The 55,917-nt window shown below is 72.3% G+C and carries 55 protein-coding genes, 1 tRNA gene and 1 pseudogene (1 of these 57 only partly in view); 35 read left to right on the top strand and 22 right to left on the bottom strand.

The features are described 5' to 3' along the window. Positions 1–267: HEAT repeat domain-containing protein (locus AVL62_RS12205; RefSeq protein ID WP_235585693.1), on the top strand; the 267-nt coding region annotated here is incomplete at its 5' end. 196 nt (positions 268–463) lie between these two features. Here AVL62_RS12205 and AVL62_RS12210 read toward each other — a convergent pair. Both AVL62_RS12210 and AVL62_RS17340 read right to left on the bottom strand, forming a co-directional pair. After that, a complete protein-coding gene (locus tag AVL62_RS12210) occupies positions 464–1,159 on the bottom strand; it encodes an HAD family hydrolase (RefSeq protein ID WP_058892042.1) in 696 nt (231 codons plus the stop codon). A 102-nt stretch (positions 1,160–1,261) separates the two neighbouring features. Continuing rightward, positions 1,262–1,447, bottom strand: coding sequence for a hypothetical protein (locus AVL62_RS17340; RefSeq protein WP_058891946.1), 186 nt, complete (start codon positions 1,445–1,447; stop codon positions 1,262–1,264). A 371-nt stretch (positions 1,448–1,818) separates the two neighbouring features. On the opposite strand from AVL62_RS17340, the gene AVL62_RS12220 reads away from it, so the two are divergent. Both AVL62_RS12220 and AVL62_RS12225 read left to right on the top strand, forming a co-directional pair. After that, positions 1,819–2,364, top strand: coding sequence for a kinase (locus tag AVL62_RS12220; protein WP_058891947.1), 546 nt, complete (start codon positions 1,819–1,821; stop codon positions 2,362–2,364). Between the two features lie 394 nt (positions 2,365–2,758). Next, positions 2,759–3,154, top strand: a complete 396-nt coding sequence (locus AVL62_RS12225; protein WP_062946264.1) for a VOC family protein — start codon at positions 2,759–2,761, stop codon at positions 3,152–3,154. 33 nt (positions 3,155–3,187) lie between these two features. Here AVL62_RS12225 and AVL62_RS12230 read toward each other — a convergent pair whose 3' ends face one another. Then, positions 3,188–3,394 (bottom strand): hypothetical protein, encoded by a 207-nt coding sequence (locus AVL62_RS12230; protein WP_058891948.1) that lies wholly within the window; start codon positions 3,392–3,394, stop codon positions 3,188–3,190. Between the two features lie 435 nt (positions 3,395–3,829). On the opposite strand from AVL62_RS12230, the gene AVL62_RS12240 reads away from it, so the two are divergent. Further along, entirely contained in the window at positions 3,830–4,570 is a 741-nt protein-coding gene (locus AVL62_RS12240) for an integrase core domain-containing protein (RefSeq protein ID WP_327282210.1), read from the top strand. On the opposite strand, the gene AVL62_RS16690 is transcribed toward AVL62_RS12240, so the two are convergent. Together AVL62_RS16690 and AVL62_RS12245 are read right to left on the bottom strand one after the other, a co-directional pair. Then, complete coding sequence (locus AVL62_RS16690; protein ID WP_083518928.1) at positions 4,452–5,066, bottom strand: class I SAM-dependent methyltransferase; 615 nt, start codon at positions 5,064–5,066, stop codon at positions 4,452–4,454. The two genes, AVL62_RS12240 and AVL62_RS16690, sit on opposite strands and share 119 nt — an antisense overlap. A 102-nt stretch (positions 5,067–5,168) precedes the next feature. Next, complete coding sequence (locus tag AVL62_RS12245; RefSeq protein WP_235585694.1) at positions 5,169–5,588, bottom strand: HIT family protein; 420 nt, start codon at positions 5,586–5,588, stop codon at positions 5,169–5,171. Between the two features lie 227 nt (positions 5,589–5,815). On the opposite strand from AVL62_RS12245, the gene AVL62_RS12250 reads away from it, so the two are divergent. Continuing rightward, positions 5,816–6,466 carry a DUF6928 family protein gene (locus AVL62_RS12250; RefSeq protein WP_058891951.1) on the top strand — a complete coding sequence of 217 codons (651 nt, stop codon included), beginning with the start codon at positions 5,816–5,818 and terminating at the stop codon, positions 6,464–6,466. Positions 6,467–6,574: 108 nt separating this feature from the next. Here AVL62_RS12250 and AVL62_RS12255 read toward each other — a convergent pair whose 3' ends face one another. The 3 genes from AVL62_RS12255 to idi form a co-directional block, all read right to left on the bottom strand. After that, positions 6,575–7,000 (bottom strand): TA system VapC family ribonuclease toxin, encoded by a 426-nt coding sequence (locus AVL62_RS12255; protein WP_058891952.1) that lies wholly within the window; start codon positions 6,998–7,000, stop codon positions 6,575–6,577. A gap of 286 nt (positions 7,001–7,286) precedes the next feature. Beyond that, positions 7,287–8,780 (bottom strand): phytoene desaturase family protein, encoded by a 1,494-nt coding sequence (gene crtI / locus AVL62_RS12260; RefSeq protein WP_058891953.1) that lies wholly within the window; start codon positions 8,778–8,780, stop codon positions 7,287–7,289. Next, a complete protein-coding gene (idi, locus tag AVL62_RS12265) occupies positions 8,777–10,426 on the bottom strand; it encodes an isopentenyl-diphosphate Delta-isomerase (protein ID WP_062946263.1) in 1,650 nt (549 codons plus the stop codon). Before idi ends, crtI begins: the two co-directional genes overlap by 4 nt. 196 nt (positions 10,427–10,622) lie before the next feature. Between idi and AVL62_RS12270 the strand changes: the two genes are divergently transcribed. Beyond that, positions 10,623–12,473: a cation:proton antiporter gene (locus AVL62_RS12270; protein ID WP_058891955.1), complete on the top strand. Its 1,851-nt coding sequence runs from the start codon at positions 10,623–10,625 to the stop codon at positions 12,471–12,473. A 7-nt stretch (positions 12,474–12,480) separates the two neighbouring features. Here the strand turns inward: AVL62_RS12270 and AVL62_RS12275 are convergent, their stop codons facing one another. After that, complete coding sequence (locus AVL62_RS12275) at positions 12,481–13,395, bottom strand: exodeoxyribonuclease III (protein ID WP_058891956.1); 915 nt, start codon at positions 13,393–13,395, stop codon at positions 12,481–12,483. A 64-nt stretch (positions 13,396–13,459) separates the two neighbouring features. On the opposite strand from AVL62_RS12275, the gene AVL62_RS12280 reads away from it, so the two are divergent. Next, positions 13,460–13,897 (top strand): hypothetical protein, encoded by a 438-nt coding sequence (locus tag AVL62_RS12280; protein WP_058891957.1) that lies wholly within the window; start codon positions 13,460–13,462, stop codon positions 13,895–13,897. A gap of 57 nt (positions 13,898–13,954) precedes the next feature. Here the strand turns inward: AVL62_RS12280 and AVL62_RS12285 are convergent, their stop codons facing one another. Both AVL62_RS12285 and AVL62_RS12290 read right to left on the bottom strand, forming a co-directional pair. Then, positions 13,955–15,343: a serine hydrolase domain-containing protein gene (locus AVL62_RS12285; RefSeq protein ID WP_161937885.1), complete on the bottom strand. Its 1,389-nt coding sequence runs from the start codon at positions 15,341–15,343 to the stop codon at positions 13,955–13,957. A gap of 175 nt (positions 15,344–15,518) precedes the next feature. Then, positions 15,519–17,870, bottom strand: coding sequence for an excinuclease ABC subunit UvrA (locus AVL62_RS12290; protein WP_058891959.1), 2,352 nt, complete (start codon positions 17,868–17,870; stop codon positions 15,519–15,521). A 207-nt stretch (positions 17,871–18,077) separates the two neighbouring features. Here AVL62_RS12290 and AVL62_RS12295 point away from each other — a divergent pair, with 207 nt between their 5' ends. Both AVL62_RS12295 and AVL62_RS12300 read left to right on the top strand, forming a co-directional pair. Next, positions 18,078–18,911, top strand: coding sequence for a LacI family DNA-binding transcriptional regulator (locus AVL62_RS12295; protein ID WP_058891960.1), 834 nt, complete (start codon positions 18,078–18,080; stop codon positions 18,909–18,911). 148 nt (positions 18,912–19,059) lie between these two features. Continuing rightward, entirely contained in the window at positions 19,060–19,863 is an 804-nt protein-coding gene (locus AVL62_RS12300; protein WP_153011783.1) for a hypothetical protein, read from the top strand. Here the strand turns inward: AVL62_RS12300 and AVL62_RS12305 are convergent. After that, on the bottom strand, positions 19,848–20,123 hold the full coding sequence (locus AVL62_RS12305; protein ID WP_058891962.1) for a DUF1540 domain-containing protein: 276 nt from the start codon (positions 20,121–20,123) through the stop codon (positions 19,848–19,850). The two genes, AVL62_RS12300 and AVL62_RS12305, sit on opposite strands and share 16 nt — an antisense overlap. A gap of 237 nt (positions 20,124–20,360) precedes the next feature. On the opposite strand from AVL62_RS12305, the gene AVL62_RS12310 reads away from it, so the two are divergent. Next, positions 20,361–21,104, top strand: coding sequence for a hypothetical protein (locus AVL62_RS12310; RefSeq protein WP_058891963.1), 744 nt, complete (start codon positions 20,361–20,363; stop codon positions 21,102–21,104). 3 nt (positions 21,105–21,107) lie between these two features. Here the strand turns inward: AVL62_RS12310 and AVL62_RS12315 are convergent, their stop codons facing one another. From AVL62_RS12315 to AVL62_RS12325, 3 genes are all read right to left on the bottom strand, one after another. Beyond that, a complete protein-coding gene (locus AVL62_RS12315) occupies positions 21,108–21,488 on the bottom strand; it encodes a DUF2237 family protein (RefSeq protein WP_058891964.1) in 381 nt (126 codons plus the stop codon). 65 nt (positions 21,489–21,553) lie between these two features. Beyond that, positions 21,554–22,603 carry an SGNH/GDSL hydrolase family protein gene (locus AVL62_RS12320; RefSeq protein WP_058891965.1) on the bottom strand — a complete coding sequence of 350 codons (1,050 nt, stop codon included), beginning with the start codon at positions 22,601–22,603 and terminating at the stop codon, positions 21,554–21,556. A gap of 97 nt (positions 22,604–22,700) precedes the next feature. Continuing rightward, positions 22,701–23,285: a protein-L-isoaspartate O-methyltransferase family protein gene (locus AVL62_RS12325; protein WP_058891966.1), complete on the bottom strand. Its 585-nt coding sequence runs from the start codon at positions 23,283–23,285 to the stop codon at positions 22,701–22,703. A gap of 160 nt (positions 23,286–23,445) precedes the next feature. Here AVL62_RS12325 and AVL62_RS12330 point away from each other — a divergent pair, with 160 nt between their 5' ends. The 7 genes from AVL62_RS12330 (at position 23,446) to AVL62_RS12360 (ending at position 28,092) form a co-directional block, all read left to right on the top strand. Then, positions 23,446–23,745, top strand: coding sequence for a GNAT family N-acetyltransferase (locus tag AVL62_RS12330; protein ID WP_058891967.1), 300 nt, complete (start codon positions 23,446–23,448; stop codon positions 23,743–23,745). Between the two features lie 65 nt (positions 23,746–23,810). Next, a complete protein-coding gene (locus AVL62_RS12335; RefSeq protein ID WP_058891968.1) occupies positions 23,811–24,137 on the top strand; it encodes an ArsR/SmtB family transcription factor in 327 nt (108 codons plus the stop codon). Position 24,138: 1 nt separating this feature from the next. Further along, complete coding sequence (locus AVL62_RS12340; protein ID WP_058891969.1) at positions 24,139–24,627, top strand: SRPBCC family protein; 489 nt, start codon at positions 24,139–24,141, stop codon at positions 24,625–24,627. A gap of 97 nt (positions 24,628–24,724) precedes the next feature. Then, a complete protein-coding gene (locus AVL62_RS12345) occupies positions 24,725–25,039 on the top strand; it encodes a hypothetical protein (protein WP_058891970.1) in 315 nt (104 codons plus the stop codon). Between the two features lie 7 nt (positions 25,040–25,046). Beyond that, the gene (locus AVL62_RS12350; protein WP_058891971.1) at positions 25,047–27,011 is read left to right on the top strand and encodes a hypothetical protein; all 1,965 of its coding nucleotides are present in this window, start codon (positions 25,047–25,049) and stop codon (positions 27,009–27,011) included. A gap of 13 nt (positions 27,012–27,024) precedes the next feature. Beyond that, positions 27,025–27,549, top strand: coding sequence for a hypothetical protein (locus AVL62_RS12355; RefSeq protein WP_058891972.1), 525 nt, complete (start codon positions 27,025–27,027; stop codon positions 27,547–27,549). Positions 27,550–27,567: 18 nt separating this feature from the next. Continuing rightward, entirely contained in the window at positions 27,568–28,092 is a 525-nt protein-coding gene (locus AVL62_RS12360; protein ID WP_058891973.1) for a hypothetical protein, read from the top strand. 69 nt (positions 28,093–28,161) lie between these two features. On the opposite strand, the gene AVL62_RS12365 is transcribed toward AVL62_RS12360, so the two are convergent. The 3 genes from AVL62_RS12365 to AVL62_RS12375 all read right to left on the bottom strand — a co-directional run bounded on the left by AVL62_RS12365 (position 28,162) and on the right by AVL62_RS12375 (position 31,285). Further along, on the bottom strand, positions 28,162–28,884 hold the full coding sequence (locus AVL62_RS12365; RefSeq protein ID WP_058891974.1) for an HAD-IA family hydrolase: 723 nt from the start codon (positions 28,882–28,884) through the stop codon (positions 28,162–28,164). Next, positions 28,884–30,314 (bottom strand): sodium:solute symporter family protein, encoded by a 1,431-nt coding sequence (locus AVL62_RS12370; protein ID WP_058891975.1) that lies wholly within the window; start codon positions 30,312–30,314, stop codon positions 28,884–28,886. The genes AVL62_RS12365 and AVL62_RS12370 overlap by 1 nt, the downstream gene beginning before the upstream one ends. An 89-nt stretch (positions 30,315–30,403) precedes the next feature. Further along, the gene (locus AVL62_RS12375; protein WP_161937886.1) at positions 30,404–31,285 is read right to left on the bottom strand and encodes a MurR/RpiR family transcriptional regulator; all 882 of its coding nucleotides are present in this window, start codon (positions 31,283–31,285) and stop codon (positions 30,404–30,406) included. A 72-nt stretch (positions 31,286–31,357) separates the two neighbouring features. On the opposite strand from AVL62_RS12375, the gene AVL62_RS12380 reads away from it, so the two are divergent. Further along, positions 31,358–32,584, top strand: a complete 1,227-nt coding sequence (locus AVL62_RS12380) for a metal-dependent hydrolase family protein (RefSeq protein ID WP_058891977.1) — start codon at positions 31,358–31,360, stop codon at positions 32,582–32,584. Positions 32,585–33,377: 793 nt separating this feature from the next. Here AVL62_RS12380 and AVL62_RS12385 read toward each other — a convergent pair. Continuing rightward, positions 33,378–33,461, bottom strand: a tRNA-Leu gene (locus AVL62_RS12385). Between the two features lie 179 nt (positions 33,462–33,640). Between AVL62_RS12385 and AVL62_RS12390 the strand changes: the two genes are divergently transcribed. From AVL62_RS12390 to pknB, 6 genes are read left to right on the top strand one after another with little or no spacing between them, the layout of a single operon-like run. Continuing rightward, positions 33,641–34,525 carry an FhaA domain-containing protein gene (locus AVL62_RS12390; RefSeq protein ID WP_058891978.1) on the top strand — a complete coding sequence of 295 codons (885 nt, stop codon included), beginning with the start codon at positions 33,641–33,643 and terminating at the stop codon, positions 34,523–34,525. Beyond that, a complete protein-coding gene (locus tag AVL62_RS12395; RefSeq protein ID WP_058891979.1) occupies positions 34,525–34,992 on the top strand; it encodes an FHA domain-containing protein FhaB/FipA in 468 nt (155 codons plus the stop codon). Before AVL62_RS12390 ends, AVL62_RS12395 begins: the two co-directional genes overlap by 1 nt. Before the next feature lie 2 nt (positions 34,993–34,994). Continuing rightward, positions 34,995–36,467 (top strand): PP2C family protein-serine/threonine phosphatase, encoded by a 1,473-nt coding sequence (locus AVL62_RS12400; RefSeq protein ID WP_058891980.1) that lies wholly within the window; start codon positions 34,995–34,997, stop codon positions 36,465–36,467. Next, positions 36,458–37,855, top strand: coding sequence for an FtsW/RodA/SpoVE family cell cycle protein (locus AVL62_RS12405; protein ID WP_058891981.1), 1,398 nt, complete (start codon positions 36,458–36,460; stop codon positions 37,853–37,855). The genes AVL62_RS12400 and AVL62_RS12405 overlap by 10 nt, the downstream gene beginning before the upstream one ends. Continuing rightward, positions 37,852–39,309 carry a peptidoglycan D,D-transpeptidase FtsI family protein gene (locus tag AVL62_RS12410; RefSeq protein ID WP_058891982.1) on the top strand — a complete coding sequence of 486 codons (1,458 nt, stop codon included), beginning with the start codon at positions 37,852–37,854 and terminating at the stop codon, positions 39,307–39,309. Before AVL62_RS12405 ends, AVL62_RS12410 begins: the two co-directional genes overlap by 4 nt. Continuing rightward, on the top strand, positions 39,306–41,393 hold the full coding sequence (gene pknB / locus AVL62_RS12415; RefSeq protein WP_058891983.1) for a Stk1 family PASTA domain-containing Ser/Thr kinase: 2,088 nt from the start codon (positions 39,306–39,308) through the stop codon (positions 41,391–41,393). Before AVL62_RS12410 ends, pknB begins: the two co-directional genes overlap by 4 nt. Before the next feature lie 15 nt (positions 41,394–41,408). On the opposite strand, the gene AVL62_RS12420 is transcribed toward pknB, so the two are convergent. After that, complete coding sequence (locus tag AVL62_RS12420) at positions 41,409–42,170, bottom strand: DUF881 domain-containing protein (protein WP_083518930.1); 762 nt, start codon at positions 42,168–42,170, stop codon at positions 41,409–41,411. A gap of 55 nt (positions 42,171–42,225) precedes the next feature. On the opposite strand from AVL62_RS12420, the gene AVL62_RS12425 reads away from it, so the two are divergent. After that, complete coding sequence (locus AVL62_RS12425; protein ID WP_058891984.1) at positions 42,226–42,489, top strand: cell division protein CrgA; 264 nt, start codon at positions 42,226–42,228, stop codon at positions 42,487–42,489. Positions 42,490–42,558: 69 nt separating this feature from the next. On the opposite strand, the gene AVL62_RS12430 is transcribed toward AVL62_RS12425, so the two are convergent. Further along, positions 42,559–43,485, bottom strand: a complete 927-nt coding sequence (locus tag AVL62_RS12430) for a rhomboid family intramembrane serine protease (protein WP_058891985.1) — start codon at positions 43,483–43,485, stop codon at positions 42,559–42,561. A gap of 15 nt (positions 43,486–43,500) precedes the next feature. Then, entirely contained in the window at positions 43,501–44,019 is a 519-nt protein-coding gene (locus AVL62_RS12435) for a peptidylprolyl isomerase (RefSeq protein ID WP_058891986.1), read from the bottom strand. A 109-nt stretch (positions 44,020–44,128) separates the two neighbouring features. Between AVL62_RS12435 and AVL62_RS12440 the strand changes: the two genes are divergently transcribed. The 10 genes and pseudogenes from AVL62_RS12440 to AVL62_RS12485 all read left to right on the top strand — a co-directional run. After that, complete coding sequence (locus tag AVL62_RS12440; RefSeq protein ID WP_058891987.1) at positions 44,129–45,607, top strand: hypothetical protein; 1,479 nt, start codon at positions 44,129–44,131, stop codon at positions 45,605–45,607. A 172-nt stretch (positions 45,608–45,779) separates the two neighbouring features. Next, positions 45,780–47,981 carry an acyltransferase family protein gene (locus AVL62_RS12445; protein WP_058891988.1) on the top strand — a complete coding sequence of 734 codons (2,202 nt, stop codon included), beginning with the start codon at positions 45,780–45,782 and terminating at the stop codon, positions 47,979–47,981. An 87-nt stretch (positions 47,982–48,068) separates the two neighbouring features. Beyond that, positions 48,069–49,286, top strand: a complete 1,218-nt coding sequence (locus tag AVL62_RS12450; RefSeq protein WP_058891989.1) for an ATP-grasp domain-containing protein — start codon at positions 48,069–48,071, stop codon at positions 49,284–49,286. Then, positions 49,276–50,358: a hypothetical protein gene (locus AVL62_RS12455; RefSeq protein WP_058891990.1), complete on the top strand. Its 1,083-nt coding sequence runs from the start codon at positions 49,276–49,278 to the stop codon at positions 50,356–50,358. The genes AVL62_RS12450 and AVL62_RS12455 overlap by 11 nt, the downstream gene beginning before the upstream one ends. Continuing rightward, entirely contained in the window at positions 50,355–51,545 is a 1,191-nt protein-coding gene (locus AVL62_RS12460) for an alpha/beta hydrolase-fold protein (protein WP_058891991.1), read from the top strand. Before AVL62_RS12455 ends, AVL62_RS12460 begins: the two co-directional genes overlap by 4 nt. 33 nt (positions 51,546–51,578) lie before the next feature. After that, positions 51,579–52,139, top strand: a complete 561-nt coding sequence (locus tag AVL62_RS12465; protein ID WP_058891992.1) for an NYN domain-containing protein — start codon at positions 51,579–51,581, stop codon at positions 52,137–52,139. 132 nt (positions 52,140–52,271) lie between these two features. Then, positions 52,272–54,269 (top strand): cell wall-binding repeat-containing protein, encoded by a 1,998-nt coding sequence (locus AVL62_RS12470; protein WP_058891993.1) that lies wholly within the window; start codon positions 52,272–52,274, stop codon positions 54,267–54,269. Between the two features lie 99 nt (positions 54,270–54,368). Then, positions 54,369–55,069 (top strand): annotated as a pseudogene (locus tag AVL62_RS12475) (AzlC family ABC transporter permease). Further along, positions 55,066–55,377 (top strand): AzlD domain-containing protein, encoded by a 312-nt coding sequence (locus AVL62_RS12480; protein WP_058891994.1) that lies wholly within the window; start codon positions 55,066–55,068, stop codon positions 55,375–55,377. The pseudogene AVL62_RS12475 and the gene AVL62_RS12480 overlap by 4 nt, the downstream one beginning before the upstream one ends. Positions 55,378–55,382: 5 nt before the next feature. After that, positions 55,383–55,917: the 5' portion of an alpha/beta hydrolase gene (locus tag AVL62_RS12485; RefSeq protein ID WP_153011784.1), read on the top strand. 464 nt of this gene lie beyond the right edge of the window; the window shows 535 of its 999 coding nt (coding positions 1–535); it begins with the start codon at positions 55,383–55,385; its stop codon lies beyond the right edge, outside the window.

Consider the following 55,917-nt stretch of genomic DNA (forward strand, 5'->3'; position numbering starts at 1 on the left):
AAGCACGTGTCCGCCAACAGGGAGATTGGCATGTCCGCTAGCAGGATGCACGCCGCCGACGTGTTGTGCTACATCGGTTCACCACACACTGCCGAATCGACACCTGAGTTGGTCAATGCTCTCGACGATGCCGACCCAAACGTGCGACTGTCAGCGGTGATGGCGCTACGGGAGCTGACTGACCATCGCGATGCACGCGCCGCCATGGCCCAGGCCATCACGCACGACGACCCCCGAGTCGCAGGCGTTGCCCGTGCCAGCGTGTGACTTCACGCGCCAGGTGACCCCAAGACCGATGACGTGGGCCGGGTGAAGCGGCTCGAAAAGGGTCGTCACCGTGCCGAGCCGTTTTCGGCTCCCGGGCGTCGGGAACTGGAGGTTATGGCCCGATCAGCGCACTGCTCCGAGGCGCGGAGTCCGTGACAGACCGACTCTGCCGACAACCGCGTCCTACCGCCTCCTGCTATCTGGAGCGTAGAAGCGCGGGTAACTCGCGAAGAGACCGAATTCGTGCGGGTTCATCCAACGGACCAGCGTCATCACGATCAAGGTAAACGGCCTGGAGACCGGCCTCTCGTGGAGCCGTGACGTCCAGCGCGTACACGTCGCCCACGTGGAGCGCGCGATGGACCTCGACGTTGAGGGCCTCACAGACGCTGCGATACGTAGATAGATCAGGCTTGGCCGCCCCCAAGATTTCTGCCGTGAAAACGTGACTGAAGCGCCTCGTCAGGCCGACCTTTCTGAGCTTCGCGTGCTGCTGTTCATCTGTGCCGTTGGTGAGGACTGCTGTCTTGATCGGCAGCCGGGAAATCTCTTCCAATGTCTCCTGCGCGTCGTCGAAACACGTCCAGGAAGCCTCGTAATGACTTAGGTAGCCGGCGAAGACGTCATCCAATTCCGCGTCGATTCCGACCGGGCTGTCGATGAGAGGCAGAAAGTCGCGCAAGCGACGGCGGCGCTGCTCCGCGAACGTGATCTCACGGGCACGCCAAGCGGGGAAATGCTTCTCCTCGGCGACGAACCAAGCGGCCCTCAGCTCTTGGGTGAGAGCCGCGCCGAGCTCGGGGAGCCACCCTTCGAGCGCCTTGGTCGCGGACCCAACGTGGTCGATGAGGGTGCCGTCGAGGTCGAAAATGACGGCTCGAATCTGAGTCATCACAAGGAGTCTATGGGGCCCCTTGAGCCATCCCGGACCCCGGACGGTCCGTTAGCTCATGGGATCTCCGGCGAAGGTGGTGACGGACCGACTGTGCTGAAACTAGCTTGAGCGTTTGACTTGCTGACGCCTGTCCACTTCGGCAGTCCAGCCCGCCATGCCAGCGAGGGGAAGGAACGGCACCATCGCGACAATGGCGAGCCAGCGCTGCTGAACGAGGATGGCAGCGAGGAGCACCACGAAGCATCCGACAGTCGCGGCACCCCACAGCTTTGACCGGTTCGACATGACAAGCTCCCTCCAGCGACAGCCACCACGTCGGTGGCTACGTCAAGTATCTATCGCAGCACACGCTTGGCGCGGAGTGAGAGGACGGCCATGTCGCGGCAACGTGCGAAGCGGACCTCACTGCAATCACTCATTATGGGACAAAGGCCCCGCTCGAAAGTCGGCGGTGCGCAGACCCACTGACGTTCCGGTTCGGGGTTTCGCGCGGCGAAGGGCGGTGGCTCGAAAACGGTCGTCAGTGGGTCGGGCCAATTCTTCTCCCGAGGCGTCAAAAACAGCGCGTTATGGCTCGATCGGCGCCCTGCGATCCACCGGTCGCCAAGCGTGGGTGCAGGCTTCTGCCACCGGCCCGCCTCGCTAGGCTCCTAGGCATGCCCGACGCTCGCCCCTTCCTGCTGGTCGTGCGTGGCAACTCGGGCTCCGGAAAGACCGCCGTCGCCGCCCTTCAACGGGCGTGGGGACGAGGAACGGCGAACGTGGGCCAAGACCACCTGCGGCGGGTGGTCCTGCGGGAGCACGACGTCCCAGATGGCCACAACATCGGCCTCATTGAGCAGACGGTGCGCTACTGCGTGGGCGTCGGCTACAACGTCATCCTCGAGGGCATCCTCATCGCAGCCCACGACGGACCCATGCTGCGGCGCCTCATCGCTGAACATGACGGACCCACCTGCGTCAGCTACCTCCAGGTCCCACTGGAAGAGACACTAAGAAGGCACGAGAGACGACCCCTGCGCGCCGAGGTGGAACCGGCACAGCTCCGCGACTGTTTCGTGCCCGACGACACCCTCGGCCTCGAGGGAGAAGTCGTCATCGACGCGGGCTCGCTAACGCTCGAAGAGACGGTCCGGCATCTGCTTCGCATCACGGACGGCATGAGAAGCCGCGCAAACACGCCAACCTCGAAGCTCCGCTGACGCTAAAAGTGCCCCCTGGTCACGGGAGAAAAACTAGTCGACGACTTAAGTTGCCGCATTGCGACGTGGCCTCGCAGACCTGTAGCTGCCAGACTCAGTGCTGGGGCGGTGTCGGCTCAAACTCGCGCGTCTCGATGCTGGCCAGAAAACGGTGACCGTCGCGGCACCTGTAAGGCATGCGAAGAGTAACCTGGGGCTAAACCAGCCTCCCTATCCCGGTTGCCGTCACAGGGTGGGCGTCGAGCCCGCACGAGGGACTCGTCCTTGGCGCGACCTCCATGACCATCAGCGTGACACCGAGCCGCCGGTTGGGCAAGCCCCCAAGGCCTCTGCGAGCCGGGCGACCGACACCAGCATGTTCCGCCCTGGCGTGCAGGGCCGATACGGTCGCGACATGGCGAAGGTGGTGCATCACATCGAGCTGTGGACCTGCGACATCGAATCCGCCACTTCCTCTTTCGACTGGCTCCTGTCCTCGATCGGCTGGACAGCGAAGCACGACCCCGGGTGGCCCACCGGGCGCACCTGGTGGCACCCCAGTGGGGTCTACATCGTCCTGGAACAGTCACCAGACATAACCGGCGCCCACGAACGAACCCGCGCTGGGCTGAACCACCTTGCGTTGCGCGCTGGCGACCGCGAACAGCTGGACGTCCTGCGGGAGCAGTGTGGCGGGCATGGGTGGACCGAACTGTTCGCCGACGACTACCCCCATGCGGGTGGGCCACAGCACACCGCGCTGTTCCTTGAGAACAACGAGGGCCTCGAGCTCGAGCTCGTTGCGGACTAGGCGTCCCCATTCCGCGGGACGCGCGGCTGCCACTCAGCTCAAGAGGGCTGCATCGAAGACCATCAGGGGTTCTGCCTCGGTGTCGCCGAACGACGTCCCGGCCCAGTCGCTCCAGACGTTGAGCGTGACGAGGCCGACGGCGGCCAGGTCGGCCTCGATCTGGGCCCGGTCGCGGAACTGCAAGGGTTGTTCCACGTCGAGAACGTCGCCGTCATCGAGGAACTCGTTGTGACAGTGCATGAGAACGACACCATTGATGTCCGGTGGTTCGGTTGTTACGGATGTCCCGTTCCAGACTTCTTGGCAGACCGGTTATGAGGGCATNNGGACCGGGCCCTCGACCCGGGAGGAGCAGCTGGAGGCGGAGGTCGCCGAGCTCACCACCGCGCTGGGCGAGGCGCACCTTGAGGCCCGGGTGTGGAAGAAGAGTGCCGAGGGCCGGCTGGGCCCTTCGAGGACCTCGAGGTAATCCGCACCGGGGCGGGGATGCCGACCACGAGGTTCTGCACGTTGATCGGCGTCCCCGAGCGGACCTACCGGCGCTGGCAGGCGCACGCCCGCGCAGGACGGCCCGCGAAGGGGCCTTGGCCGCGGCCGGCGCGGGAGGCCTCGCGCGAGGTCATCACCGCACTGGCCTCCAGACACGCTGCGTGGGGCCACCGCAAGGTCTGGGCGATGGCCCGGCACTCGGGACACCGGGTGTCGATGTCGACCACCGCGCGGATCCTGGACGACGCGGGCCTGCTGCTCAAGGCCGGCTACCAGCGCGAGCGACGTCAGCTCGCCCGGGCGCGTAAGGCCGCGTTCGCCATGACGCCGACGGGACCGAACATGGTCTGGCAGTTCGACTTCTCCGAGTACGAGACCGCTACCGGTGGGACCTGGCGCGTGGCCGGGATCGCGGACTACTGGTCCAAGTACGAGTTTGGCTGGCACTGGTCGCCGACCGCGAACCAGCACGACGCGATCGCCGGGGTGGAGCTCGCGCTGGCCGAGGCCGAGTCGTTGCTGCCCGCCGGGCTGGACCTGCTGGAGTACCTCACCGACCCCGACACCGGAGAGGTCGTGCCGATCACGCTGGTCACCGACAACGGCGGCCCGTTCCGCTCGGCCCGGTTCGCGGCGTTCATCGAGGCCATCCCGCAGCTGGACCACGTCCGCACCAGGGTCCGCACCCCGGGCCAGAACGGGGTGCGCGAGCGGGCGTTCCAGTCGCTGAAGTACGAGCGGCTCTACCGCGAGCAGATCGACGACATGCACGACCTCGTCGCTTACGGCGAGGAGTACCGGAGCGAGTTCAACACCGTCCGCCCGCACGAAGCGCTGTCCTGGAACCGGCCCCGCGAGGTGCACCTACGCCTCGCCGACCCCGGCACACCCAACTTTCCCGAGCCCGAAAACCTGCCAAGAACTTGACACGGGACACGGATTCGCGGAGTTTGCCGACGGGTGTGTCTCGTTCGGCGAGCGGGTCGTTCCACCGTGTCCAGGCGCGTGCTGCGGGGTTGCGCGCCTCAAACACGAGTCGCCCGTAGGGTCTGAGGGCTCGAGCGACCGCGGCCAGCGTGGTGTGCCAGTCGTCTCCAATGATGTGCATGGCCACATTCCCGCTCATGATGATGAGGTCGGCCGTGCAAGGCGAGAGCACGTCGCTGGTGCCGAGGACCCAGTTGACAGCCTTACCTCCGGGCCGGGTGACTGCGCGTTCGAGCATCGCCGGCGCGGGCTCGATCCCTATGACGGTCCGACCCGGTTTGACCAGGGTGACGGTGAGCAGGCCGGTGCCGCAGCCAAGGTCGACAATGTCCTTCGCGCCGAGGTCGTCTGCGAATCGTCGGAAGAAGTCGTGGTCCGGGCCGTCTGGATTGTCGATGTCATACAGCACCGCCAGGCGTGGATCGTCGTAGGTCATGGGGTCCTCTGCTCTGTTCCGCTGAGACCCAGTATCGCCACACGTGGCCTGCTACGGCACTGACGGATGTCAAGGTCTGCCGACGGTCGTGCACGAGGCGCGCTAGGAGAACGAGGTGGGCAGCTGCACGCTGGCGCGCAAAAGGTCGGCGAAGGGGCGTCGTTCATCGGCTGGCACCCAACGGGCCTCGAGATGCCGCTGGTACAGCTCATCGTTCTGGTATCGCGGGAGCACATGAACGTGCAGGTGCCACACGTCCTGACCGCCCGCCGGCTCGTTGTGTTGTCGGATGGACACCCCCTGGCAGCCGTACGAGGAACGCATTGCCGCGGCGACCCGCTGCGTGAGGTCCCAGACGGCGTGGCCGTCGACCTGCGAGATGTCGTAGAGGTTCTCCACGTGGTGTCGCGGGATGACCAGCGCGCCGCCAGCGTTGGCGGGCCACCACTTCGGGGCGATACGCGCATAGGCCCGCTGCGTCACGCCGACCACATCGTGGGCCCGATTGCGGTAGTCGAACACGCCGACCTGAAGCCGGCAGAATGGACAGTCGTCTCCGACCGTTATGCCCCTCCCTTCCCGCATCCTCCGATGCTGCCACGCCCTAGAGGCATCGACCCGTCAGAGTTGGCGGTCTCAAGAGAAACCACCTTGTAAGGCAGGTCCCCTCAGGCCCGGCTCGAGAACGGTCGTTTTCGAGTCATGCTTTGCCGCTGGGTCTTCTACGACCGCGGCCTAGGGTGTGCCTCATGGGAGCACCCGACGAGACAGACCGGATCGACGACTTCCCTGCGGTGGCGGACAACTTCGACATCGTGCAGTGGCTGCGAGGCAAGGGGGGCGCCGAGTCGGTGGTCGAGCAGTACCACGCCCTGCGCGACATCCCGGTGCAGCCCGTCCAGACAGGGCTACGGCTCGGCGAGTTCCTGCTGACCGAAGAGGACCCCGAGGTCGTCGCGTTCGGTCACGATGAGCACACCTTCTTCATGGCCAGCACGAGCATCTTGAGCATGGACCCGCAGATCGAGCCCTGGCGCAGCCTGGACGTCACCGCGGGCGAGATGCGCCACGTCGCCCGCAACACGAAGGTTGGCTGGGAGGAGTTCGACTGGTGGGACCGCGGCGTCCTCAAGCGACGGCTGAGCTACGGGCTGGACGAGTCCGACACCGGCATCCAGATCGGTGACCCGCCTGACTTCGAGACACCGTTCTGGACGTGGGTGGCCAACGCCGAACCCATCCCTGACGAGAACGGCGCACTGCCCGACCGGGACGGCCTGTGGGTCGAGGTTTCCGATGTCCTCATGGCCATGGTGCTCAACTCGCTGCTGAACCTGAACCCGCATGACATGACCACGTGGGACTGGAAGGTCGACACCTACCGGGTGCCACCGTTGTAAGCCTGGCAAGCCCGGGGCGACGCGGCGCCACGCGACCCCCTGTCAACAGAGCGGTGACGGGTTGCCGGAGGGGCACCGAGCAACAGAGGGGTGGAGAGAGCCGGACCCTCACGCCAGAGGGTTCACCCACCGCACCTCGGGGAAGCGCGCGAAGTCGGAGTCTGCCGAGACCACTGCGACGCCGAGCTCGAGAGCCTGGGCAGCTAGCTGAGCATCCGAGACAAGGTTGCCGGTCACCTGATGCGCCTCCGAGAGCTGCGCATACGCAGCCATGGTGCGGGCGGTGGCGGGTGGGACCCATACCGTCGCGGCAGCAAGCCAGCGGTCCACGTGCTCCTGCGCCGCCCCCGCTGAGAGTGGGTGCTGGGCGATCCGCGGGTGGGTGGAGATCCGCAGGAATGCACCGATGGTCTGCCCGGGGAGCCCGATGCGCTCGTGTCCCGAGATGGCCTCCGTGAGCCAGGTCGAGGCGCGGTCGAAGTAGGGGCTGTCCTCGTCGACGGCATACAACAGGATGGTGGCGTCGAGGATCACGGAGCCTCGTCGAGCAGATCGAGAACCTCGCCGATGTTGCGAACATCGACCGTGAGACCGAGCTGGGTGGAGTGATGCTCGTAGGGAAGGACCGGTTCGTCGGCGGCTTCCAGGCACGGCGAGCAAGGGCGTTGACCGCCTCGCTGGGTCCCATGCCGCGCTCACGACGGAGCCGCTCGACCTCAGGCGCGACATCGTCGCGGACGTGAGCGTCGTCCGCACGCCTCAAGACGAGCATCATGCTGCGCTCGAGCTCACCTGGTGATGCTGCGATGCTCGATCCCGGTCAGGCGGGGCGCCCCAGCATCTGGTCCACCCGCTGGGCCGCCAGCCGACCGGAGGGCAGCACCATCGGGACCCCGACCCCGGGGACGGTCCCGGAGCCGGCGAAGACCAGGCCCGGCACCCGCCGGTCGATGTTGTTGGGGCGGAACGGCCCCGTCTGCGGGAAGGTGTGCGCCAGCGCGAAGGGGGTGCCGGCCGCCATACCCTGGTCGCGCCAGTCGGCCGGGGTGACGAGCTCCTCGGTGACGACGTCGGTGGGGTAGCCACTCTCCTGCAGGAAGCCGAGCAGGCGCTCGCGCATCATGTCGCGGGTCGACTGCGCCTCCCAGTCGATGCTGCCGACCTCGAGGTGCGGCACCGGCTCCAGGACGTAGAGCGTGCTGTGGCCCTCCGGCGCCGCCTCCTCGTCGTCGAGGGAGTGCATGGTCACCAGCCGCGACGGGTCGCTCATCAAGGTCCCGCGCTTGAGCAGGTCGTCGAACGCCTCTGACCACTGGTGGCCGAAGTGGATGTTGTGGTGCGCCTTGCCGTCCGCGACGCCGCGGACGCCGACGTGCCAGACCACGCAGGAGGGCGAGTAGTTGCCGCCCAGCAGGCCGTTCACCGCGCGCGGCGGGCGCACGTCCGGCAGCCACCACCGGTATGCCGTCGGCAGGTCGACGGTGCACACCACCGCGTCGGACGCGAGCTGCTCGCCGTCGTCCGTGGCCACCCCCCGCACCCGGCCGGAGGAGTCCCGCACCAGCTCGGTGACCGAGGTGCCGTAGCGGAACTCCGCGCCGGCGTCGGCGGCGGCACCGGCCAGCGCCTCGGGGACGGCCCGCATCCCGCCTTTGGGGAAGTAGACCCCCTCGATGGAGTCCATGTAGGTGATGACCGCGTAGATGGACAGCGCCTCGTCCGGGGCCAGACCGGCATACATCGCCTGGAAGGAGAAGAGACGGTGCAACCGCTCGTCGCGGAACCGTCGCCGAATCATCGGGCCGAGGCGACCGAAGCCGCCCATGGCCAGCAGCTGCGCGGCTGCCCGGGGGTTGGCGAGCAGGTCGGTGGGGCGGTCGAAGTTGCGGTCGATGAACGACCCCATCTCCGCGAGGTAGAGCCGACGCAGCCAGATGACGAACTCGTCGAAGGCGGCGGCGTCGAGGCTGCCGCACTCGCGGTGGATCTCGGCGCGCATCGCCTCGTGCCCGTGCCGCACCTCCAGGGTGCTGCCGTCGGCGAAGAAGCCGCGGTATGCCGGGTCGAGCAGCGTGAGGTCCAGCCGCTCGGCGAGGCTCGAGCCCGCCGCCCGCAGCGGCCGGTCGATGAGGTCGGGCATGGTGAGCACGGTCGGCCCGGTGTCGAAGGTGAAGCCGTCACGGGTGAGGCGGCCGGCACGGCCGCCGGGCACGTCCTCGCGCTCGACCACGGTCACCCGGTGCCCGTCACCGACCAGGTGGCAGGCGGCCGCCAGCCCGCTCAGCCCTGCCCCGACGACGACGACGTGGCTCACGCGTCCCTCCAGGCGATGGCGGTGGCCTCCTGGCGCAGCCCGGCCAGACCGACCTCGCTGAGCCGGTCGGTGTCCAGGACGGCCTTGGCCGCCTCGACCTCCTCGCTGATCCGCCGCTCCATCTCCTCGCGCACTCCTGCCTCCTCCAGCGCCTGCCGGAGCACGCGCACGTCGTCGGGCCGCGACTGCGGCGTGGTGATCCGGCTCATGGTCTCCGCCGCGGCTCCGGTGAGCCGTTGCGCCCCCAGCACCCAGATCATGGTGGCCTTGCCCTCACGGAGGTCGTCGTCGCAGGGCTTGCCGGTCACGGCGTCGTCGCCCCACACGCCGAGCACGTCGTCCCGCCAGGCGAAGGCCCGGCCGAGGTGCCAGCCGTAGGTGCTGAGGATCTCCTGCTGGGCGGGGTCGGCCACCGCGGCCATCGCCCCCAGCTGGAGGGGCCGCTCGATGGTGTAGGCGCCTGACTTCAGTGCCGCGACGTCGTGGGCGTGGGCGGCATCCCGACGCCCGGCGGCGGCGCCGGTGAGGTCGGCCCGCTGCCCGGCGATGAGCTCGAGGTTGAGCTCGTACCAGCAGTCGCGCAGCAGGTCCGGCAGCGGCACCACCAGCCGGTCGGCCACCGCGTGGGCCAGGTCGCCGAGCAGGATCGCGAGGTTGTCGCCGAACCGGGCCGCGTCGCCGCGGCCGCCGCCCTGCCGGTGCCGTTCCGCCGCCACCACGTGCGCCGCGGGGGCGCCCCGGCGCAGCGGCGACTCGTCCATGACGTCGTCGTGGATGAGGGCGAAGGCGTGCAGCATCTCCAGCGCCGCACCCACCCGGACGACGTGCTCGTGGGCGGGGGTGCCGGGACGGCCACCGGCCGCGACGAAGCCCCAGTGGCACATCCGCGGACGCAGGCGCTTGCCACCGGCCCGGACGACGTCCCGCAGCCAGGTCGGCAGGTCGCCAGGGTCCGGGGAGAGCAGGTCGACCGGGCCGGCCGCGCACAGCCCCGACCACATCTGCTCGGTCCAGGCGCACTCGCGGTCGATGAGGTCGCCGACCCGGGCCAGGGTGTCCTCGACCTCCGCCTCGGCAGGGTCCTCGCCCGCCGCGGCCCCCGCGAGGGGGAGCCTGCTCCGCTCGGCGTCCAGCAGCAGGATCTGCTCGGCCGCCCACGGGCTGATGAGCGACGGAGTCGCACGCGCCGTGGCGACGAGGTCGTCCCAGGCCACCCAGCGGTGCTCGGCGACCTCCTCCGCGGCGGGATCGAGCTCACCCGCGACGGTCCCGACGAACACCGGACAGATCTCGTGCTCGACGATGCCGCTCGCGTCGACCGCGCGGTAGCGGAACTCGGGGAGCGCGACCGAGAGGTGCTCAACGGTGACGCCGAGCTCCTCGCCGAGCCGGCGCCGGACCGCGTCGACGTCGTCCTCGCCGGGGCGGGGATGGCCGCAGCACGCGTTGGTCCACACGCCCGGCCACGTCTTCTTGGTCAGCGCCCGCCGGGTCAGGAGGACCTGGCCCTGCGCGTCGAAGAGGTAGAGGGAGAACGCCAGGTGCAGCGGGGTGTTCTCGTCGTGCACGGTCAGGCGCTGCGCTGTGCCCACGGGCCGGGCCTGCTCGTCCAGGAGCACCACCTCGTCGTCGGGCTTCTGCTGCACCTGACCTCGTCCGTTCTGGGGCAAGAGCCCTCCTGCAGGGTCACATCTCCGGCGCCAGGATCGGCCCAGGAAGGTCCCGCCAAGTCTACGTGCACCGCGTCCGGGCGCCCACTCGACGGCCGGACGCGGATCGGCCCCCGGGGCAGACACCGCCGCGGACGTCCCGCCCGGCGCGGACGTGGAGGACAATCACCTCATGGAGATCGCCGTCCTGCTGGTGCTGCTCGCGGTCGTGGTGATCGCGGGCGAGGCGCTGTCCGAACGCCTCGGGGCGCCGGCGCCGCTCCTGCTCACCGTCGTCGGCATCGGCCTGTCCTTCGTGCCCGGGGTGCCCGAGATCCACCTGTCACCGGAGATCGTGCTCATCGGCCTCCTGCCCCCGTTGCTCTACACGGCCGCCCTGTCGACCTCGCTCGTGGACCTCAAGGCCAACCTGGCGCCGATCCTGCTGCTGTCGGTCGCGGCCGTGCTCGTGACCATGGTCGCCGTCGCCGGGCTCATGGTGGCGCTGCTGCCGGACATCGGCTGGCCGGTGGCGCTGGCCATCGGGGCCATCGTCGCCCCGCCCGACGCCGTGGCGGCCACCGCCGTCGGGCGCCGCATCGGGCTGCCCCGCCGGGTCGTCTCCGTGCTCGAGGGCGAGTCGCTGCTCAACGACGCCACCGCCCTCGTCGCGCTGCGCACCGCCATCGCCGCCATGGCGGGCGGCGTGACGGCCACCGGCGTGGCCGGAGACTTCCTGCTGGCCGCCGGGGGTGGGGTGCTCGTCGGCCTCGTCCTCTACCGCCTCGTGGCCTGGATCCGGCGTCGCGTGCACGACCCGCTCCTGGACACCGCCGTCTCGTTCGTGACGCCCTTCGCGGCCTACCTGCTCGCCGAGACGGTCGGGGCGTCGGGCGTCTTCGGCGTCGTCGTCGTGGGCCTGCTGCTCAGCCACCGGTCCCTCACCCTGCAGACGGCCCGGGCCCGGATCGTGGAGAGCACGACCTGGAGCACCATCTCCTTCCTGCTGGAGAATGTCGTCTTCCTCCTCATCGGGCTGCAGGCCCGCTGGATCGTCGAGGACCTCTCCGGCTCCGAGCTCCCGCTCGGCACGATCCTCACCGTCTGCGTGGGGACGCTGGTGACGGTCGTGGCGGTGCGGATGGCCTGGGTCCACCTCACCCGGCCGTTGCTGGGCAGCCGCCTCGGCGACCGCCGCGAGCCCGCCGGGCTGGCCGAGACGACCCTCATCGGCTGGGCGGGGATGCGAGGGGTGGTCACCCTGGCCGCCGCCTTCATCCTCCCCGTCGACGTGCCCTACCGCGACCTGCTGCTGCTCGTCGCCCTCACCGTCGTCGCCGGCACCCTCCTCCTGCAGGGCCTGACGCTGCCCGCGCTGACGCGGGCCCTCGGCGTGCGCGCCCCGGACCCGGCCGACGACGCCCTCGCGCGCGCCACGCTCCTGCAGCAGGCCGCCACCGCCGGTCTGGAACGGCTCGAGGAGCTCGAGACGGAGGAGGGCGCGGAGGTCGCCCGCACCATCCGGCAGCGTCTGGACCAGCGCACCTTCGCGGCCTGGGAGCAGCTGTCGACCACCGAGGGACGGCAGTCCCCCTCCGAGACGTATGCCGAGCTGCGGCTCGCGATGATCGCGGCGGAGCGCGAGCGCATCCTGCACATCCGGGGCAAGGGCAAGGTGCCCTCGACCGTGGTGCGCCAGGTGCTCGGCATGCTGGACCTCGAGGAGTCCATGATCGACACCTCGAGAGCCGCCCGTCAGGACATCCGGGCGACCGGGGGCACCGGGCACCTGCAGTGCCCCGAGCTCACGGCATACCCGCGCGCTCCCCGGACCGAGGACCCCCGCTGCGAGGCCTGCGAGCGCGAGGGCTGGGAGGTCGTGGCGCTGCGCCAGTGCCTCGAGTGCGACCATGTCGGGTGCTGCGACTCCTCGCGGGGGCAGCACGGGACCGCGCACTTCCAGGAGACCGGGCACCCCGTCATGCAGTCGGCCGAGCCCGGCGAGGGCTGGCGCTGGTGCTTCGTCCACCACCTCGCGGACTGAGCAGCCCTCAGAGGTCGTAGTCGACGACCACCGGCGCGTGGTCGGAGAGCCGCGTGCCGGCGTGCTCCCGGTCCACCTCGGCGCGCACCGCACGCCGGGCCAGCCCGGGGGTGGCCAGGTGGTAGTCGATGCGCCAGCCGACGTCGGCGGCGTAGGACTGCCCCAGCCAGGACCACCACGAGTAGGGCCCCGCGGTGTCCGGGTGCAGGCGGCGGACGACGTCGACGAGGGTGCGGGGGGACAGCTGCTCGTCCAGCCAGGCGCGCTCCTCGGGCAGGAACCCCTCGGCCTGCTGGCTGCGGCGCCAGGCCGCGACGTCGAGGTGGGTGTGCGCGACGTTGAGGTCACCGGTCAGCAGGAGCTCGCGGCCGCCCGCCCGGGCCTCGCGCCGGGCCCGCGTCAGCTGTCGGGCGAAGGCGTCGAGGAAGTGCATCTTGCGCTGGTACTTCGCACCCCCGTCCGGCGCCTCCCGCATCCGGCCGGGACGCTGCAGGTGGGCCGGCAGACCGCCCTTGGGCAGGTAGAGCGAGGCCACCGTCAGGGGCGCGTCGGCCAGGTCCACCTCGACGTAGCGGCCCTCCGCGGCATACCGCGAGATCCCCCGCGCGAGGGTGGGGGTCTGCGCCGGCACGGTCGAGGTATGCCGTTCCCCCGCCGCCCGCACGAGCACCTCGGCGCCCCAGGTGCGCACTGCGGCGGGCGGCTGCCGGGTGAGGACGGCGACGCCATTGCGGCCGGGGATGGTGCCCGGCTCGTAGACGGCGTGGTAGCCGCCGAAGGCGGCGTCGGGGAGGTCGGCGAGGGTGCAGCGGACCTCCTGCAGGGTCACGACGTCGGCGTCCCGGCCGGTCATCCACTCCCCGAAGCCGCGGCGCAGGGTCGCGCGGATGCCGTTGATGTTGACGGTGGCGATGCGGAGCACCCGGCGATGCTACGGACCGCCCTGCGGAGTTGCCGCACGAGGGCGGAGGGCACACTGTGGAGCCATGAGCGAGAACCCGTACGAGGACGAGAGCGGCATCCCCGACTACAGCCCCGAGCAGGAGGCCGAGGCCGAGGTCAACCTGGACGAGCCGAGCTCGACGGCCGACGTGGCCTGGAGCCCGCCGGACCGGCGCCCGGTCAGCTCGGAGTTCGCCGATGACGACGCCAGCGAGGAGACCATCGACCAGCGGATCGCGCAGGAGCTGCCCGAGGAGGGCACCTCCTACGGCCGTCCCGAGCACGGCGGCGAGGACACCACGCGCGAGCCCGAGCTGCTCGGGGGTGACGACCCGGACGCCATCCCCGCCGACCAGGACATCCTCGGCGGCGACGCCGGCGAGGACGTCGGCCAGCCCGAGGCCGGTGCCGGCGACGCGGCCGAGGAGGCCGCCATGCACGTCACCGAGGGTGAGTGGGACAGCACCGACGAGCGCCCCTGACCCGCCTCCCCCCGAGCATCGCCCGTGGTCGCGCAGCCGCGACCACGGGCGTCGTCGTCAGCAGGTGGCGACGAGCATCGGGACCAGCAGGTCGTTGAGGTCGTAGAGCGCGTCCTGGGCCACGGTCAGGTCGCGACCGGTCACCCCGAGGGCCAGCTGGCGGGTGCCGTCGCGCGAGCTGAGCGCCAGGCTGAGCGAGCCGAAGCTCGCCCCGTCGTGCCCGTGCAGGAACTCGCCCGGACGGCAGGGGTCGGGGATGGCGTAGGTGCCCAGCCCGTAGCCCAGGGGGTTCTCCGAGGACGGCGTCACCATCTGCTCCACCGAGGCCTCCGAGACGAGGTCGCCCGACATGAGCGCCCGGGTGAGGTCGTCGAGGTCCTCGACCGTGCTCAGCGCGGAGCCGCTGTGCGAGAAGACGTCCGGGTCGAAGCCCTCCAGCCCGATCCACCCCCGGCCGTCGACGAACATCGCCTCGTGCAGGGCCGGGCCCCGCAGACCCGGCTCGTCGAGCACCCGGGTCTGCCCCATGCCGGCGGGCCGCCGGATGCGCTCGTCCACCAGCGCCTCGACCTCCTCGCCGGTGACCTCCTCCAGCAGCATGCCGAGCGCGACGTAGCCGGCGTTGGAGTAGCTGAACTGCGCCCCCGGCTCCCCGACCCACGGCGCGGCGTTGACGGCGTCGATGTGCTCGGCGTCGGTGTAGTCACGGCCGATGGCCGACACGAAGGCGTCCCAGTCCTCCGGGTCCGTCCCCGCGTAGGGGGTGATGAGCTCGTAGGTGCCCAGCGGCATACCCGAGGTGTGGCTGAGCAGGTGGCGGATCGTCACCTCGGGGTGGTCCGGGAAGAGGCCCGGTATGACGTCGTCCACCCGGGTGTCCAGCGTCCAGGTCCCGGCCTCCACCTCCTGCATGACCAGGGTGGCCACCATCATCTTGGTGTTGCTGGCGACGCGCAGCGGGCTGCGCTCCAGCGCCGGTGCCTGCCCGTCGAGGTCGCGGGTGCCGGCGGCGTCCGACCAGCGCAGCGTGGACGTCTCGACCGTCGCCGTCACGCCGATGGCTCCGTCGGCGACGATCTGGTCGAGGGCGGCGTCGAGGTCGGGGCGGGGCAGGCTCGGCAGCCGGGTGGGGCCGGGCACGTCCTGCGGGGTGGCCGACGGGGACGAGCGCTGCACGGCGACCTGCGTCGCCGCCTCGGCAGCGGCCTCCCGCAGCGCCTCCCGGACGGCTTCCTGGTCGGCGGGGTCGGCGGCCGCGCCGATGGCGCCCACCGGCAGTCCTGCCGTGGACGACGACGGCCCCTCGTGCGGCGCGACGGCGGCGGCCGGGATCGTGGTGAGCCCCGCCGCGAGCGCGGCGGCGCAGGCGGCGGCGGCGGTGGTGGTGGTGCGACGGTGCATGGTCGTGCCCTCCCAGGTGTCGATGACCGATGCCCCCAGCCTCACCGCCCCCGGGACGCAGCGCATCCACCTGGGGCCGGAGATGCGCTCCGTCTGGAGGATGAGGAACCATACGCGGCGCCCGGTCGGTCGGCAGCTCACCACACGCGGCGCCCGGTCGGTCGGCAGGCCACCACCCGCGGCGCCCGGTTGGTCGGCAGCCCTCGCTCGGCCCGTGTGGTCAGGCGCCGACCCACTCCCTGAGGTGCTCGGCGGTCAGGGTGTCGCCGTCCGCGACCATCTGCGCAGGCGTCCCCTCGAAGACGACCCGGCCTCCGTCGTGCCCGGCGCCCGGGCCGATGTCCACCACCCAGTCGGCGTTCGCGACGACCGCCAGGTTGTGCTCGATGACGACGAGGCTGTGACCCTGGTCCACCAGCGTGTGCAGCATCGCGACGAGGCGCTCGGTGTCGGCGAGGTGCAGACCGGCGGTGGGCTCGTCGAGGACGATGGTGGTGCCCTTGCCGCCGAGCTGGGCGGCGAGCTTGAGCCGTTGACGCTCCCCGCCGGAGAGCGTCGTGAGCGGCTGGCCCAGCCGCAGGTACCCCAGGCCGACGTCGACCAGCCGGGCCAGGATGCCCCGGGCCTTGCCGGTGCTGAAGACCTCGGCGGCCCGCGCGACGGACAGCTCGAAGACCTCGGCGATGGTCAGCCCGTGCAGGGTGTGCTCGAGGACGTCGTCACGGAAGCGCTGACCCCCGCAGGTCTCGCACCGGGAGGGTCCGCCGACGAGCATGCCCTGCTCGGGGTAGATCACGCCCTGGCCGTTGCAGGCCGGGCAGGCGCCCTCGGAGTTGGGGGAGAAGAGCGAGGCGGAGACGTCGTTCTCCTTGGCGAAGGCGGTGCGGATCGGGTCGAGCAGCCCGGAGTACGTCGCCGGGTTGGACCGGCGGGAGCCCCGGATCGCGGACTGGTCGACGATGAGCACGTCCTCGCGGCCGCCGAGCGAACCGTGGACCAGCGAGCTCTTGCCCGACCCCGCCACCCCGGTGACCGCGACGAGCACCCCCGTCGGCAGGTCGACGTCGACGTCACGCAGGTTGTGGGTCGAGGCACCCCGGATCTCGATCGCCCCGGTGGGCGTCCGCACCTCCTCGCGCAGCGGCATACGGTGGTCGAGGTAGTGGCCGGTGATCGTGTCCGAGGCGCGCAGCCCGGCGACCTCCCCCTCGAAGGTGATCGTGCCCCCGTCGCCGCCGGCCCCCGGACCGATGTCGATGACGTGGTCGGCCGCCTCGATGACCTCGGGCTTGTGCTCGACCACGAGGATCGTGTTGCCCTTGTCGCGCAGGGAGGTCAGGAGCGCGATCATCCGGCGGATGTCGTGCGGGTGCAGCCCCACCGTCGGCTCGTCGAAGACGTAGGTGACGTCGGTGAGCGCGCTGCCGAGCTGACGGATCATCTTCACCCGCTGCGCCTCGCCCCCGGACAGGCTCCCGGCCTCCCGGTCGAGGGAGAGGTATCCCAGACCGATCTCGGTGAACGCGTCGAGCATCGCGGCCAGGTTGGCGACCAGCGGCCGCACCGAGGTGTCGTCGACCTCCCTGACCCACCCGACGAGATCGCTGACCTGCATGGCCGTGCACTCGCTGATCGTGGTGCCGTTCACCGTCGCGGTCCGCGCCGCCTCGTTGAGCCGGGTGCCGCCGCACTCGCTGCACGGGCCGGTCGTCGCGACCCGCTCCTTGAACTCGATCATGTGCTTCTGCTTCGGCTCCCTGTCGCCGAAGAGGGTGCGTCGGATCCGCACTACCAGACCCTCGTAGGTCAGGTTGATCCCCGCGAACTTCACCTTCGTCGGCTCCTGGTACATCAACCAGTGCCACTCGCGCTCGGAGTAGTCGGCGAGCTTCTTGTCCATGTCGAGCTTGCCGTCGGCCGCCGCCCCCTCGTCGCCGTACATCTTCCAGCCCCAGGTGCCCACGCCGTACCCCGGGACGAGGATGGCGCCCTCGTTGAGGCTCTTGCCGCGGTCGACCACGACGTCCTCGTCGATCGCGGCCCGCGTGCCCAGCCCCTCGCACACGGGGCACATGCCCCCGATGAACTCGAAGGTCGCGGCCTCGCCCTGGGGTGCCTTGCCCTCCTTCTCGACGACCACCCGTCCGCTGCCGCTGGCGCTGGCGAGGTTGAAGGAGAAGGCCGAGCTGGGCCCGACGTGCGGCTCGGACAGCCGGCTGAACAGGATGCGCAGCAGGGCGTAGGCGTCGGTCGCGGTGCCCACCGTCGAGCGGGCGTTGGCGCCGAGCCGCTCCTGGTCGACGACGATCGCCGCCGACAGGCCGTCGAGCTCCTCGACCTCCGGCCGGCTCGTCACCGGCATGAAGGACTGGAGGAAGGCGGAGTAGGTCTCGTTGATGAGCCGTTGGCTCTCGGCGGCGACGGTCCCGAAGACCAGGCTGGACTTGCCGGAGCCGGACACCCCGGAGAAGACCGTGAGCCGGCGCTTCGGGATGTCGACGTCGACGTCACGCAGGTTGTTGACCCGGGCGCCGCGCACCCGGATGACGTCGTGGCTGTCCGCGGGGTGCATGGGCCGATCGTGCCACGGGGCGGGCCCGCCCGACCGGGAAAATGCTGCCGGGGCAGGAGGACGACGGTCAGGAGCTGTCCGTCACCCGAGGCCGACCGTGGTTCTGCGGCCGGGGCGGCAGAACCACGGTCACGAGCGCTCGGGTAGGGGCGGTGGGGGCGGGCGGACGGTGCCGGCCCGCCCCCACCGGCTCACTCCCCGACCGGTATGCCCTGGCTCTCCAGCGCGCTCGTGGTCGACTCCTGCGTCGAGGTCAGCGCCTCGGCGAGGCTGCCGTTGCCGCTCGCCATCCTGCTCGGGGCCAACGAGGTGCTCTCGACGGCCGACCAGCAGCTGGTCAGCCTGGTCATCGACTCCGAGCGGGACACCGAGCGGGTCGTGCGCTACCTGCGCGGCGGGTTCGTCGACGGCGCGGTGGTCGTCTCCGCACGCGAGCACGACGCCCTCCTCGAGGCGATGCAGCGGACCACCCTGCCGACCGCGCTGGTCGGCCGGCCGCCCCAGGGCGTCGAGATGCCGTGGGTGGGCATCGACAACGCCGGCGCCGCGGCGGCGGTGACCCAGCTCCTCGTGGACGGGGGCAGGCGGCGGGTCGGCATCATCGCCGTCGGTCTCGACCGGGACTCGGGTGCGGACCGGCTCGCCGGCATCCGCGCGGCGCTGGGCCCGGCCTTCGACCCGGGGCTCGTCGTCGAGCGGCCGCTGTACGAGTATGCCGCGGGCCGGGACGCGATGCGCGAGCTCCTGGACCGCGCGCCCGACGTCGACGGGGTCTTCGCGACCTCGGACGCGGTGGCGGCCGGGGCCCTGGAGGCGCTGCTGGCCGCCGGTCGGCGGGTGCCGGAGGACGTCGCCCTGGTCGGCTTCGACGACTCCAGCTGGGCCCGCCGCTGCCGGCCGGCTCTCACGACGGTGCGCCAGCCAGCGCGTGGCCTCGGTGCCACGGCGGCGCGGCTGGTGCTCGACCAGCTGGCCGGCATCCCGGCCGGGCCGGACGGGCGCCTGCTGCCCACCGAGGTCGTCACCCGCGACTCGGCCTGAGGCATACCCCACGCGTCCGGTGGTGCCCCACCACGCGTCCGGTGGCCTCCCTGCACGCGTCCGGTGCGGCTGGACCGCGGCGGTAGACGGGCCTCGGGGTATGCGCGCACTTGCTTTTCCCTAAAGAGGTGAGGTTATCCTTACCTGCATGACGGCACCCCATCCCACCGCGGCGGTGGTCGACCGCCTCCGGGAGGCGACCACCCGCTCGACCGCGGCGCGCCTGGTCCACGGCGCCGGGCGGGCCACCGTCGTCGCCTACCGGGACGACCCGGATCGCTCCCTGCACGTGCTCGCCCACGGCCTCACGGCGGCGGACGTGCCGGTGGTGGCGCTACCCGCGGACAGCCTGGACCCCTCCCGGTCGTGCCGCGAGGTCCGGCTCCGGATCGACCGCCACGGTGCCGACCCGCGCACGCGGGTCTCGGTGGCGAGCCTGCACGCGCTCGCGCACCTGCGGATCATGGACGAGGGGGAGACCAGGGCCATGAGCAGCCTGGGGCTGCTGCCGCCGGAGGTGGACTGGCCGGCGACCTCAGGCGCCCAGGTGGCCCTGCTCTGCCTGGACCGGCTGTTGCTGCACGACCAGGCGGGGGTGACGCCGATGGCGTTCGCCGAGGTCGTCGACCCACCGTGCTTCCCGGCTCGCGCCCAGGAGTGGCTCTGCCGGGACGCCGTCGAGGAGCTGGGTGCCGGGCGCATCGGGCAGATCCTCGACGAGGTCGTCTGCGGCTCGAGGGAGGGCCTCGTCGGCCCCGGCCACCCCACACCGCCCTCGATGTCGCCGGTGGTGGGCCAACGGGTGCTCGCCGACGTCGACAGCACCGGGTGCACCTGGCTGGAGGTGGGCACGGCGAGCACCCGCACGGTCTTCGTGCCGTTCGACGCGTCGGTGCGCTGCCTGGAGGACCTCCAGGCAGCGCTCGGGAGCCTCGCTCAGCCGGCGGTGTAGCTCAGGCAGCGCGCCGTGTCGCCACCGACGGTGATGGCCTCGGCGGTGCACAGGAGATCCTTGTTGTGGGCGCACTCCAGACGCTGGCAGGCGCCGACGTGTCCCTCGGCGACGGGCAGACCGCCTCGGACGTCGAGCTCCACGAACGTGCCGCAGGACGCCCCGTCGCCGCCGATGGTCACGGCCTCGGCGCTGCAGCCGCCCTTGTTGTAGGCGCAGCTGGTCGCCGCGCAGGAGCTGATCGCGGTCATGGTGGCCATGATGCTCGTCCTTTCGTCGGGTTCCCGGGTGGAACTGTGCTTCGAGAATAGGGAGCCCATGAGCGTGCCACAAGATCATCGTGCCTGATCAGAGTATGTGCCGAGTCATTTCTCCTAATTTCGAAAGGCTTTCTCATCGCAGGCTCAGCAGGAATGCGCACCCTCGGTGTTGCGCAATTCCGGGACGGCCCTGCCGGGGCGGTCCTGCGCCGGTGCCGCACAGGGCAAGATGGGGACATGAGCTACGACATCACGTTGTGCCCGCGTCATCCCGGACAGGACTGGGCGGACGCGCTCGCCGCCGCCGACGCCGAGGACGCCGCCACGGAGGCGGACGAGCAGGCGCTCGCCACCGGCGTCGAGACCTTCCGCCGCATCGAGGCGCGCCTGCGCGAGGTCGTCGACGGCGAGGTCGAGACCTGGGTGGCGGAGGAGACCGGCGGCGACGTCTACGGCGAGCTCCGGGCCCTCGACACCGGGCTGCAGGTCGAGCTCTTCGACCGCTCGGCGTCCGTGACCGTCGCCGAGGACGCACCCGGGGACCCCGGGACGCTGGAGGCGCAGGTGCGTGGGGCGGTGGAGGCGGTCCGGCAGGAGACGGGCTACGAGGCCTACGACCACCACCGCGGCGAGACCTTCGACGGCACCCCCGTGGCCGCCGACGACACCGCCACCATGGGGACGGCCGGGGCGGCCGACCCTGCCGAGGGGCCCGCCACGGGCGCCGAGACCGGGGGCCCGGGGCGGCGCGCCGCCGCGGACGCCGCCCGCCGGAACCCGGCCAGCCTGCGTCGACGTGGCTGGATCTACCTCGTCCTCGGCATCGTCATCACCATCCTGGCCATCCAGCGCCTGGGTTCTGGCGACACGGGCGCCCTCACCATCGTCCTGCTGGTCATCGGCGTCCTCGACCTGCTCGGGGGTGCCCTGCTGGTCGCGGTGGCGCAGCGCCCCGCGGCCGACGAGCCGACGACGCACTGAGCCTCACAACCCCGACAGGTCGTCGGGGACGTCCACGGCATACCTGCGCAGGAGGTCCAGCGGGACGACCTCGAGCACCTGCTCGTGGGTGCTGGCCAGCACCACCGGTGCGGCGTGACCGTCGTGCTGGGCCTGCAGCCAGCGCACCGCGACGACGCACCAGCGGTCGCCCGGCCGGAGGCCGGGGAAACCCCACGAGGGCCGGGGCGTCAGCAGGTCGTTGCCCACCGAGAACTCGTGGGTGAGGAACTCCTGGGTCATGACCGCGCAGACACCGTGGACCCCGGCGTCCTCCGGGGTCACCTCGCACGAGCCGGACCGGGTGAAGCCGGTGACCGGGTCGCGGCCGCACTCCTCGAGGGGGCGACCGAGCACGTTGCGCATGAGGCCAGCATGTCAGGCCGCCGGACCCCCGGGCCGCAGGTCCACGCCGCGGACGGGGTGCTGCCTCAGCCGCGGGAGGCGACCTGCTCGTCCAGCTGCTGCAGCTCCCGCAGCCCGGCCCGGACGACCTGCTCGTTGCCGCTGCGCAGCTTGGCCACCGCCTTCCTGACCTCGCCCGGCGTGATGCCCGCGGCGCGGGCCTCCCGCAGGTGCTCGGCGCTGGTCAGGTCCATGTCCAGCACCGCCGAGGCCTGCGACCGGATGCTCGGTGCGGGCACCGGCTGCGCCTGCGGCTGCGGCAGGCTGCGGGCCGCCACCGAGCCGAGGCCCAGCGCCGGGGCCACCGCCGAGGCGTAGGCCCGGTTGCCCGCCCGGTTGGGGTGGAAGGACTCGTCGATGGGGAGGGTCAGGTTGTTGATCCACGCCTGGCGGTCGCACACGGCGTGGCCGGCGAAGTCGTCCCGGACCTCGACGTAGGTGAATCCGGCCGCGGTCGAGCGGGCGTCGATGAGCCGGTCCAGCTCGGCCGTGCCGGAGTTGAGCCTCGCCATCTCCCGGCCGGAGAAGAACGTGGCCCAGGAGCAGTCCTGGCCGTTGAAGAGGTAGGGGTAGCCCGCGACGGCCACCTCGGCGTTGGGCGCCCGCCCGGCGATCTCGCCGTAGACCTGGTCCAGGCGTCCGGGCAGCACCGTCCGCAGGGTGGCCAGGCTGTCGTCGATCTCGCCGTCGCAGTCGCTGATCCACCCGGGCAGCGCGCACTCGGTCAGGACGTCGGCGAACCCGACGTCGTTGCCGCCGATCGTCATGGACACCAGCGCGGTGTGCGCGTCGAGGGTGCCGAGCTGGTCGGCCAGGACGTCGGTCGTGTCGGCCCCCGAGCAGGCCTGGTAGTCGAGGTCGAGGCCCCGCTGACCGGCGATGAGCGCGGGGTAGCCGAGGGGCGAGCGGTAGCAGGAGTCGGCGCGGGCGTAGGTGCCCGTCCCGGCGGAGAAGCTGTCGCCCAAGGCGACGTAGTCGCCCTCGCTGCTCGCAGCCCGCGCGGGCGCGGCGGCGAGGGTGGCGCCCAGGGCGAGGGTGCAGGTCGAGGCCAGGAGGGTCCGTGTCGTCGTTGACATGAGCACATGCAAACACAGGCCTGCGACGCACCGCAGGGTTTCGCGTCCGCCGCCTGCCGCCGGGTCGCGTTCCTCGGGCCGCGGCGTCGCGGCGGCGCTACCGCAGAGGGACGAAGCGGTACCACCCCGGCGCCTCGCGCCGGTGCACCCGCCTCCCGCGCCGGCGCGCGAGGACCAGCCGGCCGTCCAGGGGCACGAGCAGGCGGCCGCCGTCGACCAGCTGCTCCACGAGCTCCTGCGGCCAGCGGGGGGCCATGGCCGAGACGAGGATCCGGTCGTAGGGCGCCCCCTCGGGCCACCCCAGCACGCCCGGCACCGCCGTCCGCACCGACGCCTGGGCCAGACCGGCCCGCCGCAACCGCCGCTCGGCCTCCTGCGCCAGCGGCGCCTCCAGCTCCACCCCGAGGACCGAGCCCGACGCGCCGACCAGCCGCGCGAGCACGGCCGTCGTCCACCCCGACCCCGCACCGACGTCCAGGACGCGGTGCCCCGACCGCACGTCCAGCAGCCGCAGCATCGTCGCCACGGTGCTGGGCTGGGAGCTGGTGGCCCCGTGCCCGATCGGCAGCGGCACGTCCTGCCCGGCCCGGTCCCGCAGCGCGGGCGGGAGGAAGTCCTCGCGCGGCGCCGCCTGCATCGCCTGCGCGACGGTGAGGCGTCGCGGCTGACCGGCACGACCCATGTCGTCGACCTCGGGGGAGCGGGAGCGGGGTGAGGCGCAGGATACGCCCGCACCGCGCCGGCCCACTCCCTGCGAGGACCCGGGCCGGACCGCCGACCTGGGACACGTCATACCTGGTGGCCGTGTGGACGTCGGGCGTCCGCCGCGAGAGGCTGGGGGCATGGCCGATGTCCAGGTGACCCGGAACGACGACCAGACGAGGTACGAGGCGCGCCTCGACGGCGCGCTGGTGGGGTTCGCCGAGTACCAGCTGACCGACATCCTCGTGGTGTTCACGCACACCGAGGTCGAGCCGGCCGCCGAGGGCCAGGGGGTGGGCAGCGCCCTAGCGCGGCGGGCCCTGGACGACGTGCGGGCCCAGGGGACCCGGACGGTGCTGCCGATCTGCCCCTTCATCAAGGCCTGGATCGACCGGCACCCCGACTACGCCGACCTGCTCTACTCCGGCCGTCAGGCCTAGATTCCGCCGCCCCTCCAGTGTCGCCCGGTTGACAACATACAACTAGTTGGTTGTATGTTGTGTCCATGGACCACCCCTCCGAGGACCGCGCGGACGCGATGTTCCACGCGCTCGCCGACCGGACGCGACGCGACATCCTGCGCCGTGTGCTGGCCGGGGAGCACTCGGTGTCGGCCCTGGCGGCGAGCTACGACATGAGCTTCGCCGCCGTCCAGAAGCATGTCGCCGTGCTGGAGCGCGCCGGCCTGCTCACCAAGCGTCGCCGCGGCCGGGAGCAGCTGGCCAGCGGCGACGTGGAGGCCGTGCGCTCGGTCTCCTCGATGCTCACCGAGCTGGAGCACCTCTGGCGCGGGCGCATCGACCGCATCGACACCTTTCTCGAGGAGCACTGACATGCCCGTCACCGACGTGACCACCGACACCGACAGCCGCACCATCACGATCACCGCCGAGTTCGCGGCACCGGTCGAGCGCGTGTGGGAGATGTATGCCGACCCCCGCCAACTGGAGCAGGTCTTCGGCCCGCCCTCCCACCCGGCGACCTTCGTCGACCACGAGCTGGCGGAAGGGCGCACCACGAGGTACTACATGACCGGCCCCGAGGGCGAGAGGTACGGCGGACTCTGGGAGATCACCGGCGTCGACGCCGGTCGCAGCTTCACCTTCGAGGACCGCTTCGCCGACCCGGAGACCTGGTCCCCGGCCGAGGGGATGCCGGTGTCCCGCAACACGTATGCCTTCGAGCAGGTCGACGGCGGCACCCGCGCGACCTTCACCTCGGTCTACGACTCCGCCGAGGGCCTCCAGCAGGTGCTGGACATGGGCGTCGAGGAGGGCGCCACCGAGTCGATCAACCAGATCGACGGGTTCCTGGCGGCCTGAGCTCGGCGGTGCCCGGGGTGCGGGGCGGGTCCGACGACCCCCGCACGCCGGGCACCGCTGCTAGCGTGTCCTCTGCTGCGCGAGGAGAGGTGGGGCGATGGCGGGGGACGACGAGGTCGTCATGGTGAACAACACCTACAAGGACGCTGTCCGCAGCGCGCGGGCGACGTGCGTCAGCCCGGCCGCGCGCCTGGAGGACGCCCTGCGTGCCGCGCGTCGCGCCATGGACGCGGGGGCCTGGCAGGGCCCCATGGGCGAGGACTTCTCCGGGGAGCTCAACACCTACCGGAGCAAGCTCAACGAGGCCGGACCTGCGGCGCTGGACGACTTCGACCGGGTCATCTCCGGTCAGCCGGAACAGGTGCCGTCGACGGCCTGGCAGGTGCGCTGGCAGCGCATGGGACTGCGCTGAGGTCGGCATGGCGCTCGTCAGCATCGACATCGGGGCCATGGAGGAGCTCGTCACCGACATGACGTCGGCCTACGACGAGCTCCCCTCCGACGTGAGCACCATCCGCGGCCGGCTGGACCACGTCCTCATCGGCACCGGGTCGGTGGCCCAGGTCGACTTCGGGTCGGCCATCTGGACGTGGATGGGTGACCGCATCCGCGACCTCAACCGGCGCCTGGCCCTGGCGCGCCTCATCGCCGCCAGCACCCCGGGCATACCGGGCGTGGGCGTCGTCGAGATCGACGAGAGCTACGTCAGCGACCTGTCGCAGGCGGAGGTCGACGCCCTGGCCGAGGAGGTCGAGGTGCTCATGACGCCGGCGGAGTTCGCCGACCCGCAGGACATCGACCCGCGGCTGCTGGAGATCCTCGCCGAGCACGCCCACGACCCCTACTTCGCCTCCGCCGTCGCGGGGCGGGTCCCGCCCGCGACGCTGGACCAGTACCTCCAGAGCATCTCCTCCTACCGCGAGTTCCACGCGCGGACCCCGGAGGAGGCCACCGACTTCGACGGCCGCTACGACGCGCTGCTCAACGGGCTCGGGATGACCTACGGGCTCGCCTCCCAGGGCGAGGGCGACCTCGAGGTGCCGGGGATGAGCGAGGCGTGGGCGGACGCCATCGAGGACGTCCCGCCGATCAGCGGCCGGGCGCAGCGGCTGTCCCTGGTCATCTCGCGGGGCACCTTCTCCACCGACCTGCTCACGACGGTCCACGACCGGATGGTCGACCTGGAGGGCGACGACGGGGCGGAGTACTGGACCTCCATGGGGTTCGTCTTCGACCCCGACCCGAGCAAGAGCCCCGCCACCAACCTGGTGACGGACCCGTTCGGCGGGCTCTACCAGGGGATGGGCAACAACCCCGAGGCCCTGCGCCAGGTCTTCGCCGAGGGCGAGACCATCACGGTCGAGACCGACGACGGACCGGTCGAGGTGAACGCCCGGCTGTGGGAGACGATGCGCTTCCGCGGGATGGACGAGTATGCCGTGTCCCAGCTGGTCGCCGGGCTCCAGACCGGGTTGGCGGCGCCGCCGGTGGAGGGTGCGGACGCCTGGCAGCCGGGGCTGGTCGAGGACCTCGAGGGCTCGATCGCGGCGATCGAGCGGGAGGCGCGGATCGCCGAGGAGAACCGGCCGCCGTGGTACGCCCAGGCCGGTCACATCGTCCTCGACGTCCTGGGGATGGTGCCGCTCGTCGGCGAGCCGGCCGACGTGCTCAACGGCCTCTGGTACACCGCCGAGGGCAACTACGTCGACGCCGGGCTGTCCTACGCCGGGGCGGTGCCGGTGGTCGGGTGGTTCGCGGTCGGCGGCAAGTGGGTCAAGCGCGCGCTGACGGTCGAGGAGCTCGCCTCCATCGAGCGGCTGGCCGCCAGCGGCACCGACGTCGGCCGGCTGCTGCCCGGCGGCCGGCTGGCGGCCTCGGCCGACGAGCTGGCCGACGCCGCGAACTTCACCACCGACGCCTTCCTCACCCCGGCCGAGCTACGTCGCTTCGGGGACCGGCCGTGGCTCCAGAACATGGTCGCGGGCAACAGGTTCGACACCTACATGACCCCGAGCTACCCGCACAACCAGGTCTACCTGCAGGCGCCCGGCGGGTCGGGCTACGTCCGGCTGGACAGCTACGTCCCCGGCGAGGAGATCATCTCCCGCAAGCTCACCCAGCTCGGTGACGTGCAGCCGAGCACGGCGTTCAGCTACATCGACGAGCTGGTGACGAAGTACCCCGACTCGGCGAGGGTCGCCGACGTGCCCTCGACGCAGATGTCGGGCTTGGCAGGTCAACGACTCCAGGGCGAGATGGTGCTGCAGGTGCCGCCCCAGGCCGGAGGGACGATCCCTGACGAGGTGGCTGAGTACGCCTTCGAGAACGGCGTCCATATCATCGACATCAACGGCTTCGACTACACCGCCCACCTGTTCGACTGAGGAAGCGAGACACGTGCCCTACCGGTATGGCCAGAGATGGCATGGAAAGCTGCGCAAGCCCATCGGCGAGATCACCGAGGCCGAGGCTGAGCGGCGATTCACCCACGGCCCGTTCTTCTCGGTCAGCAGGGTCGACGATCTTTCCGGCGGCGCGGTCCCCGACTTCACGCTCAGCATCGACCCTGACGGGATGTACGTCGGCAGCGTCTTCTACGACGAGTTCGGCTCGGAGGTGAAGAAGTACCACTTCGACGAGGAGGCGGGCCGTCCTGGCCACCTGTTCCTCCGGGAGGTCGTGGTCACGGTCTACCCCGACGGGCAGGACAAGTGGCTGTCGCTCCGCGACTCCAAGGCGCACCGGTCTTTGCTCTTCCAGCCCGACGGACGCGCCCGCTCCTACCTCGCCGTCAAGGGTGAGCCCGCGGCCAAGGTCGAGGAGTTCACCGGTGTCGACGTCTCGGCCCACTGGGTGCCGATGATCACCTTCGGCGACTGGGACCGCTTCGGCGAGCACCGGGAGCCGGGACTGGGCGACTGAGCGGCTGAGCGGGACACCATGACCTACCGGTACGGGCGCGACTGGCACCCCGTCCTGCGCAAGCCGATCCAGGAGATCAGCGAGGCGCCGGCCCGGAAGCGCTTCGCCGACGGCCCGAGCCTCTCGGTGAGCAGGGTCACCGATCCCTCCGGTGGCGTGGTGCCGGACTACACGCTCAAGATCAACCCCGAGGGGATGTATGTCGGGACCGTGTTCTACGACTCGTTCGGCTCGCAGGTGAAGCACTACCACTTCTACGAGCAGGCCGATCGTCCCGGCGAGCTGTTCTTGAGCGGTGTCACGGTGCACGTCTACCCGGACGACCAGACGACGTGGCTGTCGCTCAGGGACTCCAAGGCGCATACCGCCTTCACGTTCAAGCCCGACGGGTGGGCCCGTTCCTACCTTGCGGTCAAGGGTGAGCCCGCGGCCAAGGTCGAGGAGTTCACCGGGGTCGACGTCTCGACCCACTGGGTGCCGATGATCACCTTCGGCGACTGGGACCGCTTCGGTGAGCACCGCGAGCCGGGGCTGCCCGGCTGAGCGACGCGCACCCGTGCGGGCCGCGCAGCCGATAACACTCAGGCCCGGGGCGCGCGGGCCTCGGGACGCTCAGATCTCCTCGCCGTCCCGGACGGCCTGCGCGAAGGCAGCCATCGAGGGGTACTCCGCCAGGTAGGACCACTGGCCGCGCGGCTCGGGCGTCGCTCCCCAGCCGGGGCGGGCGTGGCGACGGTTGATCCAGACCGAGTCGAGCCCGCGCCGGGCGGCCGGGACGTGGTCGTGGAAGAGGCTCTGCGCGACGTGCAGGTGGTCCTCAGGGGCGATCCCGAGGTCCCGCAGGGTGGCGTCCAGCGCCAGGAAGTGCGGGTCGGCGGGCTTGTACGCCCCGACGTCCTGCGCCGTGACGACCGCGGACGGCGTCATGCCGAGGTGGCGGTTGCTGCCGGCGAAGCCCTCACGGTGCACGTTGGACAGGATGATGAGCGAGAACCGCTCCGCCAGCGAGGCGAGCGCCTCGGCGGAGTCCTCGAACGCCGGCCAGTCGGGCACCGAGGAGCCCAGCCGCTGCCTCCACCCCTCGTCGACCTGGACGCCGAGCGCCCGACCGGTGCGCGCGAACGCCCGGGCGAGCACCTCCGGGTAGAGCGTGCGCGGGTGCTCGCGCGCCACGTCGGCCTCGTTCCGGGCATACTCGCGCAGCAGCTCCTCCTCGCTCAGGCCCAGACCCACCTGCGCGGCCCAGGGGACGAGGACGCCGCCGATCCCGGCCTCCCAGTCGATGAGCGTGCCGTAGACGTCGAAGCTCAGCGCGCGGTAGTCCTGGAGCCGCATCACCGCGCCTCACCCTCGGCGGCCTCGAGCGGCTGGTCCTCGAGGTTGCGTCGAGACCCGGGGGTGAGCAGGCTGACGACCATGAGCGTGACCAGGGTCGCGGGCAGGGAGACCAGCACCGAGTTGACGTCCCCGGGCTGACCCAGCTGCTCCCAGGTGATGGTGAGGACGACCGCGACGCTCATCGAGGCGATCGCTCCCCACTTGGTCGCCCGCTGCCAGAAGAAGATGGCGAGCACCGGCGGGGCCAGGGCCACGCCGTAGACGGTGTAGGAGTAGAGCTGCAGCTCGAGCACGGTGGGGAAGAAGCGCCCCAGCACGTAGGCGACCGCGGCGATGGCCAGCACCGCGAGACGGTGCACCTTGAGGCGCCCGGCGTCGTCGAGCGGCACCCCCATCATCCGCTGCACGGCGTCGTAGACGACGTTCCCGGCGCCGGAGAGCAGGAACGAGGACCCGGTGGTGATGATGAAGGCCAGGGCCCCGCCGAGCAGCAGCCCGCCGATGACCACCGGCAGGTAGCCCTCGCCCGCGAGGGACAGGATGGCGGTGTCCGGCGCGATGTCGGGCAGGAGCACCACGGCCGCCGAGCCGAGCAGCGCCACCGGCACGGTCACGAGGAAGCTGGTGAAGAAGAACCCGGCGGTCGCCTGCTTGGCCTCGTCCTCGCTGCGCGCCGCGTCGAGCCGCTGGTACATGTTCTGGTCGGCCAGGATGAGCAGGAAGAGCGGGAGGAAGTAGCCCAGCAGGGCCAGGGCCGGGAGCCCGCCGGAGAGGGTGGTGTGGGTGTCCGGCATCCCCTGCCAGTAGGCGTCCCACCCGCCGATGTCCCGGCCCAGGATGATCGGCAGCGCCACGAGCAGGCTCACGACGATGACCATGGCGGAGACGAAGTCGCTCCAGGCGACCGACCGCAGCCCGCCGCCCACCGCGAGGAGGGTGATGATGACGGCCACGAGGATCGCGCCGCCCTGCGGGGACAGGGGCGTGATGACGCTGATGATGTAGCCGCCGCCGGTGAACTGGTAGGCGGTGATGCCGGTGTAGGCGAGGATGGTGATGAGGGCCGCGATGATCCGCACCGCCACGCCGTAGCGCCGCTCGAGCAGCTCGGGCACGGTGTGGGCGGCCGAGCGGCGGACCCGCTTGGCGATGAAGTAGAGGACGACGATGCCGACCGGGGTTCCCGCCATGAAGAAGATCGAGGCCAGGGGCCCGAAGGTGTAGGCGAAGCTCGCCCCGCCGATGATCGTCCCGGACCCGACCCACGTGGCCAGCAGGGTCCCGATCATCACCGGCTTGGGCAGGCTGCGGCCGGCGAAGAGGAAGTCGTCCCCGGTCGCGGTGTACTTGCGCCGGCTGAACCAGACGCCGATCCCGACCATCAGGGCCAGGTAGAGCACCAGGATGGTGACGTGCACGGGCTGCATGACAGACCTCCCACAGGGACGGGATGGGACCGCCGGGCCCGGCGGACGTTGCACGCCATCCAACCGCGAGCGCCACCAGATTGCAACAACTATTGCACCTCGGGCAGCAGTCCGTCCTTGTCGCGGGGGAAGAGACCGAAGTCGCGCCAGAGCTCGTCGGCGGCGTCGGTGGCCCTGGTCGCCGCCCCCGGGTCGGCCGCCACGATGGCGGCCACGACCGCCTGGACCACCGTCACCGTCGGCACCAGCGAGGGGAAAATGCTGGCCCCCTCGCTCGGGACCATGACGAACTCGTCGGCGAGCGCCGTGATCCCCGGGCGGGCGTGGTCGCCGACGACGACCAGCCGCACCCCCCGGTCACGGGCGAGCCCCGCGATCTGCAGCAGGTCCCCGGGCGTCCGCCACAGGTGGAAGATCACCAGCGCGTCCCCCTCGCGCAGCGTCGCGAAGGCGTTGAGCAGCGCCGTGCCGCCCGCCCGCTCCAGCCGGACGTCGTGCCCCAGGGTCTGCGCCAGGTGAGCCAGCTGCAGACCGGGGGCCGCGAAGCTGCCCGACCCGAGGACGAGGGTGGTGCGGGCGGCCATGATGATGGCCGCCACCCGGGCGAGCTGGTCCTCGTCGAGGAGGGTGCCAAGGTCCCGCAGGTTGTGCAGGTCCTGACGCACGGCGGACTCCCCGGCACCCTGCGCCTCCCCGTGCTCCTGCAGCACCTCGGAGGCGGAGAGCAGCGACAGGTAGCGGGACCGGACCTCTGCCCGCAGCTGCGGCCAGCCGCTGAACCCGACGAGCTGGGCCGCACGCACGACCGTGGCGGGGTTCACCTCGGCGAGGTCTGCCGCCTCCTGGACCGAGGCATACGACATCTGGCGCGGGTGCGTGGCCAACGTCCTCAACACCTCCTGCACCCCCCGCCCCGGTGCACGTGCCCCCAGGCGCGCCGCCACCCACGGCGGCACCTCGCTGACGGACATGGTGACATTGTGCAACATTTCTTGCGGGACTGTGGCAGGGTGAGGCAGGAAGTCCGCGAGAGGAGACCACCAGTGGAACCGCATACCGTCGTCCTGCAGGGAGGCAGCGTCTGCGACGTCACGGCCGGGGAGGCCGTCCGCGCCGACATCGTCATCAGCGACGGGGTGATCCAGGAGGTGGGCCCCGACGTCACGCCACCGCGGTCCGCCACCACGATCGACGCCACGGGCCTGTTCGTGAGCCCCGGTCTCATCGACGCGCACGTCCACGTCACCGCCGGGACCGCGGACCTGGCCGCGCAGGCGGAGTTCTCCCCCTTCTACGTCGCGGCCCAGACCCAGGGCATCCTGCGGGGGATGCTCGAGCGCGGCTTCACCTCGGTGCGCGACGTCGGCGGGGCGGACCACGGGGTGGCGGCCGCGGTCGCGGACGGGCTGTGGGCCGGGCCCACCGTCTTCTTCGGGGGCAAGGCGCTCTCGCCGAGCGGCGGCCACGCCGACCTGCGCAGCGCCGGTCGCCAGGTCGTCGACAACCACGTCTGCTGCCCCAACATCGGCACCCTCTGCGACGGGGTCGACGAGGTCCGCCGCGCCGCCCGCAACCAGCTGCGCACCGGCGCCGACCACGTCAAGATCATGCTCTCCGGCGGCGTGGCCTCCCCGACCGACCGGGTCGACTCGCTGCAGTTCTCGGTCGACGAGATCGAGGCCGTCGTCGAGGAGGCCGCCAACGCCAACCGCTACGTCACCGGTCACGCCTACACCGCGCGCGCCGTCAACCGCGGGCTGCAGCTGGGCCTGCGGTGCATCGAGCACGGCAACCTCATCGACGCCTCCAGCGTCGCGCTCTTCCGCGAGCACGACGCCTTCCTCGTGCCGACCCTGGTGACCTACGACTACCTGAGCAAGGAGGGCGCCGAGGCCGGTCTGCCCGCGGCGAGCCAGGCCAAGGTCGGCGACGTGCTCGAGGCCGGGCTGCACGCCCTGGACCTCGCGAGCAAGGGCGGGGTGAAGATCGCCCTCGGCACCGACCTGCTGGGCGCCATGCACCGGCACCAGAGCCACGAGTTCACGATCCGGTCCCAGGTCCAGACTCCGGTGGACATCCTGCGCTCGGCCACCCTCGTCGGTGCCGACCTCGTGGGGCAGCCGGGTCGGCTGGGCACGGTTTCGGAGGGCGCGACGGCGGACCTCGCGCTCTGGCGCAGCGACCCGCTGCAGGACGCCGGCGTCCTGGCGCAGCCCGCGGCCCAACTGCGCATGGTGCTCCAGCGCGGCGTCGTGGCGCACGAGGCCTGACGCCCGGAACGGCCCCTCCGGGCCGCACCCCGCACCCCGCACCCCGCATCGCCGGCTCGGCACGGTTCCTCTGTCGGTGCGCAGCTCGCGGCACGACCTCGACGCGGGCAGCCCCCGGAGCCACCGGAGGAGGAGCCGCCCCTGCTGTCGATGGGTGCCCCATGCGCCCCACGAGCCCCGCGAGCACCATGGTGCGGGGACGATCGCGGATGACGCACATATACCGCCGTCTTCCGGACGTATCCTCGCACCCTGTGACTGGTACGGCTGCTGCGATCCGCGAGGCCGGACAGGACGCGGCGGCTTGCGAAGGGGCGAGCCATGACGACCTGGCGGCCTGCGAAGGGGGGGCGAGCTCTGCCGGACCGGCGGCCTGCGCAGGGGCGGGCCGGTGGCGCGGCGGCTTGCGCAGGGGGCGAGCCATGACGACCTGGCGGCCTGCGCAGGGGCAGGCCGGTGGCGCGGCGGCCTGCGCAGGGCCGGCCCGGTGGCGAGCCGTGACGGCTCGGTGCGGATCCTCTGTCCGTGCGCAGCTCGCGGCACAGTCCTTGAGCCCCATGCGCCCCACGAACCTGGCGAGCACCACCGTGCGGGGACGATCGCGGACGACGCAGATATACCGCCGTCTTCCGGACATTTACCCGCAGCTTGTGATTGGTGCGGCTGCTGCGATCCGCGGGAAACGGACAGGACGCGGCAGCCCGGGAGGTGGCGGGCCATGACGGCGGGCTGCCGGGCTCACGGGAACAGCGAAGAGCCCCAGTGATCGAGGATCCCTGGGGCTCTTCCGGTGTGCGCGAGGGGGGAGTTGAACCCCCACGCCCTTGCGGGCACACGGACCTGAACCGTGCGCGTCTGCCTATTCCGCCACTCGCGCGAGTGCCGAGCAAGATTAGCACGGGCGGAGGGTGCGGCCCGAATCGTCGACCCTGTCCGAGGCCCCCGAGAGCCACCGCCCCCGCCGTCACCGCACCCCCCAGCCTCCAGGCTCCTCCCACGGTCGGCAGATACCATCGAGGCGCCAGCCAGTGCCGTGACGAGACCGAGGAGCAGGACGTGGGTGTGTTCGACAGGCTCGAGCGGGGTCTCGAGCGCGCCGTCAAGCAACCCTTCGCCAAGGTCTTCAAGGCCGAGGTGCAGCCGGTCGAGATCGCCTCGGCGATGCGCGGCGCCATGGACGACCGGGCCGCCGTCCTGGGCCCCGGGCGCACCATGGTCCCCAACGTCTTCACCGTCGAGCTGGCCGAGTCCGACTACGAGCGGCTCGCGTCCTACGAGCACGCCCTCACCGACGAGCTCGTCGCGGCGGCGGAGGACCACGCCGACGCGCAGAGGTATGTCGCTCCCGGCCCGTTCGAGGTCCGCCTCGTCTCCGGCGACGAGCTGGAGACCGGCATCTTCCGGGTCCGCCCGACGGCCAAGGACGGCCGTCAGGGCGCCGGGCGCGGAGGGGCGCGCGAGTTCGCCCAGGCCCAGCGCGCCCGGGACGAGCGGCGCGAGGCCCAGGAGCGCGAGCAGCGCGAGGCGGACGCGCGACGCACCGCCGCGGAGGCGCGCCAGCGTGACCACGACCGCGCCGACCACGACGCCGACGCCTACGAGGAGTCGGCATACCGCCGACCCGCCGCCGAGCGTCCCCGCCTACGCCGCTCCGGCCCCGCGCTGACGATCGACGGCCGGCAGGTGCCGCTCACCGCGGCCGTCACCACCCTCGGGCGCGGCGAGGACTGCACGCTCGTCGTCGACGACCCGGGCGCCTCCCGCCGGCACGCCGAGATCCGCATCAGCCACGACGGGCCGCACCTGCAGGTCATCCTGCGCGACCTCAACTCCACCAACGGCACCTACCTCAACGGTGAGCAGGTCGGCAGCGAGGAGCTGCGCTCCGGCGACCGCATCACCCTGGGACGCACCCACATCACGGTCCACCTGGAGGGTTGATGGGTGAGCTGACCCTCAACCTGCTCCGCCTCGGGGTGGTCGTGCTGCTCTGGGCCTTCGTCGTCGCGGTGGTGGGCGCGCTGCGCGGCGACCTCTACGGCACCCGGGTGCTCACCCGCAACGCGGGCCCGACCCGCAAGCCGGAGTCGCGCTCGGACCGCAAGCAGCGGCGCAACACCCCCACCCACCTGGTCGTCACCGAGGGCCGGCTGCGCGGCACCTCGGTGCCGCTGCACGACGCCGGGGTCCTCGTCGGGCGCAACCCGGAGTGCTCGCTCGTCCTCACCGACGACTACGCCTCCGGCCGGCACCTGCGCATCTACCCCGGCGCCGACGCGTGGTACGCCGACGACCTCGGCTCCACCAACGGCACCGAGGTCAACGGCCAGCGCATCGGGACCGGGGCCCGGCTCGACCCGGGAGCGCAGATCCGGATCGGCCAGACCGTCCTCGAGCTGCGTCGTTGAGCATGGCCCTCGCCCTGCGCTACGCCGCGCGCACCAACATCGGCCTCGGCAGCAAGTCCCGCAACGAGGACTCCGCGTATGCCGGTCCCGAGCTCCTGGTGCTGTGCGACGGCATGGGCGGGCACGCGGCGGGCGACGTCGCCTCCTCCCTCGTCGTGGGGGAGCTCGTGCACCTCGACGGGGAGTCGCACGGCGCCGACGACGCCCTGGACATCCTCGAGCACGCCCTCGAGGAGGCCAACAACCGGCTGGCCGACGTCATGGAGGTCTACCCGGACTCCGACGGCATGGGCACCACGTGCATCGCCATGCTCCGGGTCGACAGCAAGCTCGCGGTCGCCAACATCGGCGACTCCCGGGCCTACCTCCTGCGCGGGGGCCGGCTCACCCAGATCACCACCGACCACTCCTTCGTCCAGAAGCTGCTGGACGAGGGGCGGATCAGCCAGGAGGAGGCCCAGCACCACCCCCAGCGCTCCCTCGTGACCCGCGTCTTCACCGGGCGCCCGGAGGACCACCCGGACCTGTCGCTGCGCGAGCTGCGCGAGGGCGACCGGGTGCTGCTGTGCAGCGACGGGCTCACCGACTACGTCTCCACGGAGGTCGTCACCGAGATCCTCGCCGAACCCGGCCGCACCCCCGGTCAGGTGGCCGACGCGCTGGTGCACACCGCGCTGCGCGCCTCGACGCGTGACAACGTCAGCGTCATCGTCGCCGACGCCGTCTCGCCCGGGGAGGGCACGAGCAAGCCCCAGGTGGTCGGGGCCGCCAGCGAGCGGCGCGGCACCCGCCCGCTGAGCCACCTCAGCCCGGCGGAGAAGGCCGCCGCCCTGTCCCGTGAGGCCGCGGGCACCTCCGAGATCGCCGAGGCGCCGCTGCTGGCCGAGGAGCAGTCCCGGCCCTGGGTCCGCTGGCTGCGGCTGGCCGGGATCGGTGTCGCCGTCGCCGCGGTGCTCGTCGCCGGGGGCTGGGCCGCCTGGACGTGGAGCCAGCAGCAGTACTTCGTCGGGGAGCAGGACGGGCGGGTGACGATCTACCGCGGGATCTCGCAGGACCTCGGGCCGGTGCGGCTGTCCACCGCGGAGGAGCAGACCGACGTGCTCGTGGAGGACCTGCCGGGCTACTACCAGGAGCGGGTCCAGGACACCCTGTCGGCGGACGGCCGCGCCGGTGCCGACCGCGTCGTCGCCGACCTGCGCGCCCTCACCCCGGCGGCCTGCGTCCCGACCGTGCTGCTGCCCGACGGGACGACCGCCACCGAGATCCCGGACGACATGGACACGACCACCGCCGACAGCCTCCCCGACGCACCGGGCGGCGGCTCGCCCGTCGACGACCTGCTGCGCGAGTCCCTGGAGCTGGGCAGCGGAGCCCTCGCCGGCCCGGGGGACGCCACCTCCGGCGCCACGCCCACCGGCGCCGAGGACGGGTCCCGACCCACCGCGACGGTCGTCTGGCCGGAGGGATGCCCGTGAGCGCCACGACCCCCACCCCCTCGACCGTCACCAGCCTCGCGGTCCGCAGCGGCCGCACCATCGAGCTGCTGCTGCTCGTGCTCGCCGTGGGCATCGTCACCCTGGCCTACGTCGCGGTGAACCTCACGGTCACCGGCGAGCTGCCCACGGACGTCTGGTGGCACGTGGGCATCTACGCCGCGCTCGCGGCGGGTCTGCACGTCGTGCTCCGCCTCCGCGCCAGGTATGCCGACCCCCTCCTCCTCCCGCTCGCCACGCTGCTCAACGGCCTGGGTCTGGTGATGATCCACCGCATCGACCTCGTCCCGGGCCAGCTCGGGACCTCCGGGGTCGCCAGCCGGCAGCTGCTGTGGACCGGGCTGGCCATGGCCATCGCGGCGGGGGTGCTGGTCCTGCTGCGGGACCACCGGGTCCTGCGCCGCTACACCTACATCGCCATGGCCCTCGGCTTCGTCCTCCTCCTCCTGCCGATGCTGCCGTTCATCGGGGAGACGGTGAACGGCTCGCGCCTGTGGATCCGGATCGGGCCGTTCAGCTTCCAGCCCGGCGAGCTCGCCAAGATCGCGGTGGCCGTGTTCTTCGCCGGCTACCTCGTGTCCACCCGGGACGCGCTCTCGCTGGTCGGCCGCCGGGTGCTCGGCCTGCAGCTCCCGCGCGCCCGGGACCTCGGCCCCATCCTCGTGGCCTGGTCCCTCTCGGTGCTCATCCTCGTGCTGCAGCGCGACCTCGGCTCCTCGCTGCTCTTCTTCGGGCTGTTCGTCGCGATGCTCTACGTCGCGACCGAGCGCACCAGCTGGATCGTCATCGGCCTGGCCCTCTTCGCCTCCGGTGCGGTGCTGGCCTGGAGGTTGTTCAGCCACGTGCAGAGCCGGGTCACGCTCTGGCTGGACCCGTTCGCGCCCGACCAGTCCGACCAGGTGGCCAAGGGGTTGATGGGGCTGGCCCACGGCGGCATCTTCGGAGCCGGTCTGGGCAACGGCTACCCCTACATCACCTACTACGCCAACAGCGACTACATCGTCGCCAGCTTCGGGGAGGAGCTCGGCATGGTGGGGCTGTTCGCCCTGCTCATGCTCTACGCCCTGCTCGTGGAGCGCGGGCTGCGCACGGCGATCGGGTCCCGCGACGGGTTCGGCAAGCTGCTGGCCGTCGGACTGTCCTTCACCGTCGCGCTGCAGGTCTTCGTCATCGTCGGGGGCATCACCCGGGTCATCCCGCTGACCGGGCTCACCACCCCCTTCCTCTCCGCCGGCGGCTCCTCGCTGCTGGCCAACTGGATCATCGTGGCGCTGCTGCTGCGGATCAGCGACGCGGCCCGGCGGCCCATCTCCGAGCGTCGCCAGGACCCGAGCATCGACGCCGCCGAGCGGGCGGAGGCACGCCGATGAACACCCCCGTCCGCCGGCTGGCGCTCGTCGTCTTCGCGATGTTCACCGCCCTGCTGCTGGCGACCACGTGGATCCAGTTCGTGCAGGCCGACGACCTGCGCGACCGCGCCGGCAACCGGCGCACCCTCATCGAGAACTACAGCCGCGACCGCGGCGCCATCCTCGTCGACGGCAACCCCATCGCCTCCTCCGAGCCGACCGACGACGAGCTGGAGTGGCTGCGCCGCTACCAGCAGCCGTCGCGGTATGCGCACGTCACCGGCTACTACTCCTTCACCTACGGCGCGGGGCTGGGGCTGGAGCGCGCCGAGGACTCGCTGCTCGCGGGCACCGACGACAGCCTCTTCTACCAGCGGCTGTCCGACGTGGTCACCGGCAGGCCGGCCTCGGGGGCCAGCCTCGAGCTCACCATCGACCCCGACGTGCAGGCGGCGGCCGTCGAGGCGCTGGGCGACCGGCGCGGGGCGGCGGTCGCGCTGGACCCGCGGACCGGGGAGATCCTGGCGATGGTCAGCCGCCCCAGCTTCGACCCCAACGCGCTGTCCAGCCACCGGCTCAGCGCCGTCGACGAGGCCTACACGGCCCTTATCGAGGACCCGGCCGCCCCGCTGACCAACCGCGCGATCGGCGGCGACCTCTACCCTCCCGGGTCGACCTTCAAGCTCGTCGTCGCCGCGGCGGCGCTGGAGTCGGGGGAGTACGAGCCGGACACCGAGCTGGAGGGTGGCCTGACCTACACCCTGCCCGGCACCGAGACCACGCTGCCCAACTTCGGCGGCGCCGCCTGCGACCCGGAGGACCGCCCGACCCTCGCCGAGTCGGTCCAGGTCTCGTGCAACACCTCCTTCGCCTGGCTGGCCGGTGAGCTGGGCGCCGACGCCATCCGTGAGCAGGCCGAGGCCTTCGGGTTCGGCGAGCCGCTCGATGTCCCCATGAGCGTCACCCCCTCGATCTACCCGGACACCCTCGACGACGCCCAGCTGGCGCTGACCGGCATCGGCCAGTTCGAGGTGCGGGTGACGCCGCTGCAGGTGGCGATGATCTCGGCGGCGATCGCCAACGACGGCGTGCTGATGACGCCATACCTCATCGAGGAGGTGCGCAACTCCGACCTGGAGGTCATCGAGTCCGCCGAGCCGCGCACCCGTTCCCGGGCCGTCTCCAGCCAGACGGCCGCAGAGCTCACCGACATGATGGAGCTCGTGGTCGAGCAGGGGTCGGGCCAGTCCGCCGCGCTGCCGGGGGTCCAGGTGGCGGGCAAGACGGGCACGGCGGAGTATGGCGACAGCGGCGCCGCGCACGCGTGGTTCACCGGCTTCGCGCCGGCCGACGACCCGCAGATCGCGGTCGCGGTCATCGTCGAGTCGGCCACCGACAACTGGACCGGGGAGACCGGTGGACAGGTCGCGGCGCCGGTCGCCCGGGCCATGCTCGACGCAGGAGTGGAACGATGAGCGAGGACCCCACGCAGGCCACCCCACGCCCCGACGACCCCCCGGCCTCGCAGCGGGTGCTGGGCGGACGCTACGAGCTCGGCGACCTCATCGGCCGCGGTGGCATGGCTGACGTGCACCTGGGCCACGACCTGCGGCTGGGCCGGCCGGTGGCGATCAAGGTGCTGCGCACCGACCTGGCCCGGGACTCCTCCTTCCTCGCCCGGTTCCGGCGCGAGGCGCAGTCGGCCGCCGGCCTGTCGCACCCCGCCATCGTGGGTGTCTTCGACTCCGGCGAGGAGGCGGTGGTCGAGTCCGGCGGAGCCACGGTGCAGGTGCCCTACATCGTCATGGAGCTGGTCGAGGGCAAGACCTTGCGCGAGCTGCTCAACGAGCAGCGCACCCTGGACCCCGACGAGGCGGCACGGATCACCGCCGCGGTGCTCGCGGCGCTGGAGTACGCCCACGAGCGCGGCCTCGTGCACCGCGACATCAAGCCGGCCAACGTCATGGTCACCGAGGCCGGTGCCGTGAAGGTCATGGACTTCGGCATCGCCCGGGCCATCGCCGACACCGCCGCCACGATGACGCAGACGCAGGCCGTCATGGGCACCGCGCGCTACCTCTCCCCCGAGCAGGCCCAGGGGCTGGACGTCGACGGGCGCTCCGACCTGTACTCCGTCGGGTGCCTGCTCTACGAGCTGCTCGCCGGGCGCACGCCGTTCCAGGGCGACCCCGTGTCACTGGTCTACCAGCACCTGGGCGAGGCACCGAAGGCGCCGTCCACGCACGCGGCCCGGCTGCCCCAGGCCCTGGACGCCGTCACCCTGCACGCGCTGGAGAAGAAGCCGGAGGAGCGCTACCAGGACGCCGCCGCCTTCCGCGCCGACCTCAACGCCGCCCGGGCGGGCGAGCCGGTCTCGGCCGCGGCCCGCTCCACCTACGACCGGGTCCTCGGGTTCGGCGTGGCCGGGGCGGGGGCGGCCGCCGCGGCCGCTGCCGCCGCCAGCCGTGCCGGGGCCGCCACCCAGGCGGTGCCCGCCGCCGGTGCGGGCGGCCAGGGGGCAGCGGCCTATCCCGAGGAGCCCACGGGCATCTTCACCCGGGCCGAGGAGGACGACCGCTACGAGCGGACCGACGAGCTGCCGGTGCGCGAGCGCCGACACCCGGGTGCCGCGCTGATGCTGGGGGCGCTCGCCCTGGTGGCGCTGGCCGGGGTCGCCTGGGTCCTGGTGCAGGTGATGGGGCCGGGCGGCGACGACGGGCCCGAGATGCTCGTCGTGCCGAGCACGGTGGGCAGCACGGAGGCGCAGGCGCGGACCACCCTGACCGCCGCCGGCTTCACCGTGGCCGAGGACGTCGTCCAGCGCAACAGCGACGAGGAGCCCGGCATCGTCATCGAGCAGGACCCGCCCGGGGGCGAGGCGCCCCGCGGCGAGGAGGTGGAGCTCACGGTGTCGGCCGGGCCGCAGGCCCGGACCATCCCACGCCTGCAGGGGCTGGAGGAGCAGGCGGCCAGGGACCTGCTCGAGCGCGAGGGATTCAGCAACGTGCGGGGCGAGTCCGAGGAGACCGACGACCCCGACTGGGAGGAGGGGCAGGTCGTCTCCAGCGACCCCGAGGAGGGCGAGGAGATCACCCCGGACGAGCTCATCGTGCTCACCGTGTCCAGCGGCGAGGTCGAGGTGCCCGACGTCGTCGGCCTCGACCAGAACGAGGCGGTGCTGCTCCTGGACGAGCAGGCCCTGCAGTGGGAGGTCACGACGCGGCGCACCGGCGAGGAGGATGCCGGCACCGTGCTCGAGCAGTCGGTCGAGGCCGGGGACACGGTCGAGCAGGGCACCACGGTCGAGCTCGTCGTCGCGACCGAGCCCGTCGAGACCGCCACCGAGGTCGTCACGGAGTCGGTGACGGTGACACCCACCCCGGAGCCGACCGAGGACCCGACCACCGAGGAGCCGACGGAGGAGCCCACCGAGGAGCCGACCGAGGAGCCCACGGCCCCGCCGGAGCCGACCGAGCCGCCGGAGCCCACGGAGCCGGGGCCACCGGAGGACCCGGGGCCGCCGGAGGACCCGGGACCGCCGGAGGACCCGACCGACTGACCGGGACCGCGCGGGTCAGCGGGATTCGACCACCTGGGCGTGGGTCGGCTGGACCTGACCGGCGTAGGCGGGGAGCTCGGTCTCCCCGAGGTCGGCGACGGCATACCCGAGACCGACGGCGTCGGCCCAGTCGCGGTAGGTCGCGACGACCGGGTCGGCCGCGAGCGCCGCGGTGAGCGCCTCGGGGTCCCCGACGGCGGTGACGGTGAAGGGCGGGGAGTAGACCCGGCCCTGGAGGTAGAGGGTGTTGCCCACGCACTGCACCGAGCTGGTCGCGACGATGCGCTGGTCCTGCACCATGACCGCCTCGGCGCCGCCGGCCCACAGGGCGTTGACCACGCCCTGGAGATCCTGCTGGTGCACGACGACGTCGTCGACCGAGTAGCCCTCGGGCAGGGTGTCCAGGCTGTAGCCGGCGTCGTCCAGGGTCACGCTCACCGCCGGCCCGGAGACGGCGGTCGCGCCCACCCCTACCGCCAGCTCCTCCGCCTGCTGCTGGTCCACGGCGGCGGCGCTGGTCGCCTGCTCGGCCCGGAGCCGGTCGACGTCCTGGCGCAGCTCGTCGGCCCGGGCGCTGAGCTCGCGCACCTCGAGGTCGCGCTGGGTGATGAGACCGACCAGGTCCCCCGGCTCCGGGCGTGCGTCGCGGGCGAGGGAGGCGCTGGTGCCGAAGAGCAGCCCCGCGGCCAGGCAGACGAGGGTGACCCCGACCGTCCTGCTCCGGGCGCGGCGCGGTGTCACCGCGGCCCCCGGCCCCCCGCTGCGCTGATCGGTCATGGGTCCCAGCCTATCCGGCGGGTATCCTGACGGCTCCCACCACGAAGGAGTCGACGTGCCCGAGTCCCGAGGCCGAGAAGGCGCCCGCAAGCGCGCCCAGCGCACCAGCCAGACGGAGCCCAGGACCCAGAGCCTGCCGAGCAACCCCTCCTGGTTCGTGCCGGTGATGTGCGCGCTGATGATCATCGGCGTGCTGTGGGTGGCCGTCTTCTACATCACCGGCGGCCTGTGGCCCATCGAGTCGATCCGCTACTGGAACCTCGGGATCGGCATGGGTCTCATCATGATCGGCTTCGGTATGGCGACCCAGTGGCGGTAGTCGTCCACAGGTTGTCCCCACGATGGGGATAACCACACCGGTGTAACTCCGCCGGTAGGCGGGGTCCTCTCAGCCGGGCAGCCCGAGGGCAGCAGGGCCCAGGACCTGCCACAGCCGCAGCCCCGCCAGCAGCAGGAGCACCACCAGCACGCCGGCCAGCGCCGGCCAGGCCATCGCCCGGCGCCGCACGGCCCGCGGGGAGCGGCCGGGCGCTGAGGTCAGGAGCATCAGCCCCCCGATGGCCGCGCCGGTCACGGCGCCGCCGATGTGGGCCTGCCAGGCGATGCCGCCCACGAAGAACGGCAGGGCCAGGTTGATGCCGATCATGACCAGCAGTCCCGTCGGCACCCCGCCCCGGCGCCAGGCCAGGACGATGTAGAGGAACAGCAGGCCGAAGATGGCGCCCGAGGCGCCGACGACGGGCCGCAGCCACCCGGGGTCGGGGGCCGCCAGCACCAGCACCCCGACCGACCCGCCGACGGCGCAGACGAGGTAGGCCACGGCGAAGCGCGCCCGCCCCAGCGCCTCCTCCAGCAGCGGCCCGACGGCGAAGAGGATGTAGAGGTTGAAGGCGATGTGCAGCAGGCTCTGCGGGGAGTGCACGAAGGCCGAGGTGACGAGCCGCCACGGCTCCGCCCCGGCGAGCACGCCGACGAAGGCCAGCTCGCGGGTGACCGCGGGGTTGGCGAGCTGCGCGACGTACACCACCAGGCACAGGCCCATGAGCGTCCAGGTGACCATCGGCCGGCCCTGGCGCACCGGGGCACCGAACCGCGTCCGGGCCACCGGCGCCGAGCGAGCACCCTGCGACACGCAGTCCACGCACTGGACCCCCACCGCCGCGGGACGCTGGCAGTCGGGGCAGGTCGGGCGCTCGCAGCGCTGGCACCGGATGTAGGAGGTCCGGTCGGGGTGCCGGGGGCACACGGGCGGGCCCTCCGGCGTGCCGCCGTCACGCGGCGGGACCCCCGGGGCGTCGGCCGCAGACCCGCTCACCGGCTCACCCGGGGCTCAGCCGTCGACGCTGACCCGCTCGATGACGACCGGCTCGGCCGGCTTGTCACCGGCACCGGTCGGCACCGCGGCGATCGCGTCAACGACGTCGCGGGAGGCCTGGTCGGCCACCTCGCCGAAGATGGTGTGCTTGCCCTGCAGCCACGGGGTCGGCTCGACGGTGATGAAGAACTGCGAGCCGTTGGTGCCCTTGCCCATGCGCTTGCCGGCGTTGGCCATGGCGAGCATGTAGGGCTGGGTGAAGGTGTGGTCGGGGCTGATCTCGTCGTCGAAGGTGAAGCCCGGGCCGCCGAAGCCCTCGCCCATCGGGCAGCCACCCTGGATCATGAAGCCCGGGATGATGCGGTGGAAGGACAGGCCGTCGTAGAACGGCTGCGGGTTGCTCCGGCCGGCGTCGTCGGAGTACTCCTTCTCCCCCGTGGCCAGGCCCGTGAAGTTGGCGACCGTCTTGGGGGCCGCGTGCTCGAAGAGCACCAGCGCGATGTCGCCGTGGTTGGTGTGCAGCGTGACGTTCATGGCCCCAGTTTCGCACGGTCACCGGAGCCCGCGTGCCTGGCGGGTGAGGTGGAGTTCGAGGGCGCGACAGGGCAGGATGGGCCCAGACCGACAACAGGAGGGACAGCACGTGTTCTTCAAGACCGATGCCGAGCGGGCCGCGACCCAGGCCAGCCGCGCCCGGCAGGACGCCTCCGAGGCCGGTGCCAGCGCCGCGTCCGGCGCTCGCAACCTGGGTGCCGCCGTCCTGGCGACCCTCGCCGAGGTGACCGCCCCGCAGGACGACACATCCGGGCGCAAGCACGCCCAGAAGGCCCGAGCCAAGGCGCTCAAGGCCGCTCAGCAGGACCGCGAGTCGGCGGCCAAGGCGGCGGCCAAGGCGCGCGCGGCCGCCGGGCAGGCGCGCCAGCACAGCCGGTCGGCCCTGGAGAAGCAGAGCAAGAAGGCCGGGGGCCGCGCCGCCGCCGCGAGTGCCGTCGCGACCGACCGCGCCTCCCGGCTCGCCGAGGACCTCCGCAGCCAGAGCGAGGAGGCGACCAAGAAGGCCCGCAAGCAGGGCAAGCAGGCCGCCAAGGACGCCCGCAAGCACGGTGAGAAGGCGGCCAAGAACGCCGCCAAGCAGGGCAGGAAGACCGCCAAGAGCGCCCGCAAGCAGGGCAAGCAGGCGGTCGAGGACGCGCGCCACCAGGGTGACGTCCTGCGCGAGCAGGGCCTCCACGCCGTGGACGTGCTGCGCGACCGCTCCGCCGCCGCCCTCGACCACGCCGGCCCCGTCGGCGAGGCCGCCGTCGCTCGGGCGGGCGCAGGCGCCGCGGCGCTCGCCGGCCTGGCGGCCGCCACCCGGGACCGCGCGGTCTCCGGGGTGGACCACGGCATCGACGTCGCCGTGCCGCGCGCCCAGGAGGGCATCGCCGGCGTCGCTCCCGCGGTGGACCACGTGCGCGACCTCATCAACGACGAGCTGCTCCCGAAGATCCAGCAGATGCTCACGGACATGCAGGTCGGCAAGGACCGCCTGCTGGCGCAGGAGGAGGGCGTCGTGGCCGCGGTGACCGGGGCGCCCAAGCCCCGGAAGCGCCGGGGCGGGGCCCTCATCACCCTGGGCCTGCTCGCCGCCGCCGGCGCCGGGCTCGCCTGGTGGCTCGCCCAGCAACAGCAGCCCGCCGCCGACCCCTGGGCCGCCCAGGAGAAGCGCGACCCGTGGGCCGCCAGCACCTCGACCACCACCGCCTCCTCGGCGACCGCCGCTCCCGCGACGACCACCGCCGCGACGGCGGGTGCGGTCGGGTCCACCCCAGAGAAGGAGACGACCATGAGCAACGACGCTCAGGACACCCCCGGCGACCGCCCGGTGGCCGATGACGCCGCCGCGGGTCCGGACGAGACCGTGGCAGCCCCGTCGCTCAGCGAGGACGGGTCGCCGAAGATGCTCGACACCGAGCAGATCGACGAGCTCGGCAGCGACCAGGCCGCCCCCGTCGAGGAGCAGGGCGAGGGCGAGGCCCCCACCGAGGAGATCCGCGCCGCCCAGGCCCGCCAGGACGAGTCCCTGCCGCACGCCGGCGACGGCGACAGCGACGGCGACGGGGAGACCCCCACGCGGGTCTGAGACACCGATCCACCCCGGCCGGACCAGACCGGCACGAGGCGCCCACCACCACGGTGGGCGCCTCGTGCACGTCCGGCGACACACCCTCCACCTCCCCGACCTGCAGCGACGGCGCACCTAGATTGGGCGCCAGCGGTTCCCGGGTCGGTCGACGAAGGAGGTGGCACGGCAGATGTCGCTGCCCGCCTCGTCCCCGACCCCCACGGAGGACCGCGGCCCCGCCCCCGGCGGCGAGCGGGCCCTGGTCGACCCCGGCGAGCAGCGCACCCGCGCGTCGCTGCCCCCGCGACACACCGCGGCCCCGGGTGCCGCCCTCGAGGCCACCCCCGACCGGCGCCGCAGCCCGCGCCGCGGAGGTCGCGGCCCCCGCGACGTCGACCCGCGGCCCGGGCACATCCCGGGTCTGGACGGCCTGCGGGCCATCGCCATCCTCGCGGTCCTGACCTTCCACTTCGTCCCGTCGGCCCTGCCCGGCGGGTTCCTCGGCGTCGACGTCTTCTTCGTCGTCAGCGGCTTCCTCATCACCACGCTGCTGCTGCGGGAGATCGACCTGCGCGGACGGGTCGACCTGCCCACCTTCTGGCGACGACGGGCGCGCCGGCTGCTGCCCCCGTTGGCCGTGGTCGTGCTGGTCAGCGTCGCCACCGCCCGGCTGGTCGGCGGCGACCTGCTCGTCGGCATCGGCCGGCAGACCCTCGGCGCACTGACGTTCACCAGCAACTGGCTGGAGATCGCGGCCGGCGCGAGCTACTTCCACAGCACCAGCCCCATCCTCTTCGTCAACTTCTGGAGCCTCGCGGTCGAGGAGCAGTTCTACCTCCTGTGGCCGCTGGCGCTGGTCGTCCTGCTCGCGCTCGCCCCCACCACCCGCTACCGCGTCGCGGCCGTCGTGCTGCTCGGGCTCGCCTCGACCGTGCTCATGGCTACCCTCCTCGCCACCGGCGCGGACGCCACCCGGGTCTACTACGGCACCGACACCCACCTCATGGGGCTCATGGGAGGGGCGGCGCTGGCCCTCGCCTGGGCCGACCCCGGGCACCGGGCCGGCCTGCGCACCCGCACCTGGCGACGGGTCCGGGGCCCCGCCGTCGTCGCCGCGCTGCTGGTCCTGGGCGGTCTGATGCGCTGGTCCGGGGAGGACTCGCCGCTCACCTTCCGCGGTGGCATCGCGCTCGCGTCGGCCGCCACCGTCGTACTCGTGGCGGGGCTCCTCGAGGCCCCCTCGCCGTGGCGGCGGGCCATGTCGCTGCGGCCGCTGGCCTGGCTCGGGCAGCGCTCCTACGGCATCTACCTCTGGCACTGGCCGGTGCTCGTCATCGCCGGGGCGCTCGTCCCGTACGCCGTCGGCACCGCCCGCGGCACCGCGGTCCTGCTCAGTGCCCTGGTCATCACCCTGGTCCTGGCCGAGCTCTCCTGGCGGCTCCTCGAGGTGCCGGTCCGTCGCCGGGGCATCCGTGCCAGCATCCGGGCCGCCGCCCGGTGGTTCACCCAGGGGTGGCACCGCAGCAGGCGTCCGCGCATCGTCGCGGCGGGTCTGGCGCTGCTGCTGCTGGCCACCGTCGTCGCGCTGATGACCGCCCCGGAGAAGTCCGCGACGCAGCGCCAGATCGAGCAGTCGCAGACCCGCATCGACAACGGCACGCCGGCCCCCGCGCCGACCCAGGAGGGGCCGGACGAGGCCGTGCGCCGGGGCAGCGGGCTCGGCGCGACCCTCGGCGCCGGTGCCGAGGGGTCCGACGGGGACGCGGCGGAGGACGCGGCGGGCGACGAGGAGGCGGCGGCCGACGAGGGCGAGGAGGGGGCCACCGAGGCGGAGGCCGCACCGTCGCCCGGTGAGGTGGACGTCAACGGCAGCACCTTCGCCGAGGACGCCGACGGGTTGCTCGTGCCCGCCGGGTCCGACCTCACCGCCATCGGCGACTCCCTGGTCGTCACCAGCGCCGACGGCCTGACCTACCGCTTCCCCGACATCGCCTTCGTCGCCGAGTCCAACCGTCAGTGGGGCGACGCGACGCAGCGGGTGGACGAGGCCCTCGAGGCCGGGACCGTCCGCGACAACGTCGTCCTCCACCTCGGCACCAACGCCGGGGTCGACGAGGAGGCGCTGCGGGCGGTGCTGGACAGGTTCGGTCCGGAGCGCAACGTGGTGGTCATGGACCTCTACGTCCAGGCCTCCTTCACCGAGTCCTCCAACGAGACCCTCCGGGAGGTCGTCGCGGACTACCCCCACGCGGTCGTCGGGGAGTGGAACGCGACGATCAGCGAGCAACCCGAGACGCTGCAGAGCGACAACGTGCACCCCGACCTCGACGGCATGCACGTCTACGCCGAGGTCGTCGCCCGCGCCTTCGACGAGCTCGCCCGCCGCGGCTGAGCCCGCCGGGCCCGACCCGCGCGGCGCGTCGTGCCCCACCCCGGTCAGCACTCCCGTCCGCCGCCCGGATGTGGCAGGCTCAGGGGCGTGAACATCGTCCTCGTCGAGCCGCACTTCCCGAAGAACCAGCGCGAGTTCGCCCGGGCCCTGGCGGAGGCCGGCGCCAACGTCATCGGCATCGGCGAGACCCCGCTGGACTACCTGGACGACCAGCTCACGTCCTGGATGGTCCACTACGAGCAGGTCGGGTCGGTGACCGACCGGGCGCAGATGACCGACGCCGTGCGCCGCGTCCAGGGCATGGTGTGGGTGGACCGCATGGAGTCGACCATCGAGTCCCACCAGATGGTGGCCGCCCAGGTCCGTGAGGACCTCGGCATCCCCGGCACCTCGGTGCGCACCACCTGGCTGTGCCGCGACAAGCCCTCGATGAAGGAGGCGCTGCGCGCCGCCGGCGTGCCGACCGCCCGGTCCACCGGGGCCGACGACGCCGCGCAGGTGTGGGACTTCGCCGCCGCTGTCGGCTACCCGCTCATCCTCAAGCCGCGGGACGCCGCCGGCGCCGCCGACACGGTGCGCGTCGGCTCGGACACCGAGCTCTCGGCCGCGCTGGAGCGCATGGGCCGCTACAGCTCGATCGCGGTCGAGGAGTTCATCGAGGGGCACGAGGGGTTCTACGACACCGTCTCCGTCGACGGCCGCATCGAGCTGGACTTCGCCTCCCACTACTTCCCCGGGGTGCTGGAGGGGATGCGCTCGCGGTGGATCTCCCCGCAGTTCGTGGCGACCAACCGCATCGACGACGGCGGTCTCTACGACGAGATCCGCGCCATGGGTCACCGGGTCAACGAGGCGCTGGGGATCGGCACGTCGGCGACCCACATGGAGTGGTTCCACGGTCCGCGGGGGCTGACCTTCTCCGAGATCGGCTGCCGGCCGCCCGGGGTCGGCTGCTGGGACCTCTACTGCGCGGCCAACGACATGGACGTGTATGCCGCGTGGGCGCAGTCCGTCGTGCACGGCGAGGTGCGCGAGCGCCCCAGCCGCAGCCACAGCGCGGGCATCGTCGCGCTGCGTCCGGACCGGGACGGCGTCATCAGCGGCTACAGCGGGCTGGAGGACGTGGAGAACCGCTACGGCCGGTGGATCATCGACGCGCACGTCCCGGTCGCCGGCACGGGCACCCAGCCGGTCGAGGCCGGCTTCATGGCCAACGCGTGGATCCGGATGCGGCACCCGGACTTCGACGTGCTGCGGGACATGCTCGACGACGTGGGGCGCACGGTGCATGTCTATGCCCGCTGAGGGCTCCGCCGAGGGCGACGGCCACGGGGCACCCGACCACCGGATCACCCTGCTGGGCCCCCAGCGCGACCCCGTCGTCGACGAGGTCATGCGCTCCCTGCGGCTCGAGGGTGCCCGGGTGGCGACCATCACCGCCGGGTGGCGCGACCGGGAGCAGGACGACACGGTGCTCGTCGACCAGCTCGGCGGCCGGTGCGTCAACCTCGGTCTGTGGCAGCGCATGCAGCAGATCTGGGAGGAGGACCCCGAGCTGGAGCACGCCGACCGGCGGCGCCGGCAGGTCCTCACCGAGATGCAGGAGCTCTACCTCATCGGGCTGCAGAAGGCGGTCGAGGCCTGCACGCGCATCCGGGGCCACCAGCCGCGCGACGCCCGGGTGCACCGGATGGCCGTGGAGGACGTCCTCGAGATCATCCGCGAGCTGGACGAGCGGCACGTCCAGCGGGTCGCCGAGGTGAACGACGAGTTCTTCGCCACCCACGAGCCGCAGCACCGGGACCCCGTCGTGCGGGGCCGGCACGAGGTGGGCCGCCTGGTCGGCGAGTGCGAGGCCGTGGTCATCGCCGGCGGGCACGTGGGCGTGCTCCTCGGTACCCTGCACATGTTCAACCTCGCCCCGGTGCTGGCCACCGCCGTGCCGGACCCGCGCGACCCCAGGGGCGTCCACGCCCGCGTCGACCGCCCGGTGATCGCCTGGGGTGCCGGCGCGATGGCGATCACCGAGCGGGTGGTGCTGTTCTACGACGACTCGGTCGTCGCCCCCGGGGTGGCCGAGGTGCTCATGGACGGGCTCGGCCTGACCCGCGGCCTGGTCGCCCTGCCCTCCGCCACCGACCGGCTCGACATCAAGGACCCGGACCGCATGCGCACCCTCACCCACCGGTGCCACCCGCGGGTGGCGCTGCCCCTGGACCCGGGTGACCGGGTCACCCTCACCGCGGACGGCCGGGTGCCCGAGGGCACCCGGGTCTTCGGGCCGGACGGCACCGTGACGAGGTATGCCTCCCCCGTCCCCCCGACCCCCGACACCCCCGCCGGCGCGACCACCACCCCCGGGCAGGAGGACGCGTGAGCCAGCAGACGGCATACCCGCTGCCCCCGCGGCACAAAGGCAAGCTCGCGATCAACGCGCTGCGCGCCCGCCGGCTGGACGAGCAGGTCGTCGAGCGCTTCCTGGCCGAGCGCGAGGTGCCGATCGTGGAGGGAGCGAAGTGCACCTTCCTCTACCGCGGCCACGCCGACGGGGTCGCCGTCCGGCACCGCATCGTCAACCAGCCGCAGCACGTGCCGATGAAGCGGCTGGAGGTGCCCGAGGGCACCACCCCGCTCTGGTACGTCACCATCGAGCTGCCGGCGGCGTCGCGGGTGGAGTACCAGATCGAGGTGCGCCAGGGCGAGGCCGTGGAGACCTTCAACGACCCGCTCAACCCGCACGTGGCGCACAGCCCGGTCGGGTCCTCCAGCGTGTGCCAGGCCGCCGGCTACCAGACCCCGGCGTGGGTCTCCCCGCAGCCGGACGCCCGGCCGGGAGAGCTGGTCGACCTCACCGTCCAGAGCAAGGCGCTGCGGCGGGCGACCCACCCGCGGGTCTACCTCCCGGCGCGGTTCCGGCGCAGCAGCCGCTACCCCTTGCTCGTCGTGCACGACGGCGACGACTACCTGAACTACGCCGCCATGCGCACGGTGCTCGACAACCTCATCCACGACCTGGACATGGCCGAGACGATCGTGGTCTTCACCAACCCCGGGGACCGGCTGCGCGAGTACCCCAACTCCGCCCCGCACGCGCGTCACCTCACGACCGAGCTGCTGCCGGCCCTGGAGGAGCAGCTGCCGCTCATCCGCCGCTCGGACGCCCGCTGCCTCATGGGCGCCAGCTTCGGGGCCGTCGCCTCGCTGTCCACCGCCGCCCGCAACCCCGGCGTGTGGGACAACCTCTTCCTGCAGTCCGGGTCCTTCGTCTTCACCGACATCGGCTCCGACCACGGCGGGGGGCCGGCCTTCGACCCGGTCGTGCGGTTCATGAACCGCTACCGTGAGCGTCCCCGACGGGTCGCCGAGCGGATGTTCATCACCTGCGGCGTCTACGAGCCGCTCATCGTGCCCAACCGCTCGATGGTGCCGGTCTTCGAGTCCACCGGGTCACGGGTGCAGTACGTCGAGTCACGGGACGGCCACTCCTGGGAGAACTGGAGAGACCGGCTGCGGGACGGGTTGTCGTGGATCTTCCCGGGTCCGCAGAAGCTGGTCTACGAATAAATCGATACATGAGAAGAAAGACGAAGGTCCGGCATGGCTGACCGCATCACCTATCTCCTCGTCGACGGGGAGAACATCGACGCGACCCTGGGCAACTCCATCCTGGGCCGCCGCCCGCACCCGGACGAGCGCCCGCGGTGGGACCGCCTGCTCACCTTCACCCAGGAGACGTGGGGGCAGAGCGCCAAGGGGCTCTTCTTCCTCAACGCCAGCAGCGGGTTGCCGATGTCCTTCGTCCAGGCGCTGCGCGCGCTGGGCTACACCCCGGTGCCGCTGTCCGGGACGGCCGAGGAGAAGGTCGTCGACATCGCCATCCAGCGCACGCTGGAGGCGCTGCACGCCCGCACCGACGACGTCATGCTCGTCAGCCACGACGGGGACTTCCTGGAGACGGTCACCCCGCTCATCGACGGCACCCGCCGCGTCGGTCTCATCGCCTTCGAGGAGTTCCGCAACGCGGGCTTCCAGCAGCTCGTGCACCAGGGCATGGAGTTCTTCGACCTCGAGCACGACACCCGGGCCTTCAACGCCCCGCTGCCCCGCCTGCGCATCATCCCGATCGCCGAGTTCGACCCGGCGCAGTTCCTGCAGTAACGGCGTCGCCGCAGATCAGAAGGTATGCATTGGGTAAAGAGTAGTGACTTCCGTGACTCCTGAGGTTAGTGTCGCTGCGTCCCTCTGAAGCAGTCAGACGCGGCCGGACGTCTCCGGTCAAGGAGATCCGTCATGCCCTCTGCCCGTCGCTTCGTGCTGTCCGCGCTCACCGCGATGGCCCTGGTCGTGCCCGGCGTCGGTGTCGACGTGGCCCTCGCCGCCGACCCCTCCGGGGACCCCGAGCACCGCTCGGTGGCCCTCGACCCGGTGCCGCAGGCCACCTCCGGCGAGGGCTCCGACGTCCTGCGGGGGACGCTGGACGTGGACGAGCAGGCCGTCACCGTCGTGGGGGTGCGCTGGTCGGGCCCGCAGGAGGGTGGGGCCCGGATGCGGGTGGAGCAGGACGGGGCCTGGGGTGAGTGGACCTCCCTGGAGGACGGCCTCGCCACCGGCCCCGAGGAAGGCGAGGGCGCAGAGGAGGCCGAGGGCGACTGGGGCACCGAGGGGACCGTGCTGCTCGACGCCGACCGGGTCCAGGTGGAGCTCTCCGGCGCGACCGAGGACGCCCGCATCGAGAGCTGGACCACCCACGTCACCGAGCAGGACGCCGCGACGGTGGCCGAGCTGCCGGTGCCCGACGCCGAGCCGGACGGCCTGGTCGTCGCCCGGCGCAAGGACTGGGCCCAGGGCATGGACCTCATCCCCAGCGCCGGGCCCATCCGCCCCTCGGCCAAGATGGGCATCACCCTGCACCACACCGCCACCGACGCCTACTACAGCGCCGAGGCGGTCCCGGCGATGCTGCGCGCGGTCTACCGCTACCACGCGCACACCCTCGACTGGCGCGACGTGGGCTACAACGCCATCGTCGACCGCTACGGGCGGGTCTGGGAGGGCCGCTCCGGCGGGCTGGAGAACAACGTGCAGGGCGCCCACTCCTACGGCATGAACTACGACTGGTTCGGGCTCAGCTCGCTCGGCAACCACGAGATCAGCCCGGTGCCGCAGGCCGAGCTCGCCGGCCTGGCCCGGACCGCCGGGTGGGTCCTCAACCTGCACGGGGCCGACGTCGGCCAGCAGAAGCGCTACACCAACGCCTACCTGGGCTGGACCCGCACCCTCTCCACCCTGCACGGGCACCGCGACGTCTACGCCACCAGCTGCCCCGGCTGGCAGATGTACCAGATGCTCGGCGCCCTGCGCACGATGGTCGCCGCCGAGCAGCGTCTGGAGCGCACGGCCGTGCAGCGGATCGGTGGCTCCACCCGCTACGACGTCGCCGCGGGCCTCGCCCACGAGGGCGCCGCCTACGGCGTGGACACGGCCTATGTCACGCAGGGCCCGGAGATCGCCGACGCGCTGGGGGTCGGCCCGGTCGCCAGCAAGGGGCACGCCGCCGTCCTGCTGACCCGCCCCGACGCGGTCCCGCCGTCCACCATGGACGTGCTCGAGGACATGGGCGCCCTGGAGGTCGTCCTCGTCGGGGGCACCCAGGCCGTCACCCCCGCCGTGGGACGGGCGTTCGAGGCGCAGGGGTATGCCGTGCGCCGCGTGTCGGGCACGGACCGCTACGACACCGCGGTGCAGCTCAGCTACGAGCAGGAGTGGCACAGCGGCACCGTCTACCTCGCGAGCGGCAGCAACCTCACCGACGCCCTCGGGGGTGGCGCGGCCGCGGCCCACGTCGAGGCACCGATGCTGCTCACCCGGACGACGAACCTGCCGCCGGTGACCGCGGCGCGGCTCGCCGAGCTCGCGCCCCAGCGCGTCGTCGTCCTGGGCGGGACGGGCGCGGTCGCCGAGTCGGTGGTCCGGCAGGCGCAGCAGCTGCTGCCCGGCGCGAGCATCGAGCGGATCGGCGGCGGCAACCGCTACCAGACGAGCGCGCTCATCGCGATGGACGCCTTCGAGCACTCGACCACGGCGGTGCTCGCGGCCGGCGACGCCCCGGTGGACGCGATGGCCGGCACCCAGCTGGCGGCGGACCGCTCGGCCCCGCTGCTGCTGGTGCGCAAGGGCTGCCGGACGAGCTCGGTGGACGAGGTCTACGACGCCCTCGACATCCGCCTCTCCCGGCTCGCCGGCGGGTCGGGCGTCCTCTCCTGGGAGGCCGGCTCGACCACCTGCTGACTCCCGGGGTGGAGAGCCGGCACCCGAGCCGCCCCAGGCGCCGCCTCTCCATCCCGGGTCCCTCCCTCGCCGGCGCCACGCACGAGGCACGATGGCGGGGTGAACGTGCGCGAGCTGGTCCGGACGAGCCCGGCCACCCGGGCGGGGCTGTCCATCGCGGTGGCCACCGGGGCCTACGGGGTGTCCTTCGGCGCGCTCGGCACGGCCAGCGGTCTGGGCGTGCTCGAGGTCTGCCTGCTCAGCCTGCTGCTCTTCTCCGGGGGCTCGCAGTTCGCCTTCATCGGGGTGCTGGCCGGGGGCGGCAGCCCCGCCTCGGCCGCGGGCGCGGCCACGCTGCTGGGGCTGCGCAACGGGGTCTACGGCATGCAGGTCAACACCCTGCTGCGGCCGCGGGCTGGCGTCGGCTCGCGGCCGCGCAGGTCACGATCGACGAGTCGACGGCCATCGCCCTGGGGCAGACCGACCGGGTCGAGCAGGGGCGGGGCTTCTGGACCGCGGGCCTCGGGGTCTTCGTGCTCTGGAACCTCATGACCCTCGTCGGCGCTCTGGCCGGGGACGCGCTCGGCGACCCGCGGCGGTGGGGCCTGGACGGCGCCGCGGTGGCGGCCTTCCTCGGCCTGCTCTGGCCGCGCCTGCGCGGACGTGAGCCCTGGGCGGTCGCCACGGTCTGCGCGGTGGTGACCGTGCTGGCCATACCTCTCGTGCCACCGGGCATCCCCATCCTCGTCGCGGCCGCCGTCGCCGCCCTCGTCGGGTGGTGGGGGCGCGAGCGCGCGCCCGAGGAGGTGGCCGCACGATGACGGTATGGCTGTGGCTGCTCGCCGCGTGCGGGCTGGCCTTCCTCACCAAGCTCAGCGGCTACCTCGTGCCGCACCGGCTGCTCGGCTCGCGCACCCTGGTCCGGGTCTCCGGGTGCATGACGGTGGGGCTGCTGGCCTCCCTGGTGACGATGAACGTCGTGGCGGACGGCCAGGCGCTCGCCCTGGACTCCCGGGTGCTGGCGCTAGGGGCGGCCGTGGTCGCCCTGCTCCTGCGGGCGCCCTTCCTGCTCGTCGTCGTCGTGGGCGCGGCGGCCGCGGCGCTCGGCCGGCTCGCGGGACTACCGTGACCGGCATGACCCGCCGCAGTCGCTCCTGCGGCACGCCCTGGCTCTTGCTCCTCCTGGGCGGGCTGTGGGTGCTGGTGCCCGCGTGGATCTGGCCCACCCGGGCGGGGGTGCTGCTGGCCGGGCACCCGGCCTACCCCGTCGCCGTCTCGCTCGCCGCGGTCGTCGGCGTCCTGCTGCTCGCCGCCGGGCTCCGCAGCAGCCGGGCCCGGGGCAGGAGCGGGACCAGGGACGTCACCCCTCCCCCCGGGCAGCCGCGGCGCCGAGGGCACTGGCTGCGGGTGGTGGGACGCGTGGCGGCGGTCGCGACGAGCGTCCTCGTGCTGGGGGTCCTCGCCTGGCTGCGGCCCTTCGGCGCCAGCTCGCAGGCCGTCGCCCTCGTGGAGGGCACGTCCGAGGTCGCGGTGACCGACTCCGCCACGCGGATCACGCTCACCCCGGCGGGCGAGGCACCGGCGGACGGGCTCGTCTTCCAACCGGGCGCGCGGGTCGACCCCCGGGCCTACCTCCCGCTGCTCACCCGGATCGCCGCGGACGGCCACC

Source organism: Serinicoccus chungangensis (assembly GCF_001483745.1).
GTDB classification, from domain to species: domain Bacteria; phylum Actinomycetota; class Actinomycetes; order Actinomycetales; family Dermatophilaceae; genus Ornithinicoccus; species Ornithinicoccus chungangensis_A.

Coding starts and splice junctions, on each gene's coding strand:
- AVL62_RS12210 (WP_058892042.1), bottom strand. CDS start 1,159: ATGACTCAGATTCGAGCCGTCATTTTCGACCTCGACGGCACCCTCATC.
- AVL62_RS17340 (WP_058891946.1), bottom strand. CDS start 1,447: ATGTCGAACCGGTCAAAGCTGTGGGGTGCCGCGACTGTCGGATGCTTC.
- AVL62_RS12220 (WP_058891947.1), top strand. CDS start 1,819: ATGCCCGACGCTCGCCCCTTCCTGCTGGTCGTGCGTGGCAACTCGGGC.
- AVL62_RS12225 (WP_062946264.1), top strand. CDS start 2,759: ATGGCGAAGGTGGTGCATCACATCGAGCTGTGGACCTGCGACATCGAA.
- AVL62_RS12230 (WP_058891948.1), bottom strand. CDS start 3,394: ATGCACTGTCACAACGAGTTCCTCGATGACGGCGACGTTCTCGACGTG.
- AVL62_RS12240 (WP_327282210.1), top strand. CDS start 3,830: ATGGCCCGGCACTCGGGACACCGGGTGTCGATGTCGACCACCGCGCGG.
- AVL62_RS16690 (WP_083518928.1), bottom strand. CDS start 5,066: ATGACCTACGACGATCCACGCCTGGCGGTGCTGTATGACATCGACAAT.
- AVL62_RS12250 (WP_058891951.1), top strand. CDS start 5,816: ATGGGAGCACCCGACGAGACAGACCGGATCGACGACTTCCCTGCGGTG.
- AVL62_RS12270 (WP_058891955.1), top strand. CDS start 10,623: ATGGAGATCGCCGTCCTGCTGGTGCTGCTCGCGGTCGTGGTGATCGCG.
- AVL62_RS12280 (WP_058891957.1), top strand. CDS start 13,460: ATGAGCGAGAACCCGTACGAGGACGAGAGCGGCATCCCCGACTACAGC.
- AVL62_RS12290 (WP_058891959.1), bottom strand. CDS start 17,870: ATGCACCCCGCGGACAGCCACGACGTCATCCGGGTGCGCGGCGCCCGG.
- AVL62_RS12295 (WP_058891960.1), top strand. CDS start 18,078: ATGCCCTGGCTCTCCAGCGCGCTCGTGGTCGACTCCTGCGTCGAGGTC.
- AVL62_RS12300 (WP_153011783.1), top strand. CDS start 19,060: ATGACGGCACCCCATCCCACCGCGGCGGTGGTCGACCGCCTCCGGGAG.
- AVL62_RS12305 (WP_058891962.1), bottom strand. CDS start 20,123: ATGGCCACCATGACCGCGATCAGCTCCTGCGCGGCGACCAGCTGCGCC.
- AVL62_RS12310 (WP_058891963.1), top strand. CDS start 20,361: ATGAGCTACGACATCACGTTGTGCCCGCGTCATCCCGGACAGGACTGG.
- AVL62_RS12315 (WP_058891964.1), bottom strand. CDS start 21,488: ATGCGCAACGTGCTCGGTCGCCCCCTCGAGGAGTGCGGCCGCGACCCG.
- AVL62_RS12320 (WP_058891965.1), bottom strand. CDS start 22,603: ATGTCAACGACGACACGGACCCTCCTGGCCTCGACCTGCACCCTCGCC.
- AVL62_RS12325 (WP_058891966.1), bottom strand. CDS start 23,285: ATGGGTCGTGCCGGTCAGCCGCGACGCCTCACCGTCGCGCAGGCGATG.
- AVL62_RS12330 (WP_058891967.1), top strand. CDS start 23,446: ATGGCCGATGTCCAGGTGACCCGGAACGACGACCAGACGAGGTACGAG.
- AVL62_RS12335 (WP_058891968.1), top strand. CDS start 23,811: ATGGACCACCCCTCCGAGGACCGCGCGGACGCGATGTTCCACGCGCTC.
- AVL62_RS12340 (WP_058891969.1), top strand. CDS start 24,139: ATGCCCGTCACCGACGTGACCACCGACACCGACAGCCGCACCATCACG.
- AVL62_RS12345 (WP_058891970.1), top strand. CDS start 24,725: ATGGCGGGGGACGACGAGGTCGTCATGGTGAACAACACCTACAAGGAC.
- AVL62_RS12350 (WP_058891971.1), top strand. CDS start 25,047: ATGGCGCTCGTCAGCATCGACATCGGGGCCATGGAGGAGCTCGTCACC.
- AVL62_RS12360 (WP_058891973.1), top strand. CDS start 27,568: ATGACCTACCGGTACGGGCGCGACTGGCACCCCGTCCTGCGCAAGCCG.
- AVL62_RS12365 (WP_058891974.1), bottom strand. CDS start 28,884: ATGCGGCTCCAGGACTACCGCGCGCTGAGCTTCGACGTCTACGGCACG.
- AVL62_RS12370 (WP_058891975.1), bottom strand. CDS start 30,314: ATGCAGCCCGTGCACGTCACCATCCTGGTGCTCTACCTGGCCCTGATG.
- AVL62_RS12375 (WP_161937886.1), bottom strand. CDS start 31,285: ATGTCCGTCAGCGAGGTGCCGCCGTGGGTGGCGGCGCGCCTGGGGGCA.
- AVL62_RS12395 (WP_058891979.1), top strand. CDS start 34,525: ATGGGTGAGCTGACCCTCAACCTGCTCCGCCTCGGGGTGGTCGTGCTG.
- AVL62_RS12400 (WP_058891980.1), top strand. CDS start 34,995: ATGGCCCTCGCCCTGCGCTACGCCGCGCGCACCAACATCGGCCTCGGC.
- AVL62_RS12405 (WP_058891981.1), top strand. CDS start 36,458: ATGCCCGTGAGCGCCACGACCCCCACCCCCTCGACCGTCACCAGCCTC.
- AVL62_RS12410 (WP_058891982.1), top strand. CDS start 37,852: ATGAACACCCCCGTCCGCCGGCTGGCGCTCGTCGTCTTCGCGATGTTC.
- pknB (WP_058891983.1), top strand. CDS start 39,306: ATGAGCGAGGACCCCACGCAGGCCACCCCACGCCCCGACGACCCCCCG.
- AVL62_RS12420 (WP_083518930.1), bottom strand. CDS start 42,170: ATGACCGATCAGCGCAGCGGGGGGCCGGGGGCCGCGGTGACACCGCGC.
- AVL62_RS12435 (WP_058891986.1), bottom strand. CDS start 44,019: ATGAACGTCACGCTGCACACCAACCACGGCGACATCGCGCTGGTGCTC.
- AVL62_RS12445 (WP_058891988.1), top strand. CDS start 45,780: ATGTCGCTGCCCGCCTCGTCCCCGACCCCCACGGAGGACCGCGGCCCC.
- AVL62_RS12455 (WP_058891990.1), top strand. CDS start 49,276: ATGCCCGCTGAGGGCTCCGCCGAGGGCGACGGCCACGGGGCACCCGAC.
- AVL62_RS12465 (WP_058891992.1), top strand. CDS start 51,579: ATGGCTGACCGCATCACCTATCTCCTCGTCGACGGGGAGAACATCGAC.
- AVL62_RS12470 (WP_058891993.1), top strand. CDS start 52,272: ATGCCCTCTGCCCGTCGCTTCGTGCTGTCCGCGCTCACCGCGATGGCC.
- AVL62_RS12480 (WP_058891994.1), top strand. CDS start 55,066: ATGACGGTATGGCTGTGGCTGCTCGCCGCGTGCGGGCTGGCCTTCCTC.